Origin of the sequence: Kocuria sp. SM24M-10 (genome assembly GCF_001027955.1) — a bacterium.
GTDB lineage: Bacteria > Actinomycetota > Actinomycetes > Actinomycetales > Micrococcaceae > Kocuria > Kocuria oceani.
Window position 1 is genome coordinate 1 of record NZ_LDNX01000132.1, and the last position, 55,878, is coordinate 55,878.

The 55,878-nt window shown below is 73.1% G+C and carries 52 protein-coding genes, 1 tRNA gene and 1 riboswitch (1 of these 54 only partly in view); of the genes, 19 read left to right on the top strand and 34 right to left on the bottom strand.

The window, feature by feature from the left end; all coding sequences use genetic code 11:
* The 3 genes from ABL57_RS15770 to ABL57_RS15780 all read right to left on the bottom strand — a co-directional run.
* Positions 1 to 1,332: DEAD/DEAH box helicase (locus tag ABL57_RS15770; protein WP_047804484.1), on the bottom strand; the 1,332-nt coding region annotated here is incomplete at its 3' end.
* A 369-nt stretch (positions 1,333 to 1,701) separates the two neighbouring features.
* Positions 1,702 to 2,454 (bottom strand): SDR family NAD(P)-dependent oxidoreductase, encoded by a 753-nt coding sequence (locus ABL57_RS15775; RefSeq protein WP_047804435.1) that lies wholly within the window; start codon positions 2,452 to 2,454, stop codon positions 1,702 to 1,704.
* A 132-nt stretch (positions 2,455 to 2,586) separates the two neighbouring features.
* The gene (locus ABL57_RS15780; RefSeq protein ID WP_047804436.1) at positions 2,587 to 3,366 is read right to left on the bottom strand and encodes a type 1 glutamine amidotransferase domain-containing protein; all 780 of its coding nucleotides are present in this window, start codon (positions 3,364 to 3,366) and stop codon (positions 2,587 to 2,589) included.
* A gap of 188 nt (positions 3,367 to 3,554) precedes the next feature.
* Between ABL57_RS15780 and ABL57_RS15785 the strand changes: the two genes are divergently transcribed.
* Positions 3,555 to 3,950, top strand: coding sequence for a hypothetical protein (locus ABL57_RS15785; RefSeq protein WP_047804437.1), 396 nt, complete (start codon positions 3,555 to 3,557; stop codon positions 3,948 to 3,950).
* Between the two features lie 155 nt (positions 3,951 to 4,105).
* Complete coding sequence (locus ABL57_RS20880; RefSeq protein WP_082157498.1) at positions 4,106 to 5,716, top strand: HNH endonuclease signature motif containing protein; 1,611 nt, start codon at positions 4,106 to 4,108, stop codon at positions 5,714 to 5,716.
* A 289-nt stretch (positions 5,717 to 6,005) separates the two neighbouring features.
* On the opposite strand, the gene ABL57_RS15795 is transcribed toward ABL57_RS20880, so the two are convergent.
* The 3 genes from ABL57_RS15795 to ABL57_RS15805 all read right to left on the bottom strand — a co-directional run bounded on the left by ABL57_RS15795 (position 6,006) and on the right by ABL57_RS15805 (position 9,853).
* On the bottom strand, positions 6,006 to 6,881 hold the full coding sequence (locus ABL57_RS15795; protein ID WP_047804438.1) for a D-hexose-6-phosphate mutarotase: 876 nt from the start codon (positions 6,879 to 6,881) through the stop codon (positions 6,006 to 6,008).
* A 78-nt stretch (positions 6,882 to 6,959) separates the two neighbouring features.
* Positions 6,960 to 8,405: a sodium:alanine symporter family protein gene (locus ABL57_RS15800; RefSeq protein ID WP_047804439.1), complete on the bottom strand. Its 1,446-nt coding sequence runs from the start codon at positions 8,403 to 8,405 to the stop codon at positions 6,960 to 6,962.
* Positions 8,406 to 8,536: 131 nt separating this feature from the next.
* The gene (locus ABL57_RS15805; protein WP_053005041.1) at positions 8,537 to 9,853 is read right to left on the bottom strand and encodes a multidrug effflux MFS transporter; all 1,317 of its coding nucleotides are present in this window, start codon (positions 9,851 to 9,853) and stop codon (positions 8,537 to 8,539) included.
* 165 nt (positions 9,854 to 10,018) lie between these two features.
* On the opposite strand from ABL57_RS15805, the gene ABL57_RS15810 reads away from it, so the two are divergent.
* From ABL57_RS15810 to ABL57_RS15820, 3 genes are read left to right on the top strand one after another with little or no spacing between them, the layout of a single operon-like run.
* Positions 10,019 to 10,633 (top strand): TIGR00730 family Rossman fold protein, encoded by a 615-nt coding sequence (locus tag ABL57_RS15810; protein WP_047804440.1) that lies wholly within the window; start codon positions 10,019 to 10,021, stop codon positions 10,631 to 10,633.
* 4 nt (positions 10,634 to 10,637) lie between these two features.
* Positions 10,638 to 11,549: a tRNA (guanosine(46)-N7)-methyltransferase TrmB gene (gene trmB, locus ABL57_RS15815; protein WP_238986092.1), complete on the top strand. Its 912-nt coding sequence runs from the start codon at positions 10,638 to 10,640 to the stop codon at positions 11,547 to 11,549.
* Complete coding sequence (locus ABL57_RS15820; protein WP_203225652.1) at positions 11,546 to 12,034, top strand: GNAT family N-acetyltransferase; 489 nt, start codon at positions 11,546 to 11,548, stop codon at positions 12,032 to 12,034. The genes trmB and ABL57_RS15820 overlap by 4 nt, the downstream gene beginning before the upstream one ends.
* Positions 12,035 to 12,161: 127 nt before the next feature.
* On the opposite strand, the gene ABL57_RS15825 is transcribed toward ABL57_RS15820, so the two are convergent.
* The 4 genes from ABL57_RS15825 to dnaK all read right to left on the bottom strand — a co-directional run bounded on the left by ABL57_RS15825 (position 12,162) and on the right by dnaK (position 16,269).
* A complete protein-coding gene (locus tag ABL57_RS15825; RefSeq protein WP_047804441.1) occupies positions 12,162 to 12,602 on the bottom strand; it encodes a heat shock protein transcriptional repressor HspR in 441 nt (146 codons plus the stop codon).
* Between the two features lies 1 nt (position 12,603).
* A complete protein-coding gene (locus tag ABL57_RS15830; protein ID WP_047804442.1) occupies positions 12,604 to 13,620 on the bottom strand; it encodes a DnaJ C-terminal domain-containing protein in 1,017 nt (338 codons plus the stop codon).
* 154 nt (positions 13,621 to 13,774) lie between these two features.
* Positions 13,775 to 14,410: a nucleotide exchange factor GrpE gene (locus ABL57_RS15835; protein ID WP_047804443.1), complete on the bottom strand. Its 636-nt coding sequence runs from the start codon at positions 14,408 to 14,410 to the stop codon at positions 13,775 to 13,777.
* Positions 14,411 to 14,412: 2 nt separating this feature from the next.
* Entirely contained in the window at positions 14,413 to 16,269 is a 1,857-nt protein-coding gene (gene dnaK / locus ABL57_RS15840; protein ID WP_047804444.1) for a molecular chaperone DnaK, read from the bottom strand.
* A gap of 338 nt (positions 16,270 to 16,607) precedes the next feature.
* Between dnaK and ABL57_RS15845 the strand changes: the two genes are divergently transcribed.
* From ABL57_RS15845 to ABL57_RS15860, 4 genes are all read left to right on the top strand, one after another.
* Positions 16,608 to 18,602 carry a BCCT family transporter gene (locus ABL57_RS15845; RefSeq protein WP_082157499.1) on the top strand — a complete coding sequence of 665 codons (1,995 nt, stop codon included), beginning with the start codon at positions 16,608 to 16,610 and terminating at the stop codon, positions 18,600 to 18,602.
* An 85-nt stretch (positions 18,603 to 18,687) separates the two neighbouring features.
* A complete protein-coding gene (locus ABL57_RS15850) occupies positions 18,688 to 19,224 on the top strand; it encodes a low molecular weight protein-tyrosine-phosphatase (protein WP_047804445.1) in 537 nt (178 codons plus the stop codon).
* Positions 19,221 to 19,814 (top strand): uridine kinase, encoded by a 594-nt coding sequence (locus ABL57_RS15855; protein ID WP_047804446.1) that lies wholly within the window; start codon positions 19,221 to 19,223, stop codon positions 19,812 to 19,814. The genes ABL57_RS15850 and ABL57_RS15855 overlap by 4 nt, the downstream gene beginning before the upstream one ends.
* A gap of 29 nt (positions 19,815 to 19,843) precedes the next feature.
* Positions 19,844 to 20,725, top strand: coding sequence for an aminotransferase class IV (locus ABL57_RS15860; protein ID WP_047804447.1), 882 nt, complete (start codon positions 19,844 to 19,846; stop codon positions 20,723 to 20,725).
* A gap of 102 nt (positions 20,726 to 20,827) precedes the next feature.
* Here ABL57_RS15860 and ABL57_RS15865 read toward each other — a convergent pair whose 3' ends face one another.
* From ABL57_RS15865 to ABL57_RS15910, 10 genes are all read right to left on the bottom strand, one after another.
* Positions 20,828 to 21,625 (bottom strand): energy-coupling factor transporter transmembrane protein EcfT, encoded by a 798-nt coding sequence (locus ABL57_RS15865; RefSeq protein ID WP_053005043.1) that lies wholly within the window; start codon positions 21,623 to 21,625, stop codon positions 20,828 to 20,830.
* On the bottom strand, positions 21,622 to 23,388 hold the full coding sequence (locus ABL57_RS15870) for an ABC transporter ATP-binding protein (RefSeq protein WP_082157500.1): 1,767 nt from the start codon (positions 23,386 to 23,388) through the stop codon (positions 21,622 to 21,624). The genes ABL57_RS15865 and ABL57_RS15870 overlap by 4 nt, the downstream gene beginning before the upstream one ends.
* Entirely contained in the window at positions 23,385 to 24,005 is a 621-nt protein-coding gene (locus tag ABL57_RS15875; RefSeq protein WP_047804448.1) for an ECF transporter S component, read from the bottom strand. The genes ABL57_RS15870 and ABL57_RS15875 overlap by 4 nt, the downstream gene beginning before the upstream one ends.
* 88 nt (positions 24,006 to 24,093) lie before the next feature.
* Positions 24,094 to 24,215: riboswitch (TPP riboswitch) on the bottom strand.
* 232 nt (positions 24,216 to 24,447) lie between these two features.
* Entirely contained in the window at positions 24,448 to 24,726 is a 279-nt protein-coding gene (locus ABL57_RS15880) for a DUF4235 domain-containing protein (RefSeq protein ID WP_047804449.1), read from the bottom strand.
* Positions 24,727 to 24,783: 57 nt separating this feature from the next.
* The gene (gene mnhG / locus ABL57_RS23165; RefSeq protein ID WP_371212488.1) at positions 24,784 to 25,257 is read right to left on the bottom strand and encodes a monovalent cation/H(+) antiporter subunit G; all 474 of its coding nucleotides are present in this window, start codon (positions 25,255 to 25,257) and stop codon (positions 24,784 to 24,786) included.
* 5 nt (positions 25,258 to 25,262) lie between these two features.
* Positions 25,263 to 25,535 (bottom strand): monovalent cation/H+ antiporter complex subunit F, encoded by a 273-nt coding sequence (locus ABL57_RS15890; protein ID WP_047804451.1) that lies wholly within the window; start codon positions 25,533 to 25,535, stop codon positions 25,263 to 25,265.
* Positions 25,532 to 26,260, bottom strand: coding sequence for a Na+/H+ antiporter subunit E (locus ABL57_RS15895; RefSeq protein ID WP_047804452.1), 729 nt, complete (start codon positions 26,258 to 26,260; stop codon positions 25,532 to 25,534). Before ABL57_RS15895 ends, ABL57_RS15890 begins: the two co-directional genes overlap by 4 nt.
* On the bottom strand, positions 26,257 to 27,897 hold the full coding sequence (locus ABL57_RS15900; RefSeq protein WP_047804453.1) for a Na+/H+ antiporter subunit D: 1,641 nt from the start codon (positions 27,895 to 27,897) through the stop codon (positions 26,257 to 26,259). Before ABL57_RS15900 ends, ABL57_RS15895 begins: the two co-directional genes overlap by 4 nt.
* On the bottom strand, positions 27,894 to 28,421 hold the full coding sequence (locus tag ABL57_RS15905; RefSeq protein ID WP_047804454.1) for a Na(+)/H(+) antiporter subunit C: 528 nt from the start codon (positions 28,419 to 28,421) through the stop codon (positions 27,894 to 27,896). Before ABL57_RS15905 ends, ABL57_RS15900 begins: the two co-directional genes overlap by 4 nt.
* Positions 28,418 to 31,528 (bottom strand): Na+/H+ antiporter subunit A, encoded by a 3,111-nt coding sequence (locus tag ABL57_RS15910; RefSeq protein ID WP_047804455.1) that lies wholly within the window; start codon positions 31,526 to 31,528, stop codon positions 28,418 to 28,420. The genes ABL57_RS15905 and ABL57_RS15910 overlap by 4 nt, the downstream gene beginning before the upstream one ends.
* 272 nt (positions 31,529 to 31,800) lie before the next feature.
* On the opposite strand from ABL57_RS15910, the gene ABL57_RS15915 reads away from it, so the two are divergent.
* Positions 31,801 to 33,150: an MFS transporter gene (locus tag ABL57_RS15915; RefSeq protein ID WP_047804456.1), complete on the top strand. Its 1,350-nt coding sequence runs from the start codon at positions 31,801 to 31,803 to the stop codon at positions 33,148 to 33,150.
* Positions 33,151 to 33,252: 102 nt separating this feature from the next.
* Here the strand turns inward: ABL57_RS15915 and dcd are convergent, their stop codons facing one another.
* Positions 33,253 to 33,828 carry a dCTP deaminase gene (gene dcd, locus ABL57_RS15920; protein WP_047804492.1) on the bottom strand — a complete coding sequence of 192 codons (576 nt, stop codon included), beginning with the start codon at positions 33,826 to 33,828 and terminating at the stop codon, positions 33,253 to 33,255.
* A 124-nt stretch (positions 33,829 to 33,952) separates the two neighbouring features.
* On the opposite strand from dcd, the gene ABL57_RS15925 reads away from it, so the two are divergent.
* From ABL57_RS15925 to ABL57_RS15955, 7 genes are all read left to right on the top strand, one after another.
* Positions 33,953 to 34,023: transfer RNA gene (locus ABL57_RS15925), tRNA-Gly, on the top strand.
* A 169-nt stretch (positions 34,024 to 34,192) separates the two neighbouring features.
* Positions 34,193 to 34,639: an aspartate 1-decarboxylase gene (gene panD, locus ABL57_RS15930; RefSeq protein WP_047804457.1), complete on the top strand. Its 447-nt coding sequence runs from the start codon at positions 34,193 to 34,195 to the stop codon at positions 34,637 to 34,639.
* 111 nt (positions 34,640 to 34,750) lie between these two features.
* Positions 34,751 to 35,677 carry an AEC family transporter gene (locus ABL57_RS15935; RefSeq protein ID WP_047804458.1) on the top strand — a complete coding sequence of 309 codons (927 nt, stop codon included), beginning with the start codon at positions 34,751 to 34,753 and terminating at the stop codon, positions 35,675 to 35,677.
* Positions 35,678 to 35,889: 212 nt separating this feature from the next.
* Entirely contained in the window at positions 35,890 to 37,212 is a 1,323-nt protein-coding gene (locus ABL57_RS15940; protein ID WP_047804459.1) for an extracellular solute-binding protein, read from the top strand.
* The gene (locus ABL57_RS15945; protein ID WP_047804460.1) at positions 37,209 to 38,201 is read left to right on the top strand and encodes a carbohydrate ABC transporter permease; all 993 of its coding nucleotides are present in this window, start codon (positions 37,209 to 37,211) and stop codon (positions 38,199 to 38,201) included. The genes ABL57_RS15940 and ABL57_RS15945 overlap by 4 nt, the downstream gene beginning before the upstream one ends.
* A gap of 4 nt (positions 38,202 to 38,205) precedes the next feature.
* A complete protein-coding gene (locus tag ABL57_RS15950) occupies positions 38,206 to 39,039 on the top strand; it encodes a carbohydrate ABC transporter permease (RefSeq protein WP_047804461.1) in 834 nt (277 codons plus the stop codon).
* A gap of 52 nt (positions 39,040 to 39,091) precedes the next feature.
* Positions 39,092 to 40,351 carry an ABC transporter ATP-binding protein gene (locus ABL57_RS15955; RefSeq protein WP_047804462.1) on the top strand — a complete coding sequence of 420 codons (1,260 nt, stop codon included), beginning with the start codon at positions 39,092 to 39,094 and terminating at the stop codon, positions 40,349 to 40,351.
* 79 nt (positions 40,352 to 40,430) lie between these two features.
* Here ABL57_RS15955 and ABL57_RS15960 read toward each other — a convergent pair whose 3' ends face one another.
* On the bottom strand, positions 40,431 to 41,081 hold the full coding sequence (locus tag ABL57_RS15960; protein WP_047804463.1) for a hypothetical protein: 651 nt from the start codon (positions 41,079 to 41,081) through the stop codon (positions 40,431 to 40,433).
* A 306-nt stretch (positions 41,082 to 41,387) separates the two neighbouring features.
* On the opposite strand from ABL57_RS15960, the gene ABL57_RS15965 reads away from it, so the two are divergent.
* On the top strand, positions 41,388 to 42,368 hold the full coding sequence (locus ABL57_RS15965; protein WP_047804464.1) for a hypothetical protein: 981 nt from the start codon (positions 41,388 to 41,390) through the stop codon (positions 42,366 to 42,368).
* A gap of 141 nt (positions 42,369 to 42,509) precedes the next feature.
* Here the strand turns inward: ABL57_RS15965 and ABL57_RS15970 are convergent, their stop codons facing one another.
* The 12 genes from ABL57_RS15970 to ABL57_RS16025 all read right to left on the bottom strand — a co-directional run bounded on the left by ABL57_RS15970 (position 42,510) and on the right by ABL57_RS16025 (position 55,284).
* A complete protein-coding gene (locus ABL57_RS15970) occupies positions 42,510 to 44,405 on the bottom strand; it encodes an NHL domain-containing thioredoxin family protein (RefSeq protein WP_047804465.1) in 1,896 nt (631 codons plus the stop codon).
* 40 nt (positions 44,406 to 44,445) lie between these two features.
* Entirely contained in the window at positions 44,446 to 46,608 is a 2,163-nt protein-coding gene (locus tag ABL57_RS15975; RefSeq protein ID WP_047804466.1) for a cytochrome c oxidase assembly protein, read from the bottom strand.
* Between the two features lie 307 nt (positions 46,609 to 46,915).
* Complete coding sequence (locus ABL57_RS15980; protein WP_047804467.1) at positions 46,916 to 47,494, bottom strand: copper resistance CopC family protein; 579 nt, start codon at positions 47,492 to 47,494, stop codon at positions 46,916 to 46,918.
* Positions 47,495 to 47,665: 171 nt separating this feature from the next.
* Positions 47,666 to 48,301, bottom strand: coding sequence for a hypothetical protein (locus tag ABL57_RS15985; RefSeq protein ID WP_047804468.1), 636 nt, complete (start codon positions 48,299 to 48,301; stop codon positions 47,666 to 47,668).
* A 335-nt stretch (positions 48,302 to 48,636) separates the two neighbouring features.
* Positions 48,637 to 48,921, bottom strand: a complete 285-nt coding sequence (locus tag ABL57_RS15990) for an HU family DNA-binding protein (protein WP_047804493.1) — start codon at positions 48,919 to 48,921, stop codon at positions 48,637 to 48,639.
* A gap of 72 nt (positions 48,922 to 48,993) precedes the next feature.
* The gene (rpsN, locus tag ABL57_RS15995) at positions 48,994 to 49,299 is read right to left on the bottom strand and encodes a 30S ribosomal protein S14 (RefSeq protein WP_047804469.1); all 306 of its coding nucleotides are present in this window, start codon (positions 49,297 to 49,299) and stop codon (positions 48,994 to 48,996) included.
* A 4-nt stretch (positions 49,300 to 49,303) separates the two neighbouring features.
* Entirely contained in the window at positions 49,304 to 49,471 is a 168-nt protein-coding gene (rpmG, locus tag ABL57_RS16000; RefSeq protein ID WP_017832642.1) for a 50S ribosomal protein L33, read from the bottom strand.
* Between the two features lies 1 nt (position 49,472).
* On the bottom strand, positions 49,473 to 49,709 hold the full coding sequence (gene rpmB, locus ABL57_RS16005; protein ID WP_047804470.1) for a 50S ribosomal protein L28: 237 nt from the start codon (positions 49,707 to 49,709) through the stop codon (positions 49,473 to 49,475).
* A gap of 258 nt (positions 49,710 to 49,967) precedes the next feature.
* On the bottom strand, positions 49,968 to 50,867 hold the full coding sequence (locus tag ABL57_RS16010) for an SGNH/GDSL hydrolase family protein (protein WP_082157501.1): 900 nt from the start codon (positions 50,865 to 50,867) through the stop codon (positions 49,968 to 49,970).
* Between the two features lie 38 nt (positions 50,868 to 50,905).
* On the bottom strand, positions 50,906 to 53,116 hold the full coding sequence (malQ, locus tag ABL57_RS16015; RefSeq protein WP_047804471.1) for a 4-alpha-glucanotransferase: 2,211 nt from the start codon (positions 53,114 to 53,116) through the stop codon (positions 50,906 to 50,908).
* Positions 53,117 to 53,173: 57 nt separating this feature from the next.
* On the bottom strand, positions 53,174 to 54,220 hold the full coding sequence (locus ABL57_RS16020; RefSeq protein ID WP_047804472.1) for an NAD(P)-dependent alcohol dehydrogenase: 1,047 nt from the start codon (positions 54,218 to 54,220) through the stop codon (positions 53,174 to 53,176).
* A gap of 71 nt (positions 54,221 to 54,291) precedes the next feature.
* Entirely contained in the window at positions 54,292 to 55,284 is a 993-nt protein-coding gene (locus tag ABL57_RS16025) for an LLM class flavin-dependent oxidoreductase (RefSeq protein WP_047804473.1), read from the bottom strand.
* Between the two features lie 135 nt (positions 55,285 to 55,419).
* Between ABL57_RS16025 and ABL57_RS16030 the strand changes: the two genes are divergently transcribed.
* Positions 55,420 to 55,878, top strand: the 5' portion of a protein-coding gene (locus tag ABL57_RS16030; RefSeq protein WP_047804474.1) for an HAD family phosphatase. Its footprint extends 258 nt past the window's final position; the window shows 459 of its 717 coding nt (coding positions 1-459); it begins with the start codon at positions 55,420 to 55,422; its stop codon lies off the right edge, out of view.

The following is a 55,878-nucleotide window of genomic DNA, read 5'->3' on the forward strand; positions in this document are numbered from 1 at the left end:
GGTCTCGGGGCGCTGGTCGCGGGAGCCGCCGCGCGGCTGCTCGGAGCGGTTCTGCCCGCCGCGGCCGCGGCGGCCGCCGGACCGGCCGGCGCCGGAGCGCTGACCGCCCGCCGGACGGCCCTGGGCCTGGACGGGCTGCGGCACGTAGGCGACCTTCTCGGCGCGCTCGCCCACGAGCTCGGTCACGGCCGGGGAGCCGACGGTCACGGTGTCGAAGTTCGCGGTGACGCCCGCGGCCTTCATCAGCTGGGTGACCTCGCGGCGCTCCTCCTTGGTGGCCACCGTGACCACGGAGCCGGAGGCGCCGGCGCGGGCGGTGCGCCCGGAGCGGTGCAGGTAGGACTTGTGCTCGGTGGGCGGGTCGATGTGCACGACCAGCTCGACCTCGTCCACGTGCACGCCGCGGGCGGCGACGTCGGTGGCCACGAGCACCCGCACGTCACCGGCGGAGAACTGCGCCAGGTTCCGGTCGCGGGCGTTCTGCGAGAGGTTGCCGTGCAGGTCCACCGCCGGGATGCCCATCTGGGTGAGCTTGCGGGCCATCTTCTTGGCGCGGTGCTTGGTGCGCGTGAACATCACGCGGCGCCCGGTGCCGGAGGCCAGGGCCTCGATGAGCTCCTGCTTCTCGTCGGCGTCGACCACGAGGACGTGGTGGTCCATGGTGGACACGGCCGCCTGCGGGGCGTCCACGGAGTGCTTGACCGGGTTGGACAGGAACTGCTTGACGAGCTTGTCCACGCCGCCGTCGAGGGTCGCCGAGAACAGCAGTCGCTGCCCGCCCTGCGGGGTGCGCTTGAGGATGCGGGTGACCACGGGCAGGAAGCCCATGTCGGCCATGTGGTCGGCCTCGTCGATGACCGTCACCCGGACGTCGTCCAGCGTGAGGATGTTCTGCTTGAGCAGGTCCTCGAGCCGGCCGGGGCAGGCGATGACGATGTCGGCGCCCTTGGCCAGCGCCTTCTCCTGGTTCTTCTGCGAGACGCCGCCGAAGATCACGGTGGTGGTCAGCCCGGCGGCCTCGGCGATCGGGGCCACGGTGCGGTCGATCTGCGTGGCCAGCTCGCGGGTCGGGGCCAGGACCAGGCCGGTGGGCCGGTTGGCGCGGCGGGCCGCACGGGCACCGTTGCCGCTCAGCCCGGCGAGCCGGGACACGAGCGGCAGCGCGAACGCCACGGTCTTGCCCGAACCGGTCTTGCCGCGGCCGAGCACGTCGCGGCCGGCCAGCGAGTCGGGGAGGGTCTTCTCCTGGATGGGGAACGCCTGCTCGATGCCCTGCTGGGCGAGGACGGCGGAGAGGGCCTTGGGCACGCCAAGGTCGGTGAAAGTAGCCAAAACTGGGATACGTCTTTCGATCGGATGTCCCGGCAAGGGGGTAGCGCGCCGGGTTGCGCCGAATGACTCCTGGAGCCCCTGCGAGCGGGCTGAGACCGTCTGGAACGGTGCCACGCTGGAAGAAGAACGGGGTGCTCGACGCCTGCCTGCTCACCCGGGGACGGGGAGCAGTGCCATATGCAATACGACTCACCCTACAGCACGGGCGTTCCGCCACCACCCGGATGTGGCGGAGGGCACGTCCGCGGCCGCCCGTCGCTCCCGCCGCGGCGGCCACCACGATCGGGTGCGGCGGGCGGGCGCGTCGGACGCGAGCGACGGACGAGAGTGACGGACGGAAACAGCCCGCGAGAGCGGCGGGCGGTCCGGCTACAGCGCGGTGTAGCCGCCGTCGACCAGGTAGTAGCCGCCGGTCATGAACGAGGCGGCGTCCGAGAGCAGGAACGTGGTCAGGGCGGCGACCTCCTCGGGGCGGCCGAGCCGGCCCAGCGGGTGCTTGGCGGCGAGACCCTGGAGCACCTCCGGAGGCGCGCTGTTCAGCAGCGGGGTCTCGATGTAGGCGGGACCGACCGCGTTGACGCGCACCCCGCGCTGCCCGTACTCCACCCCGGCCTGCTTGGTCAGGCCGACCACCCCGTGCTTGGCCGCGGTGTAGGCGCTGTTGCCCGCGGCCGTGGCCACGGTGCCGTGGATGGAGGCCATGTTGACGATCGCCCCGCCGCCCGCCTGCTCGATGGCCGGCAGCTGGTAGCGCATGCCGAACATCACCGCGTGCAGGTCGATCTGCACGGTGCGCACCCAGGCGTCGAGGTCCGATTCGCCGACGGCGTCCGTGGACCCGCCCACACCGGCGTTGTTCACCGCCAGGTGCAGGCCGCCGTAGGTCTGCTGGGCGAACTCGACCGCGGCCTCGCAGTCCTCGGGCTTCGCCACGTCCTGGCGGAAGCCGGCGGCGTTGCCGCCGGCGGCCATGATCGCCTGGACGACGTCGTCGATCCTCCGGGTGTCGATGTCCGTGACGACGACCTTGGCGCCCCGCGCCGCGAGGTCCTTGGCGCAGGCCTCGCCGATGCCGGAGGCGGCGCCGGTGACGAGCGCGACCTTGTTCCTGAGGTCAGTCATGTGCTTCTCCTGCCGTGTGTCCGCTGGGCCGGACCGGGTGGGCCGGCGTCCCCAGTCTCTCCGGGAACGGCGGGGTGCGCGAGGAGGACGGGGGCGCGTTCGCGCCGCCCGCCCGTCCCGGACGGCCGGGGCTCAGGCCTCGCCGTCGTCCTCGGTCTTCTCGGCGCCGCGCGCCTGGCGCAGCGCGGCGGAGTCCGCCTCCTGGGCGGCCTTCTGCTCGCGCACCACCTCGGTCAGGAGCTTGGTCATCTCCTTGGCCACACCGGCCGCGGACTGGGGGTTCTGCCCGGTGACGAGGCGGTCGTCCACCACGACGTGCTCGGTCCAGTTCGGCGCCGTGCGCACGTCCACGCCCTGCTCGACGAGCTTGTCCTCGAGCAGGAAGGGAACCACGTCCGACTTGCCGACCTCGTCCTCCTCGGCGTTGGTGAACGCGGCCACCCGGCGTCCCTCGACGATGCGCAGTCCGGTGGAGAGCTCCACGTCGACGAGTCCGGCCGGTCCGTGACAGACGGCGCCGACGATCCCCCCGGCGTCGTGCACGGCGGCCACCAGCGACTGCAGGTCGGGATTGCCGGCGAAGTCCCACATGGTGCCGTGCCCGCCCACGAGGTAGACGGCGTCGTACTGGGCGGGGTCGACCACGCTGATCCGCGGCGTGTTGTACAGGGAGGCCCGCACGGTCTCGTCCTCGAGGTACTGCTGCTGGACCTCGTCGTCCTCGTCCTTGCCGTCCTGCGGAGGCTGTCCGCCGGCGATCGAGGCGAAGTCGACGACGTACCCGGCGTCGCGGAAGACCTTCCACGGGTGGGCCGCCTCGCCGACGTAGTAGCCGGTGGGCTCCCCGGTGTCACCGAGGGTGTCGTGGCTGGTGAGAACGAGCAGAACCTTCTTCATGGTCTCGATGTCCATGTCTGTCCTTCCGTCGGGTGGCAGGACGCGGAGGGCGTCCCGCGGGCGGATGGCCAGCCTAGGCGCCGCCGGGAATCCCGGGGCGGGGTGTACGCTGCGGGCCGATTCCGCCCGGAGGGCGCAGAGCCGCCCCTGATAGGGTCATTGACGACTCAATGACCCTGTTCCCCACCCCGAAAGGACCGACCATGAGCCTCTCCAACGCGATCCTGCGCGGCGTCTCCGGCGCCTACCTGCTGCAGTCCGGCTACGGCAAGAAGGACCTCCCCACGGAGGCCGCCGCAGGTCTCCAGCAGTTCGCCGCCACCGGCGTCCCCCAGTTCAAGGAGTGGGACGCCGACGCCTTCGGCAAGTTCGTGGCCTACTCCGAGATGGGCATCGGCGCCGCCCTGCTGACGCCGTTCGTCAACAAGCGCCTCGCGGGCCTGGCCCTCGGCGCCTTCTCCGCCGGCCTGCTCGCGATGTACTTCCGCAACCCGGACATGACCCAGGAGGACGGCATCCGCCCGACCGAGGCCGGCACCGGCCTCTCGAAGGACGCCTTCCTGGCCGCGATCGCCGCGGCCCTGGTGGTCTCCAAGTAGTCACGGCCCCTCAGGGACCCCGCGGGTGCCGCACGTCCGGACGGACGGGCGGCACCCGTTTCACATCTCCCTCCGGAGGCGGGGCGCCGCGTCTTCCCCGGACGGGGGCGCCGCGCAGTCCTTAGGACGTCCGAGGCGGCCAGGACAATGACGTCATGACGACGACGTCGCACCGCCGGTCCCGTCCTGTTCCGGGCCCGGGCGGCACCGCTCCCGCCGGGGAGCGGGTGCTGGACACCGACGTCCGGGCCGAGGTCCGGGCGGTCGTCGGGCAGCTCGTGGACTCCGCGGCCGCCCAGGCACGGGAGGCGGGGCGCCAGCTGCGCTGCATCTACCGTCTGTGGCTGCTGGCCTGGGAGGACCGTGAGATCGACTGGGTCTCCTCCGCGGGGCTGATGCCGTCCGCGGCCGACGACCTCGTGTGCTCCCTCCTGGAGACCGAGGACCAGCTGGTGCGCGACGTCGCCGACGAGATCGGCCCGGCGCTCCACCTGCCGGCGGGCACGGCGCTCGACCGCGTTCGCGAGGCCCTCGTGCTGGGGCTGCACCTGCCCGGAGCCCTCGAGGCGCTGGAGGCGGGCCGCTTCAGCGCCCGCCATGCCTCGGTGATCGCCGACCAGTGGCGGGAGCTGGTCGAGGACGCTCCGCCGGGTCAGGAGGCACCCCCGGCCCTCGTGCGGCGGCTCGCCGACGACCTGGTGGAACGGGCTCCGCACTGCACGGTGGCGCAGCTGCGCGCGTGGTCGCGACGCCGCCGCGCGGCGCTGCTGGCGGAGACCCACGAGGCCAGGCACCGGGCGGCCCGCGCAGGACGCCGCGTGTGGATCGAGCACGGCGAGGACGGCATGGCTTTCCTCCACGCGCTGCTCGACGCGCCCACGGCACTCGCGGTGCAGGACCGGCTCGACGCCCTCGTGGCGCTCCTCGGCCCCCAGGAGGCGGCCGCGGCGGCATCCGGCCCGGCAGGCTCCGGGCCGGCACAGCCGGGCGGGCAGGCGCGGCCCGGCGAACACCTCCCGTTCGCGGACATCGCCGAGGCACCGGGCGCCGCGGACCACGCCGCCGGCACCGGGCGGCACGCGGCCGGCCGGACCGAGGCCCAGCTTCGCGCGGACGTCCTCGCCGATCTCCTGCTGGCCGGAGAGGTCTCCGACGACCCCTCGTTCCCGCGCGACGTGCGCGGCCAGGTCTGCGTGACGGTCCCGGTGCTCACCCTGCTGGGACCACGTCCCGACGGCCCTGCCGAGGGGGTGCCCGACGACGCGCCGGTGCTCGCCGGCCACGGCCCGATCAGCGCGGAGGCGGCCCGCGAGCTCGCCGCGGGCGCATCGTCGTGGCAGCGCATGCTGACGCACCCCCTCACGGGCGCCGTCCTCGACCACGACCGCACCAGCTACGCCGTGCCCGCCGATCTGCGCCGCCTGCTGCGGCTGCGCGACGGGACCTGCCGCTTCCCCGGATGCCGTCGGCGGGTCGAGCGGTGCGACCTCGACCACACGGTGGCGTGGCAGGACGGAGGGCGGACCGCCGCGGACAACCTCGCCCACCTGTGCCGCCACCACCATCTGGTCAAGCACCGCCACGGTGCGCTCGGCCGCTGGTCGGTGCGGCACCTGGGGCCGGCGCGCTCCGGTGGAGCGCTCGAGTGGACGTCGCCGGCCGGGCGGACGTACCGGACCGTCCCGGACCCGTCGGCCGGATGGCCGTGGACCGGGACCTCCGCCGCGGCGTGGGCGCCGGAGGCGGCAGACCCTCCCCCGTTCTGACCGTCGGGTGCCCGAGGTGCGCCTCAGTGCCGTGTGAGCACCGGGGCCGCAGCCTCCGACAGTGCGGACCGCCGGACACCACGGTGCCCTCAGTGCCGCGTGGGCACCAAAGCCGAAACCCCCGACCGCGCCGGCCGGCGGAGGCAGGCCGCAGCGCCGTATTGGGCACCAGGGCCGCAGCCTCCGACACCGCAGGCCACCGCAGGCCACCGCACATGGCCTGCAGCGCGGCGTGTGCGGCAGGCCGGCCCCCTCCCGACGGCGTCGTCGATCCCAGGGCTCCTGCTTCTCAGGCGGGGGACCGACCCGGGTCCTGCTCGGTGGCCTCGACCGCCACCCGGTAGGCCATGGTGTGGGTCTCGTCCGGTTCCAGGTGCACGGCCTCGGCCTGGACGTTGGCCCCCTCGACGCACACGAAGTCGGTCCAGCCGTCCGCGCCGATGTCGGACATGGCGGCCGCCTGCTCCGCCCACGGGTTCCACACCACGGTGTTCCGCGAGTTCTCCTTGCGGATGCGCAGGACGCGCCCCAGGACGGGATCCACCACGGAGACCTCCGCGTCCGAGCGGTAGACGCGGTCCGTCTCGCCCTCGAGGTGGAGCGCGCCCTCCTGGACGCAGTCGTCGCGGTCCAGCACCTTGTCCCGGTAGCCGGCGCCGTCGAGGCCCTCCACCCGGATCTTCCGCGCGTCCCCGACCACCAGGTAGGCGTGCAGGGCCTCCTCGACGTCGAAGGCCCGGTCGTCGGTGTTCGTGATGCTCAGCTCCAGGGACAGCTCGGTCCCGAAACGCACCACGTAGTACGCCTCGAAGCGGTAGGGGAACTGCTCGCGGTGGGCCGGATCGGTGACGTCCTCGTCGGTGAGCCGGTAGACGACCACGGCCTCGTGGTCGGAGGACTCCCGCGACTCGACGTGCCACGGGAGCGTGCGCGCGAAGCCGTGCTTCGGCGCACGGCCCCCCGCGGCCCCGTCGGCGAACCACGGGAAGCAGATCGGGACGCCGCCGCGCACCGGGGTGCCTGTCTCCAGTGCCGTGCTCGGGGACAGCCACAGCACCGGTGCCTGCCCACGGGGGATCCAGTCGGTCACGTGGGCGCCCTGGTCGTAGACCGCGCCGGTGGCGGCCGCGCAGGAGAACGGGCGAGGGGCGGGAAGTCGGCTCATGCCCTCAGGCTAGACCGAGGGCCCGACCCCCGTCAGGACGTCGGGCCCTCGGGCGCCGGCGTGCCGGGCGCCGGTGCGTCAGACGCCGGTGCGCTCGTAGGAGTCGATCGCGCCGGGGCGGCCCTCCATGAACGCGTCGATCTGCTGCCGGTTCGCCCGCAGCTGCGGGTCGTGGTCCAGGTAGTGCTTGGTCTCCCGGGCGATCAGGCCGGACAGGATGAGCAGGCCCACCAGGTTGGGGATCGCCATCAGCCCGTTCATGACGTCGGCGAAGTTCCACACCACGGCCAGCGGCACCGTGCACCCGACGAAGACCACCGCGGAGAACACCAGGCGGTAGGGCATCACCGCGGCGACGCCGAAGAGCCGCTCCATGCAGCGCTCGCCGTAGTACGCCCAGCCGAGGATCGTGGAGTAGGCGAACAGGACCAGGCCGACGGTGACCACGATGTGCCCCCACTGCCCGGGCAGGCCCTGGCTGAACGCGTCGCCGGTCATGGTGGCGGCGAAGTCCGCGCCCTGCTCCCACACCCCCGTGGTGATGAGCACGAGGCCGGTGCAGGTGACCACGATGATGGTGTCGATGAAGGTCTGCGTCATGGACACCAGGCCCTGCCGGACCGGGTGGGTGGTCCGGGCGGCCGCCGCGGCGATCGCGGCCGAGCCCATGCCGGACTCGTTCGAGAAGATGCCGCGTGCCACGCCCATCTGCACGGCCAGCATGATGGCCGACCCGGCGAAGCCGCCGACCGCCGCCGTGCCGGTGAAGGCGTCCGTGAGGATCAGGACGACGGCCTGCGGGATGGCGGCGACGTTCACGATCAGGATGAAGAGCGCGCCCAGCACGTAGAACAGGATCATGAACGGCACGAACCCCGCCGTCACCTTGCCGATGGACTTGATGCCGCCCACGAGCACGGCCAGGGTCAGTGCCGCGAGCACCACGCCGGTGATCCAGGTCGGCACGCCGAAGGAGCTCTCGACGTTGGAGGCGATCGAGTTGCCCTGCGTCATGTTGCCGATCCCGAACGCGGCCAGGGCGGCGGCGATCGCGAAGAAGATCGCCAGGAACTTGCCGAACCCGGAGCGGATGCCCCGCTCCAGGTAGTACTGGGGGCCGCCGGAGATCTCGCCCTTGGCGTCCGTGGTGCGGAACCGCACGGCCAGGAAGGCCTCGGAGTACTTGGACGCCATGCCGAGCAGGCCGGTGACCCACATCCAGAACAGCGCGCCGGGGCCGCCGATCGAGATGGCGGTGGCCACGCCCACGATGTTGCCGGTGCCCACGGTCGCCGCGAGCGCCGTGGTCAGCGCCTGGAACTGGGAGACGTCGCCGCCGTGGGCGTCCTCGTCCTTGCGCTCGAACAGCGCCAGGCGCAGCGCGGATCCGAGCCGCTGGAACTGCAGCCCGCCCAGCCGGACCGTGAGGTACAGGCCGGTGAGGAGCAGCAGGGGGATGAGGACGTACGGCCCCCAGATGATGCCGCCCAGCGTGCCGAGGGCAGTCTCGATGGATTGGAGCATGTGTTCTCCCGTGGGTGTCGGGTGGGTGGTCGAGCGGAGACCGGTCGAGGGTGTGATCTCCGTCTCTGCAGGAGGCATTGAATCACAGGTCCGGCGGTCCGCAGGTCAGGGGCCGGAAGGCCGGCTGCCGGTCACGGATCCGGAGGCCCTCCGCGATGTGGTCCCGGCCCGCCTCTCCCCGGAGACGGGCCGGCGGAGGGGCTCGGTGCTCCCGGCGGCCGGCGGGAGCACCGAGCGGCGAGCAGCACGGCACCCACGGCCAGCAGGGAGCACACCGCCATGGACACGGCCATGGGCACCGCGCTGTGCTGCCCGGCCAGACCGGTCAGCGGGCTCACGAGACCGCCGATGAGGAACTGGACCAGCCCGAGCACCGCCGAGCCGGCGCCCGCCCGGCCGGGCACGCGCGACTGGGCCAGCGCCACGGCGTTGCCGAGGATGAACCCGATGCAGGTTTGGCTCACGAACAGGTGGGCCAGCGTGGTCCACCCGGTGATGCCCGCGAGGACCAGGACGAGCCCCACCACGTTGACCGTTCCCATGACCACGAGGGCGGTGCGCAGGACCGGCCCGGGCTCCGTCCTGCCGACGAGCCGGGTGTTGACGAGGGCCCCCAGGATCGAGCCGCAGGCGTTGACCGCGAAGATCACGGAGTAGCCCAGCGCCGAGTAGCCGAGCACGTTCTGCACCACGAAGGAGGAGGCGGAGATGTAGGAGAACAGCGCCCCGAACGCCGCTCCGAAGGCCAGCGCGTAGCCCATGAAGGACGGGGTGCGCAGCACGCGCCAGGAGCCGCCGACGACGGCCCCGACGCCGCCTCGGTGCCGCCGGTGCGGCGGCAGGGTCTCCGGGACCACGAGGACCGAGCACGCGAGCATCAGCAGCCCGAACGCGGCGAGCGCCCAGAACACGGTCTGCCACGGAGCCACGGTGGCGATCACCCCGCCCAGCAGAGGGGCCACGACCGGGGCCAGGGAGGTGATGGTGGCGAGCACCGAGAAGAGCTGGGCGGCCCGGCGTCCGGAGGCGATGTCCGAGACCACGGCCCGGGCGATCACCACGCCCGCCGCTCCGGCGGCGCCCTGCACCGCGCGCAGCGCGATCACCGTGCCGACGCCGGGTGCGAGGACCACGGCCACGGAGCTGAGCAGGAACAGCACGTTGCCGGCGACCATGAGCCGGTGCCTCCCGAGCACGTCCGAGACCGGGCCCAGCAGGAACTGCCCCAGGGCCATGCCGATCATGTAGCTGGTGAGGGTCAGCTGCACCGCGGAGGTCGAGGCGCCGAAGTGCGCGGCCATGGCCGGCATGGACGCGAGGTACATGTCCGTGGCCATGGGGCTGACCGCACTGAGGATGCCCAGTGCCGCCACCAGCACGACCCGGTCCGCCCTGCCGCTGAGACGCAGACGGGAACGGACCGGCTGGCCGGGGGTGGGTGAGCTCATGGTGGGTCGGTCCTCGGGAAGGGGCGTGCAGGGGCGGGTGCGGGTGGTGATGGTGGGTGCGGGGGCGGAGCGGGGACGGGGCGGCGGGCGCCGCTGTGGATGCGTGGCAGGGCGCGGGTGCAGCCCGGTTCATGCTATCGGCGCCGGTGCGGCGAGAATGTCCTCATGAGACTCGCCGTGTACACCGGGGCCTCCCTGGGCTCCGACCCCCTGTTCGCCGAGGCCGCCGCGGCCTTCGCCACCGAGCTCGCCCGCCGCGGGGTGGGCGTGGTCTACGGCGGCGGCCACGTGGGACTGATGGGCGTCGTCGCCGACGCCGCCCTGGCCGCCGGCGGCGAGGTGATCGGGGTGATGCCGCGCTCCCTCGTCGAGGACGAGACGGCCCACACCGGCCTGACCGAGCTGCGCGTCGTCGGGACGATGCACGAGCGCAAGGCGGAGATGGCCCGCCTCGCGGACGGGTTCGTGGCCCTGCCCGGAGGGCTCGGCACCCTGGAGGAGATCTTCGAGGCGTGGACCTGGCTGCAGGTGGGGGTGCACGCCAAGCCGGTCGGCTTCCTCGACGTCTCCGGGTTCTGGGGGCCGCTGCTGGACGCGGTCGCGGCGATGTCCGCCGCGGGGCTGGTGCGCCCGGAGTACCGTGACGCCGCCGTGGTCGCCCGGGACGCGGACGAGCTGCTGGCCCGCTTCGCGGTGTGGGAGGCGCCTCGCCGGCGCTGGGCCGAACCGCTCCTGCCGGACAGCGCCACCGGACCGGTCCGGCCTGCGCCTAGGATGTAGGGCGATGACCGAGCACACTCCCTCCCCCGCCGACACCCCTGCCGAGCCGCCTGCCGACGAGGCCGCTGACGTGAGCGCCGAAGAGGGCGCCGCAGGAAGCGCCGAGACGACGTCCGAGGATCCTGCCGAGGAGGCCGCCGGAGAGCACGCCGAGGGCGTCGGCCAGGGCCCCGTCCCGGAGGCCTTCCACCGCCGGCCGTACTCCTTCGTGCGCCGCGGTGACCGCCTGACCGCCCGCCGCCAGAAGGCGTGGGACGACTGGGCGCCCACGCGCGTCCTGGACGTCCCGCGCGTGCGCACCGACACCTCCGTGCACCCCGACCACGAGTTCGACGCGGCCGCGGCCTTCGGGCGCGAGGCTCCTCTGGTCGTGGAGGTCGGCTCCGGGCTGGGCGAGGCCGTCGTGCACGCCGCCGCCCAGGATCCCGCTCGCGACTACCTCGCCGTCGAGGTGTACAAGCCGGGGATCGCGGACCTGCTGCTCAAGGCGGGCCAGGCCGGCGTGGACAACGTCCGGGTGGTCCAGGCCAACGCCCCCGAGGTCCTGGAGCACATGCTGGCCCCCGCCTCGGTCGACGAGCTGTGGGTGTTCTTCCCGGACCCGTGGCACAAGACCCGCCACCACAAGCGGCGCCTCGTCTCCCCCGCCTTCGCCGATCTGGCCGCACAGGTGCTCGTCCCGGGCGGGCTGTGGCGTCTGGCCACGGACTGGCAGGAGTACGCGCTCGTGATGCGCGAGGTCCTGGACGCCGCCCCCCGGTTCGAGAACCTGCACCCGGGTCCGCTCGCCGACGACGAGCACCCGGACGTGGGCTGGGCCCCCCGCTGGGAGGGCCGGGTCCTGACGAGCTTCGAGCGCAAGGCGCAGGAGGCGGGACGCGTGCCGCGCGACCTGACCTACCGCCGGCTTCCGTGAGCGTGGCAACCTCCCCGGACGGCTTCGTCGTCGTGCCCCCGGGGGATCCCCGCACGCGGCCGCTGCTGGAGGGCCTGCACCGGGAGTACGTGGCGCGCTACGGTCCGTCGATCGGCGCGGAGGAGATGGAGCACCACCCCGTCGACGAGTTCCGGGCCCCCACCGGAGGCCTCGTGCTGCTGCTCGAGGGCGGGCTGACGGTGGCCGGCGGCGCCTTCCGGCGGCACGACGACGTCACGGCCGAGCTCAAGCGCATCTGGACGGATCCCGCCCACCGCCGGCGGGGGTACTCCCGGCGGGTGCTGGCCGAGCTCGAGCGGCTCGCCGCCGCCGCCGGCTACCGGCGGATCTACCTCACCACCGGCAACCGCCAGCCCGAGGCCTCCGCCCTCTACCGGAGCACCGGGTACGTCCCGCTTCCCGGTGTCGCCCACAGCTACGTGGACGGCGTGTACGACGTGGGCTTCGAGAAGCACCTGCGCTGAGCAGCACCTGCGCGGCCCAGCACCTGCGCTGAGCAACAGCTGCGCGGCCCAGCACCTGCGCCGAGCGGCGCCCGCGCCGGGGCGCGGACGCCCGGAGCGCCCGCCGTCCGCGCCGCCGGCGGGCGGCTCAGCGCTCCTGCTGCCGCGGCGGCCGGTAGAGCACCACGGCCTGGGAGATCTTGCGGGCCCGCGGGCGCGAGCCGCGGGCCATCCGCACCACGTCCCCGCCGATCCCGGCGGCGAAGATCCGTGAGGACTCCTCGGCCCGCTCCCGGGCCTCGTCGAGCTCCTGGGACAGCTCCGCCACCCTCGCCTGCAGGGCCGCGACCTGGTTCTCCAGCTGCAGGATGCGCCGGATGCCCTCCAGGGACACGCCCTGCTGGGAGAGCACCTGGATCTGCTGCAGCTTCTCGATGTCCCGCTGGGAGTAGCGCCGCGCCCGGCCCGGAGCGCGGGAGGGCTTGACCAGCCCGAGCCGGTCGTACTGGCGCAGCGTCTGCGGATGCATCTCCGCGATCTCCGCGGCCACGGAGATCACGAAGAGCGGCTGGTCGGCGTCGAGAGCCATCTCAGACCCGTGCCTTCGTGGCCAGGCCCGCCCGAGGGTCGTCGTCGGCGGTCGCCTCCGCGAACGCGCGGACCGCGGCCTCGGCCGCCTCGTCCAGGTGGGCGGGCACGTGCACCTCCACGGTCACGATCAGGTTCCCCGTGCCCTTGGCCGTGTTGAACCCGCGGCCCTTGACGCGGAAGCGCCGGCCCGAGGAGGTCCCGGCGGGCACCTTCAGCCGCACCGTGCCGCCGTCCAGGGTGGACACGTCCACGGTGGCGCCCAGGGCCGCCTCGGGGAAGCTGATCGGCACGGTGACCTCGACGTCGTCCGTGCCGTCCACGCGGGTGAAGAACGGGTGCGAGCCCACGTGCACGGTGACGTAGAGGTCGCCGGGTCCGCCGGGGCCGGAGTGGCCCTTGCCGGCGAGCTTCAGCTTCTGCCCGTCGCGCACCCCGGCCGGGACGCGCACCGTGGTCTCCTGGCCGTTGCCCCGGCGCAGCTTCACGGTGGTGCCCTGCACCGAGGAGCGGAACGGGATGGAGGTCTCCGTGCGGATGTCCTCCCCGCGGGCGGGCGGGGCCTGGTAGCCGGCCCCGGGGGCGCCGTAGCCGCCCGGGCCGCCGAACTGCGAGAACAGGTCCTCGAAGCCGCCGGCCCCGCCGAAGCCGGCACCGCCGGTGGAGTAGCTGGTCCGCCGGCGCCGGCCACCGCCGCCGGCGCCGAAGATGTCCCCGAAGAGGTCCTCGAAGTTCGCCGAGCCGCCCGCGCCGGCCGGGCCGCCGGCCGTGAAGCGGGCACCGGAGCCCATGGCCCGGATCGCGTCGTACTGCTTGCGCTCCTCCGGGTCGGAGAGCACGGAGTTCGCCTCGGTGATGTCCTTGAACCGCTGCTCGGCCTCCGCGTCCCCGGGGTTCTGGTCGGGGTGGTACTGGCGGGCGAGCTTGCGGTAGGCCTTCTTGATGTCCGCCTCGGACGCGTCCTTGGAGACGCCGAGAATGCTGTAGAAGTCCTTGTCGATCCAGTCCTGGCTGGCCATGACGCCTCCTTTCTCTGGGGCCGGTGGGGGTCCTGACGAGCAGCACCCGGTGGAAGTCCTTGAGTCGCCCCGGCGCGGTGCCGTGGCTGGGGGGACGGGAGGGGAGGCCCGTGGACGGGCCTCCCCTCCCGCGCCGGTCAGGCCGGGCCCGGCCTCACTCGGCGACGGCGACGGCCACCTGGGCCGGCCGCACGACGCGCTCGCCGATCCGGAAGCCGGAGCGCAGCACCATCGAGACCTGGTCGGGCTCGACCTCGCTGGTGGGCTGCTGGAGCACCGCCTCGTGGACGTTCGGGTCGAACGTCTCGCCGACCGCCCCGATGCGGGTCAGTCCCTGCCGGACGAGGATCTCCTCCAGCTTGTTCGCGATCGACGCGAACGGGCCGTCGGTGAGGTCCCCGGCCTGGCGGGCCGCGTCGATGTCGTCGAACACCGGCAGCAGGGTCTGCAGGAGGTCGCCGGTCACGAACGTGCGCAGCTGCTCCTTCTCACGGGCCGTGCGGTGCTTGAAGTTCACGAACTCGGCCTGCAGCCGGCGCAGCTCCTCGAGCCGCTCGGCGGCCAGCGCCGCGGACGGGTCCTCCTCCGCGGCCGCACCTGCGTCGGCGGAGCCGGCGTCGGTGGACTGCGGGGTCGAGAGAATGTCGTCCACGGTCAGGCCCTCCGGCCCGGCCTCCTCGGGGGAGCCGGGACCGGAGTCCTGCGCGGCCTGCTCGTCGGGGTTCCCGGCGGAGTTCTCGAAAGCGTTCTCCGCCGGGTTCTCGTCGGGTCCTGGCGTGGGATCGGGCATGCTCACTTCTTCTCGTTCTCGTCGTCGACGACCTCGGCGTCGACGATGTCCTCGTCGCCTGCCGCGCCGGTGGCGTCGGCGCCGGAGGCGCCCTCGGCGCCGTCGGCCTGCGCCTGCGCGTAGAGGGCCTCGCCGAGCTTGGTCTGGGACTGCTGGAGCTTGTCGTAGGCCGACTTCACGGCCGCCTCGTCCTCACCCTCGAGCGCCTGCTTCAGGGCGTCGACGTCGGCCTGGACCTCGGACTTCACGTCCGCGGGCAGCTTCTCGTCGTTGTCCTTCAGCAGCTTGTCCACGGAGTACGCCTGCTGCTCCGCGTTGTTGCGCAGGTCGGCGGCCTCCCGGCGCACCCGGTCCGCCTCGGCGTTGGCCTCGGCGTCCTTGACCATGCGGTCGATGTCCTCCTTGGAGAGGGAGGACCCGCCCGTGATGGTCATCGACTGCTCGGTGCCGGTGCCCTTGTCCTTGGCGGAGACGTGGACGATGCCGTTGGCGTCGATGTCGAAGGTGACCTCGATCTGCGGCATCCCTCGCGGGGCGGGGGCGATGCCGGTCAGCTCGAAGGTGCCCAGGTTCTTGTTGTCCCGGGTGAACTGGCGCTCTCCCTGGAAGACCTGGATGGACACGGAGGGCTGGTTGTCCTCGGCGGTGGTGAAGGTCTCGGACCGCTTCGTGGGGATGGCCGTGTTGCGCTCGATGAGCTTGGTCATCACGCCGCCCTTGGTCTCGATGCCCAGCGACAGCGGGGTCACGTCGATCAGCAGCACGTCCTTGCGGTCGCCCTTGAGCACACCGGCCTGGATCGCGGCGCCGACGGCGACGACCTCGTCCGGGTTCACGCCCTTGTTCGGCTCCTGGCCGGCCAGGCGCTGCACGGTCTCGGCGACCGCGGGCATGCGGGTCGAGCCGCCCACGAGGACCACGTGGTCGATGTCGGACACGGAGATGCCGGCCTCGGCGATGACGTCCTTGAACGGCTTCTCGGTGCGCTCGAGCAGGTCCCGGGTCAGCTCCTCGAACTTGGCGCGGGTGAGGCGCTCGTCCAGGTGCACCGGGCCCTCGGGGGTCACGGAGAGGTACTGCAGGGAGATGTTGGTGCTGGTCGCGGAGGACAGCTCCTTCTTGGCCTGCTCGGCGGTCTCCTTCAGCCGCTGGAGGGCGATCTTGTCCTTGGACAGGTCGGCGCCGGTCTTGGACTTCACCTGCGACAGCAGCCAGTCGACGATGCGCTGGTCCCAGTCGTCGCCGCCCAGCCGGTTGTCACCGGCGGTGGCGCGGACCTGGATGGTGGAGAAGTCGTCCTCGTCCTTGCCGACCTCGAGCAGGGAGACGTCGAAGGTGCCGCCACCGAGGTCGAAGACGAGGATGAGCTCGTCCTCCTTGCCCTTCTCCAGGCCGTAGGCCAGGGCCGCGGCGGTCGGCTCGTTGACGATGCGCAGCACGTTCATGCCCGCGATCTCGCCGGCCTCCTTCGTGGCCTGGCGCTCGGCGTCGTTGAAGTACGCCGGGACCGTGATCACGGCGTCGGTGACCTTGTCGCCCAGGTAGGACTCGGCGTCGGTCTTCAGCTTCATGAGGATGCGCGCCGAGATCTCCTGCGCGGTGTAGTTCTTGCCGTCGATCTCCTTCGACCAGCCGGTGCCCATGTGGCGCTTGACCGAGGCGATGGTGCGGTCGACGTTGGTGACGGCCTGGCGCTTGGCGATGTCGCCGACCAGGGTCTCGCCGTCCTTGGAGAAGGCGACGACGGACGGGGTGGTCCGGTTGCCCTCGGCGTTCGCGATGACGGTGGGCTCGCCGCCCTCCAGCACGGACACCACGGAGTTGGTGGTGCCGAGGTCGATTCCTACTGCACGAGACATGGAGTGTTCTCCTTCGGGTCGAGCTGAACCGGGCGGGCCGTGACGGCCCCGTTGAGGTCCCGGAGGTCTCAGGTCTTGAGTTTTCCTGGCTCAAGTCTGCCATGCGACCGGCCGGTGTCAAGTCGACTTGAGTCGACCCGACTCAATTTCTCTGCGGTGCCTGGCGTGAGAGCGGATCCGCCCCCTGCTGCCGGGAGAGCTCTCCGGTAGACTGGGCTGCTGCGCCCGGGCCTCCGGGCCCTCCTCGACATCCCCGGGCCCGCCCCCGGGTCCGCCCCGCACGCCCACGCACGCATCCCGACACGACACCGCACGCACCCGACACCGCAGGAGCCTCCGTGAGCACCACACCACCCCATACGCCGCAGTCAGAGAGCCCGAACGGCTCACCCCACCGGCCCAAGCCGCGCGAGGTGCTGCGGGAGATCAACTATCCGCACGGCATCCACCCCGCGCTGGTCCCCGGCATCGCCGTGGAGGACCAGAAGCTGCGATACGGCACGGACAAGGTGGTCTTCCTCGTCACCGCCGCGCTGATCGTGGCGTTCATCGCGTGGGGCGTGCTCTCCACCGAGTCCCTGACCGCCGCCTCCACCGCGGCTCTGGGCTGGGTGACGGGCAACGCCGGCTGGTTCTTCACCGCGCTGTCCACGGCCGCCGTGCTGTTCATGCTCGTCGTCGGCTTCAGCCGCACCGGCCGCATCCCGCTGGGCATGGACGACGAGAAGCCCGAGTACTCCTTCTTCTCGTGGCTGGCCATGCTCTTCGCCGCGGGCATGGGCATCGGCCTGATGTTCTACGGCGCCTCCGAGCCGCTGAGCCACTTCGGCGCGGGCGTCCCCGGCTTCGGCGCGGATCCCGGGTCGGAGGAGATGACCGTCTACGCCCTCGTCCAGACGGCCTTCCACTGGGGTCTCAACCCCTGGGCCATGTACGCCGTGGTCGGCTCGGCAGTCGCCTACGGCGCCTACCGCCGCGGCCGTCCCCCGCTCATCAGCCGCATCTTCGTGCCGCTGATCGGCCAGCAGCGCGCCGAGGGCAGCCTGGGCCGGCTCATCGACGTGTTCGCCATCTTCGCGACCCTCTTCGGCACCGCGGCCTCCCTGGGGATCGGCGCGCTGCAGATCTCGCGGGGCCTCGAGATCGTGGCCGGGTGGGGCCCGCTGGGCAACGGCGGCCTGATCGCGGTCATCGCCGTGCTCACCGCCGCCTTCGTGGTCTCCGCCGTCTCCGGTGTGGCCCGCGGCATCCGCTACCTGTCCAACACGAACCTGCTGCTGGCCTTCCTGCTGGCCCTGTTCGTGTTCGTGGCCGGGCCCACCGTCCTGATCCTGGACCTCGTGCCGGCCGTGTTCAGCACCTACCTGCAGGAGTACCTGTGGATGACCGGGCAGACCGGCGGCTGGGGCGAGGACTCGACCGCCTTCGCCGGCGGCTGGACCGTCTTCTACTGGGCGTGGTGGCTGTCCTGGTCCCCGTTCGTCGGCATGTTCATCGCCAAGATCTCCCGTGGCCGCACGCTGCGCCAGTTCGTGACCGTGGTGCTCGTGGTGCCCTCCTCGATGTGCGTGCTCTGGTTCGTGGTCATCGGCGGCACCGCCATGTACCTGCAGCGCACCGGGACCGACCTCGCGGCCGCGGGCGGCCAGGAGGCCGTGCTGTTCGGGATGCTCGACGCCCTGCCCCTGGGCGCGATCACGTCGGTGCTCGCCATGGTCATCATCGGCATCTTCTTCGTGACCAGCGCGGACTCGGCGTCCATCGTCATGGGCACCCTGTCCCAGCGCGGTCGGCCCGAGCCCAACCGCTCCATCGTCGTGTTCTGGGGCCTGTCCCTGGGCGGCATCGCAACGGTCATGATGCTCGTGGGCGGCGACGACGCCCTGACCGGGATGCAGAACCTCGTGACCGTCTCGGCCCTGCCGTTCGCGGTGATCGTCGCCTTCCTGATGGTCTCCTTCTACAAGGACCTGCGCAGCGACCCCGCCACGATCCGGCACGAGTTCGCCGTCACGGCCGTGCGCAAGGCCGTGATCCACGGCATCGAGGAGCACGGCGACGACTTCGCCCTCCAGGTGGAGCACGCCCCGGGCGCCCGGGCCGCCGGCGAGACGTTCGACTCACACGACCCCGCCGTGACCGACTGGTACCGGCGCGTCGACGAGAACGGCCAGGAGATCGACCTCGACGCGGAGACCGGATCGCGTGCGGCCCCGGACGGATCGGTCCTGAACCCGGACGGATCCCGCCAGCACCCCGATCGGCCGCACCCGGAACCGGAACCGGCACCGGACGCGGATCTCCCGCTCCGTCAGGACCGGGACCGCACCTGACCCCCCAGGACGAGAAGTGCGGCCGTCGCCTCCGGGCGGCGGCCGCACTTCTCGTCCCGGCCCCGTCCGGCTTAGACTGCCCGCTATGTATTCGATCGTGGCCGTGTGCACCGGCAACATCTGCCGCTCGCCCATGGCGGAGTTCGCCTTGCGCCGCGCCTTCGAGGCCGCCGGTCTGGGCGAGCGCGTGCGCGTCGACTCCGCCGGCGTGAGCGACGAGGAGCTCGGCAACCCGGTCGACCCGCGGGCCGGGGACCTGCTGCGCCGCGAGGGGCTGGACGCCTCCGCGCACGCCGCCCAGGCCTTCGACCCGGCCCGGTTCGCGGACCGCGACCTCGTGCTCGCCCTGGACCTCGTCCACTGGCGGCGCCTGCGCGCCCTCGCCCCGGACGCTCCCGGCGCCGAGAAGGTGCGCCTGCTGCGGGAGTTCGACCCCGCCGTCGCCGGCTCCGAGCACACCGAGCTGGGCATCTACGACCCCTGGTACGGGGGCGCCGAGGACTTCGAGACCACCTACGGCATGATCGCCGCCGCCGTGCCGGGGGTGGTCCGCGCCGTCGCCGGGGAACTGGACGCCGCGGTCCCCGGCACCGGCCGCGCCCGGGACGCCGGAGACGCGTGATCGACATCGAGCTGGAGGTGGACGCCGCGGTCGCCGCGGCCCACCCGGCCGGCACCAACCTGGCCCGGCTGCTTCCCACCCCCACCCGACGTCCCTGGCTCATCGGCATCGACGGGCGCTCGGGCGCGGGGAAGACGACCCTGGCCGAGCAGCTCGCCGAGGTGCTCCGTCCCGTGCGGGACGTGACCCTCTTCCACATGGAGGACCTCTACCCGGGTTGGGACGGTCTCCGCCCCGGCACCCGGACCTACGTGGAGGAGGTCCTCACCCCTCTCCGCGCCGGCCGGGACGCCGAGTGGAGCGCCTGGGACTGGGTCACCGGGTCCCCGGGCACCCCCCGCCTGACACGCGTCGCGGAGGTCGTCGTCCTGGAGGGCGTCGGGGCCTGCTCGGCCGCCGCCCGGACCCTGCTGGACGTCTCGGTCTGGGTCGAGCTGCCCACCGCGCTGCGCTACGACCGGGCCCTGAGCCGGGACGGCGCGTACTACGCCGAGCACTGGGAGCAGTGGGCCGCCCAGGAGGACGCCTACCTGGCGGATGACCACGTCTGGGAGCAGGTCGACGTCCTGCACCCCGGCCCCGTCCACTGAGCGGGCGCCCGCACCGACAGGAGACAACCGTGACCAGCACCGTCGTCGTCCTCGACGCCGCACACCCGGAGGGGGTCCTCGCCGACCCGGCCGTCCCGCTCGTGCGCGTCGACGACCAGGGACTCACCCGCGGGGACGGGGTGTTCGAGAGCCTGCGCGTCGTCGACGGGCGGGTGCAGAAGTTCGCCGTCCACCACCGGCGCCTGTCCGCCTCGGCGCGCCTGGCCCAGCTCCCCGTGCCCTCGGCGCAGGTGCTGCGGCAGGCCGTCGAGCTGGGGCTCGCCCACGCGGCCCCCGGCGGGGACGGAGGGCTGGGCGCCGAGCACAGCGTCAAGGTGGTCGTCAGCCGCGGCACCCCCGAAGCCGGCCCGTGGTCGTGGGTGGCCGTGAGCCCCGTACCGGAGTCCACCTTCCGGCAGCGCCGGGAGGGAGTCTCCGCGGTGCTGCTGCCCCGCGGCCACGACCCGGCGCAGGACGCCGCGCATCCGTGGCTGCTGCCCGGGGCCAAGACCCTGTCCTACGCGATCAACATGGCCGCCCTGCGCCATGCCCGTTCCCTCGGCGCGGACGAGGCGATCTTCACGGCCCCGGACGGCCGGATCCTGGAGGGCGCCACGTCCTCCGTGGTCTGCGCCCGCGTGCGCGAGGGCGTCCGCACCCTCGTGACCCCGGAGCCCTCGCAGGGAATCCTCCCCGGCACCACACAGGCCACGATCTTCGACGCCGCCCGGCGCGACGGCTGGGAGCTGGGCCACGGACCCCTGCAGTCCGCCGACCTCCTGGTGGCGGACGCCCTCTGGCTCGTCTCCAGCGTGCGGCTCGCCGTACCGGTGCGCCGGCTCGACTCCCACCCGCTGCCCGTGGACGCGGAACTCACCCGCCTCGTGACGGGCTGGGTGGCCCGGGCGTGACGGGCACGGCCGCGCGACCTGCAGGGGCGAAGGCCGTGACGGGTGGGGACACGCAGGCCTGACGGGTGGGCGACAGGCATCCGCAGGCGTGTCGCCCCGGCCTCAGGCCCAGATGAACCGGTGCGTCCCGAGCAGGACGGAGGCCACCGGTCCCGCCACGGCCACGGCGGCGCACCCCGCCAGCACCACGGCGTCCCTCCAGGAGTGTCCCGGGACCCGGGCCCACGTGCGCGGGCCCGCGCCGAAGCCGCGCGCCTCCATGGTCACCGACAGCCGCGTGGCACGGCGCAGGGACTGGACCAGCAGGGTGAACGCCTGCCCGCCGAACTCCCGCAGCACGCCCACCGGGCCGTGCCCCGAGCCGGCGCCGCGGGCCCGGCGGGCCATCGCCAGCGTGGACCACTCGGTGAGCATCACGCCCACCAGGCGCAGGGCCGCCAAGGAGGCCAGCACGAACCGGGCGGGCAGCCGCAGCGTCTGGGCCAGTCCGTCGGCGAGGTCCGTCGGATCCGTGCTGAGCACGACGAGCAGGCCCGAGAGCGCCAGCGCGAGCCCGCGCAGGGCGATCGCCGCGCCCGCGGCGACCGACCCGGCCGAGAGCTCGGTGATCCCCAGGTCGAGCAGCACCGGCCCGGAGTCCTCGGCGAGCAGCGCCGTGCCCCATCCGCTCACGAGCGCCGCGAGCAACAGGGGCCAGGCGCGCAGCAGCTGCGCCGGCGGGCGCCGTCCGGCCAGCGTCAGCAGCAGCACCTCGCCCAGCAGCACGATCCCCGACGTCACGGGATCCGCGCTGAGCAGCAGCGTCACGGTCAGGGCCAGGGCACCGGCCAGCTTCACCACGGGATGGGCGCGGCCCAGCAGGGAGGCCCGGGCCGCCGGGCCGATCACGGGCGCGCTCACCGGACCTGCTCCGTGGCCGCCCGGAGCCCCGGCACGGGCGTGCCCGGCTCCACCACGACGCCCTGTGCGGGCGCACCGGACTCCACCACGGCACCCCGTCGAGGAGCACCCGACTTCAGCGCGACGCCCCGTCCAGCAGCACCGGACTCCACCACGGCGCCACGTGCGGGAGCGACCGGCTCCGGCACGATCCCGGGGGCGGACGTTCCCAGCTCCAGCACCTCGGCCCCGAGCGCCCGCACGAAGTCCTCGTCGTGGGTGACTGCGAGCACGGCCGTGCCGGCGTCCACGACCTCCAGGAGCAGGTCCACGAGCTCGGCCCAGGTCAGGGCGTCCTGGCCGAACGTGGGCTCGTCGAGCACCAGGACGTCCGGATCGGTGGCCAGCACCGTGGCCACCGACAGCCGCCGCTTCTCACCGCCGGAGAGGGTGAAGGGGTTCGCGTCCGCCAGGTGGGTCAGCCGCAGCCGGTCGAGCAGCTCTCCCGTGCGACGGTCCCGGTCGGCCGCCGGGGTGCCCGCCAGACGGGGGCCGAGCTCGAGCTCGGCCCGCACGGTGGCGCGCAGGAACTGGTGCTCGGGCTCCTGGAAGACCGTCCCGACGCGGGCCACCAGGTCCGGTCCGGCCCACTCCAGCGGGTCCGGTCCGGCGCCGCGGGCCAGGGCCGGGTGCGCGGTCACGGTGCCGCGCACGGGCGCCAGCAGGCCCGCCAGGGTGAGCGCGAGGGTCGACTTCCCGGTGCCGTTGGCGCCCGTCACGGCCAGTGCCCGGCCACGGAGCAGGTCCAGTCCCACGTCGGTCACCGCGGCCGGGAGGTCCCGGCCCGCCGCGGCATCGCTCAGCGCCCGGCCCCGCCGCCGCGCCCGGCGCCGGGCGCGCAGCTGCCGTGCGGAGGGCTGGGTGCGCGAGACGGCCAGCGCGGCCGCGCTCAGCAGCGGCTCCGCGTCCCCCCGGGGACGGGCGGGCGCGCGGGTGGGCGGGACCCGCCCGGGAACCCAGACCCCGGCGCGGCTCAGCTCGTCGGCGGCCTCTCCCAGGACCTGCGCCGGGGACCCGTCGTGCGTGATCCCCCCGTCGCGCCCGAGCACGACGACACGGTCCACGACGTCGGCCCACACCGCCACGCGGTGCTCCACGACCACCAGAGTGGCCCCGCTGCGGTCCAGGCACCGTGCCACCGCGTCCCGGACCTGCCGCACCCCTGCGGGGTCCAGGTTCGCGGTGGGCTCGTCGAGCAGGAGCAGCCCCGGGCTCATCGCCACGGCACCGGCGAGCGCCAGGCGTTGCTTCTGCCCGCCGGACATGGCGGCGGTGGGATGGTCGAGCGGCAGGGCCAGCCCCACGTCGTCGAGGGCGGCGCGGACCCGGGGCCAGATCTGTTCCCGGGGCACGGCGAGGTTCTCGAGGCCGAAGGCGGTGTCGTCCCCGATACGGGACAGGACCACCTGGGACTCGGGGTCCTGCTGCACGAGCCCGGCGCGTCCCCGTGCCCGGTCCGGGTCCGTGCCGTCGAGCAGCAGCTCCCCGTGGCGGGAGAGCCCGTCGTCGTCGTGCAGGACCCCCGCGAGGGCGTGCAGGAACGTCGACTTGCCCGCCCCGCTCGGCCCCAGCAGCAGCACCCGCTCCCCCGGCTCGACCACCAGGTCGATGCCCCGCAGGGCGGGGGCCTCCCGGCCGGGGTGGTGCCAGCCGAAGCCGCGGGCCTCGACGCGGGCCCCCGCGGCGGCGGGCGTGCCGGGAGGACGCACCGCCGCGGCGGTCATCGCCGTGCGACCCGGCCCGAGGCCAGGCCCTGCAGCACGCCGGTGGCTGCGAGCGCCTTCACCACGGCCCACATCAGCAGGCCGGCGAGCACCGCGCCCGAGAGGGCCGCGAGGACCACGTAGACCACCTGGTGGCCGAGGGCCCACTCGTAGTTGTAGATGATGCTCTCGTTGACGCCCAGGAAGATGCCGCTGACCGCGCCCGCCGCGGCGGCCACCGCGGCGTTGTAGCGGCGGTAGCGCACCGCGGCGAAGACCAGCTCGGCCCCGATGCCCTGGAGCAGACCGGACAGGATCACGGTCCAGCCGAAGTGGGTGCCCAGGAAGCCCTCGATGACGGCGGCGAGCAGCTCGCAGAACAGCGCGGCGCCCGGCTTGCGGATGATCAGACCGCCGAGCACGCCGGCCACGAGCCAGCCGCCGGCGATCAGCCCCACGGCGGGCGGATAGGTCACCGCGGCGGCTCCGACCACGGGATAGAGCAGGTTCGACCACGCCCAGAAGACGACCGCGCACACGGCGGCGAGGACGGCGGCCACGACGATGTCGACGACCCGCCAGGACGAGGACCCGGGCGCACGGTTGCGGCCGGCGGGACGGTGCGTGGTGGTGTTCATGGTGCGTTCCTCCTGGGCTCAGCGAGCCATCGGTGCCAGGAGGGGAGGGGTCCGCGCGGACACGGATGGAGCTCACGTCCGCGAGTCGCCCCTGAGGTGCTCGACTCCCTTCGCCGGTGCTAACCGGAGCAGGTTCGAGGGTCTGCGGTGATCCGCACTCTCAGCGCTGTGCCGCCGTTGTCGGCGGGGTGCGCTCCCCTGTCGTTTCAGTGGCACCGAGTCTACCCCTCCCCTGCCCGCACCGCCGCACGCACTGACATCCGGACCGTCGCCTGGACTGTCGCCGGTGCTGCCGCCGGCACGTCCGCCGTTCCGTTCCTGCCCGCGGGGAGTCCGGCGCTCCTCCCGCGGCGCGTCCGCCGGACGGCGAAGGGGCCGGTCCGCCCGGACACCGTTGCGGTGTCCGGGCGGACCGGCCCCTTCGTGAGGTGGTCCCCGGGGATCAGACCTCGGCCTGGCTGGAGGCCTTGGGGTTGTTCCGGGGCTGGTTCTCCATCTTCGCGACCTGGCGGGAGATCGCGACCTTGATCACCGTGCCGACGAGGCCGGTGACGAGCGACCAGATGATGATGCCGGTCCACGCCTCGTCCGGGTCCGGGTTCTTGGCGGGGGGCGGGTCCCCCGTGATGCGCGTCCACGCGGCGCCGAGCACCTTGTGGGAGAGCGCCACGCCGCCCAGCGAGAGGCCGGTGCCGGCGAGTTCGAGGATCTTCGTGTTCATGGACTGCTGCTCCTTGTCGTCGGGGCGGCGCGGATGCGCCCGTCGATCGTGCCCAGCCTAACGCGTCCTCCCGGATCCGTCAGTCTGCTGTCCGTCGGCGTGCTGCCCGTCCGCGCCCGGCGGGTCGGTGAGGGCCGCGTCGGTGAGGGCCGCCCCGGCCGCGGCCTGCCCGCCGCCGTCCTGCTCACCGGCACGGTTGAGCACCTCCTGCAGGTCGTCCTGCGTGAGGGTGGCCCGGTTGAGGTGCTTGGTGCGGTAGGTGGAACGGCCGACCATGTGCGCCGAGACGGGCACGGTGAGCAGCTGGAAGACCCAGCCCAGGATGATCAGCGGGATCATGACCGGGTCCCGGTTCTCCAGGGCGACGGCGGTGAGCATGAGCAGCAGCCCGAACACCTGCGGCTTGGTCCCGGCGTGCATGCGGGTCAGCAGGTCCGGGAACCGGACCAGCCCGATCGCCGCGGCCAGGGACATCAGCGCTCCGAGGACCAGGCACACGGCGGCGGCGGCGTCCAGGACGGTGTCCAGCACGGGGCTCACTTCCCGTGCTCGGCGGTCTGGGTGGCGAAGCGCGCCACCGTCACGGCGCCGATGAACCCCACCAGGGAGACGATCACCATGAGGATGAGGTTGTCGAGATGGCCGTGGTAGGCCATCTCCACGGCGAGCGACGCCGCCACGATCGCCAGCAGGACGTCGGTGGCCACCACCCGGTCCAGCAGCGACGGCCCCTTGGCCAGCCGGTACAGGGTGCCCGCGGCGGCCGTGCTGAGCAGCACGGCCGCGACGGCCACGGCGATCTCCATCACGAGCGGTCCTCCTCGGTGGTCTGGGGGTTCTCGGCGGCCCGAGGATTCTCAGTGGTTCCGGTGTTCCCGGTGGACCCGGCGGGGACGTCTCCTCGCCGGCCGCCGACGATCTGCTGCTCGGCCGTGACCGGGGAGCCGATCGCCGCGCTGTCCCGCTGCTCGGACTCCGCCGCGCCTCCCCCGCGGCGTTCGGCCCGCAGGGCGGTGAGCTCCTCCCGGGTGCCCATGATGCGGATCCACGCGGCCTCGACCTGCCGCACGGAGCGCCGGAAGGACTCGGCCTCCTCGGGGGTGCGGACGTTGAGCGCGTGGAAGTAGAGCGTCCACCGGGAGCGGTCCACCTCCACGAGGATGGAGCCCGGGATCAGGGCCATGGTGTGGCCGGTGGCGGTGAGCAGCAGGTCCGAGCGCGTGCGCAGCTCCACGCCCACGACCGCGTTGCGGGCCCGCGGGCCCACGAGGATCGCGACGAGCATGACGCCCACGCTGGCCTTGGCGACCTGCCACACGAAGGTCACGGCGAAGAGGGCGAACTGCAGCAGGTTGAACCGGCCCGAGAGCTGCACCGGGGGCAGGTAGAGCACCCAGGTCACGAGCAGTGCCAGCAGCGCGCCGAACAGCAGGTTGCCCAGGCCGAAGTCGCCCCACAGGGCACCCCAGACGAGCACGAGCCACACCAGCAGCGGCAGCTCGACGAGCAGGGAGTTCTTGGGGCGCGAGCTCACGGGGCCTCCTCCACCACGGGGCGGGGAACCGATCCGGGGTCCAGCACGGCCGCGACGTAGCGCTCGGGACGGACGAGGTTCTCGGCCGCGTTGTCCGCGAGCTGGAAGATCGGGCCGGCGAAGACGGTGAGGGCCACGCCGACGACGACGAGCGCGGAGGCGCCGCCGAGCATGGAGGGCGACATCAGCCGCACGTCGCCCTTGCCGGCGAACTGCCCTTCCTGGTCGTCGACGGACCCGGAGGTCAGGAGGAAGCGCGAGCCCGCCGGGACCGGGGCCAGCAGGATCGGGTCCGGGTACTCCGCGTCCTCCGGGGTGCGCAGGAACACGCGGTTCCACACGCGGATCATGGCCAGCAGGGTCAGCAGGGACACCGCCACGGAGCCCGCCACCAGGACGTAGGCGAGCGGGTCGCCCCGGTTCACACCGGCCTGCAGCAGCCCCGTCTTGCCGAGGAAGCCGGAGAACGGCGGGATGCCGCCCAGGTTCAGCGCGGGCACCAGGTAGAGCAGCGCCAGCAGCGGCGAGATCCTGGCCATGCCCGCGAGCCGGTCCACGTTCGTGGATCCGCCGCGGCGCTCGATCAGCCCGGCCACCAGGAACAGGCTGGTCTGGATCACGATGTGGTGGGCCACGTAGTAGACCGTGGCGGAGAGCGCCTCCTGGCTGCCCACGGCCACCCCGAAGATCATGTAGCCGATGTGGCTGATGAGGGTGAAGGACAGCATGCGCTTGATGTCGATCTGGGCGAGCGCGCCCAGGATGCCCACCACCATGGTGAGCAGCGCGACCCACATCAGCAGGGTGTCGAGCCGGTCCCCCGGGAACAGCACGGTCTCCGTGCGGATGATCGAGTAGACGCCCACTTTGGTCAGCAGCCCGGCGAACACGGCGGTGACGGGGGCGGAGGCCGTCGGGTAGGAGTCCGGCAGCCAGAAGGACAGCGGGAACACCGCCGCCTTGATGCCGAAGGCGATGAGCAGCATGACGTGCAGCTGCATCTGGGTGCCCACCGGCAGGTCGGCGAGCTTCACGGAGAGGTCGGCCATGTTGATGGTGCCCGTGGCCGCGTAGATCATGGCGATGGTGATCAGGAAGAGCACCGAGGAGATCACGGAGACCACCACGTAGGTGACGCCCGTGCGGATCCGCTGGACCGTTCCGCCCATCGTCATGAGGACGTAGGACGCGGTGAGCAGGATCTCGAAGCCCACGTACAGGTTGAACAGGTCACCCGCGAGGAAGGCGTTGGAGACCCCGGCCACGAGGATGAGGAAGGAGGGGTGGAAGATCGAGATCGGGCCCTCCTTGTCGCCGTCGGCCACGCCCTGCCCGCTGGCGTAGACCAGCACCGCGAGCGAGACGACCGTGGAGACCACGAGCATCAGCGAGGAGAGCTGGTCGACGACCATGACGATGCCCCAGGGCGCCGCCCAGCCGCCCAGGTGGACGGCCTGGGGACCGACGTCCCACGTGCTCACCAGCACCACGGCCTCGACCACGAGGGTGAGCACCAGCGAACCGATCGCCACGGCGCGCTGCAGGGCGTTGCGCCGCAGCAGCACGAGGCTCAGGGCCGCGCCCAGGAAGGGGATGATGACCGCCAGCGGGGCCAGCTGGGCGAGGTGGAGGGTCATCGGGCCCCCTTCCGCCGGGGCCCGGGGAGACCGGGCGTCTCGAGGTCCTCGCCGAGGTCCTCCCCGGGGTCGCCATCGGGGTCGTCGTCGCGGTCGTCGCGGCGGGGCGCCTCCTCGAACTCGGTCGTCTCGGCGGGCACCTCGGCGTCGTCCTCCAGGTCGTAGGAGGACTGCCGGGCCACGCGCCGGTCCTCCACATCGTCCTGGATCTCGTCGCGGCGGCCGAGCACCCAGGAGCGGTAGATCATCCCGAGCAGGAACGCGGTGACGGCCAGCGAGATGACGATGGCGGTGAGGATCAGCGCCTGGGGCAGCGGGTCGCTGTAGTCCTCCGCGGCGATCGAGCTGTCGTAGAGCGGAGCGAGTCCGGGGATGCCGCCCGCGTGCAGGATCAGCAGGTTCGTGCCGTTGGTGAGCAGCATCAGTCCCAGCAGCACCCGGGTGAGCGAGCGCTCGAGCAGGAGGTACACCCCCACGGCGTAGAGCACGCCCATCACGACCAGCAGGGTCAGGTTCACGCTCATCGGTGCTCGTTCCCTTCGTCGGGCCCCGCCCCGGCAGTCGTGACCGGGGTGGGTGAGGTCGCCGACGTCGCCACGGACGACCCCGCGGTCACCCGGCGCTGCCGGGTGACCCTGATGCGGGTGCCGCGTCCGGGCGTCCTCCGGCGCCGGCGCACGGCGTCCTCCTCGATCCGCTCGTCGATCCGCCCGCCCAGCGAGCGCAGGATGTCGAGGACGAGCCCGACGACGATCAGGTAGACCGCGATGTCGAAGACCAGTGCGGACACGAACTTCTCGTGCCCGAAGACCGGCAGCTCCACCTCCACGGTGTAGCTCTGCATCACGGAGCCGCCCAGGAACACCGGGGTGAGGGCGTAGAGGGCGGCGAGCGCCAGCCCCGTCCCCAGCATCGTGCCGGCGTTGATGGGAGTGGCGCGCTCCAGCTCGAAGCGCCCGCCCGCGAGATAGCGCACGGTCAGGGCCAGTCCGGCCATGAGCCCGCCGGAGAACCCGCCGCCCGGGTCGTTGTGCCCGGCGATCAGCAGGTAGAGGGAGACCATCATGAACGTGTGGAAGAGCAGGCGGGTGACCACCTCGAAGACGATCGAGCGCCGCTCGGGCGCCAGGGTCCGCCCCGCCAGCAGGTAGGGGTCCTCCGGGTCCTCGGGGGTGCGCCGGTCGACCACGGCGTCCAGCTCCGCGCCGGACGGGACCACGGCCGCGGCGCTGCGCCGGCGCAGGATCCGCAGCTGCTCGGTGTTCGGGTCGTCGCCGGAGCGCACGATCCGGTCCCCGCGGCCGGTGACGAAGATCAGGGACGCCACACCGGTCGCGGCGAGCACCAGCACGGAGATCTCCCCGAAGGTGTCCCACGCCCGGATGTCCACCAGGATGACGTTGACCACGTTCTGCCCGTCGCCCAGCTCGTAGGCCATCCGCGGCAGCTGCAGGGAGATGGGCTCGGCCGTGCGCGAGGAGATGCTGAAGGCCGCCAGGGCCATCATGAACAGCCCGAAGGCCACCGCGATGGTGCCGCGCAGGAGCCGGCGCCCGGCGGGGTTGCGGTGCCACAGCGGCGCGGGCAGCGAGCGCAGCGCCAGCACGAACGCCACGAGCAGGATGGTCTCCACGAGCGTCTGGGTCAGGGCGAGGTCCGGGGCCCCCTGCAGGGCGAACATCAGCGCCAGGCCGTAGCCGGTGACCGAGACCAGGAGCACGGCCAGGAAGCGCTTCTTCGCCAGGGGCACCAGCAGGGCCGCCACGACCATGGCCGCCCCGGCGATCAGCTGGGCCGGGCCGTCCGAGAGCCGCAGGGTGCCCAGCGGCGGGGTCTCCTCCACGACCAGGGCCACGAGGGGCACCACGATCGCGGTGACGAGGATGACCGAGAGGTAGAACATCAGCGATCCGCGCTGGGTGCGCCCGGTGATCCACACCGCGACCAGGTCCAGGACGTTGATGGTCCGCCGGTAGAGGAGCTCTCCGGGCGGCAGCGAGGGCAGCGCGCGCTGGAGATCGGCGACAGGGCGCCGGGCCAGGAACATGAGCAGCCCGCCCGCGACGATGACCGCCGACAGGCCCAGGGCCGGGGTGAGTCCGTGCCACAGGGCGAGGTAGAACTCGTGCCCGCCCGGGTCGGGGAACTGGTCCACGTAGGGCTGGAGCATGGCGGTGACCGGCTGCGGCCAGAGCCCGTAGGCCACGGTGAGGACGGCGAGCACGAGCGGGGCGGCCAGGAAGCCGGGCTCGACGCGCTCCATGTCGCTGATCACGGCCTTGCCGTCCGCCCCGGCGTCGAGCTCGGAGAACTCCGCGGACTTCTGCGCGAAGCCGCCCCACAGGAAGCGGGCGCTGTAGGCGAAGGTCAGCACCGAGCCGAGCACCAGCCCGGCGAGCACCACGACCCCCGCCGCGCTGTCCGTCTCGTGGGTGAACGCGGCCAGCACCGACTCCTTGGCCACGAAGCCCGCCAGCGGCGGCAGCCCGGCCATGGAGGCGGCGGCCACGGCGGAGACGGCGAACAGCACGGGCACGCGGCGGGCCAGGCCGGAGAGCCGCCGGATGTCCCGGGTGCCCGCCCGGTGGTCGATGATGCCGACCACGAGGAACAGCGTGGCCTTGAACAGGCCGTGGGCCAGGAGCATGGCCATGCCGGCCTGCGCGGTGTCGGCCGCGCCCCGGCCCACGACGACGACGAGGAAGCCGAGCTGGCTGACGGTGCCGTAGGCGAGGACGAGCTTGAGGTCGTACTGCTTCAGCGCGGCCCAGCCGCCGAAGATCATGGTGCCCAGGCCCAGGATCATCACCGTGGGCTGCCACAGCGCCGTCTCGGCGTAGCCGGGGGCGAACCGGGCCACCAGGTACACGCCGGCCTTGACCATGGCGGCGGCGTGCAGGTACGCGGACACGGGCGTGGGCGCGGCCATCGCGGCGGGCAGCCAGAAGTGCAGCGGGATCAGGGCGGACTTGGTCACGGCGCCGACGAGGAGCAGGAACACCGCCACGTCCACCACGGTGCCGCGCTGGGCCAGCTCGGGGGCCGCCGCGAGCACCTCGGAGATCCGGTAGGTGCCGGCGGCCTGGCCCAGCATCACGATGCCCACGAGCATGGACAGTCCGCCGGCCGTGGTCAGCACGAGCGCCTGCAGGGCCGCGCGCCGGGCGGACAGCCGGGCCCGGCTGTAGCTGATGAGCAGGAAGGACAGGACGGTGGTGATCTCCCAGAAGACGAACAGCACCAGCATGTCGTCGGCGGTCACCAGCCCGAACATGGCCCCGGCGAAGGCGAGCAGCTGGGCTCCGAAGCCCCCGAGATCACCGGCGCCGGGCTTGAAGTAGCGGGCGCAGTAGAAGAGGACGAGGGACCCGGCCCCGAGCACGAGCAGGGACATGGTCCACGCCAGGGCGTCCATCCGCAGGGCCAGGTCCAGTCCCAGGGAGGGGATCCACTCCACCGCCTCGGTCCACCCGCCGTCCGGGCCGTACACCCGCGGGGCGGAGAACAGCAGCCACAGGAACCCGGCGAGGGGAACCGCAGCCAGCAGGTAGAAGGCGCTGCGTCCCATCCGCGCGAACAGCAGGGGCGCGACCGTGGCCACCACTGCGTGGAGCAGGAGCACAACGGTCATCAGGCGCCTCCGGGGAGCGGTGAGCAGTTCAGCGGGCGGGCGTCGAGGGGCCCGGACGCGGGGCACGGAGGACCTGTGCGAGCACGGGGATGCCGGGGCGCGCCCGGGGCGTCCAGACTATCAAAGGGGCTCTGCGGCCCTCCGCGGTTGCCCGCGGCCGAGACCTGGACGCTCCCGGTCAATCCGCTGGGCAATCGCTCCGCAGCGCCGGGATGCGCGGTCCCGGCGAGGCCGACGCCCCGGCGGGGCACCGCGGGCCTAGCATGACTGCCATGGACACCGCGCCCCCTGGTTCCCCCTCCCCTCCGTCCGCGCCGCCCGCGGCCCCCTTCACGCCGCGCCGCTCCCACGTGTGGGCCTGGAGCCTGTGGGACGCCGGCTCCGCGGCCTTCAACGCCGTGATGACCACGTTCGTTTTCACCGTCTATCTCACCGGCGACCCGTTCGGCGGGGAGGACCACGCCTCCCAGGTGCTGGGGTACGGGATCGGCGCCGCGGGCGTCGTCGTGGCGCTGCTCGCCCCCGTGGTCGGGCAGCGCAGCGACGGCGCCGGGCGCCGGAAGCTGTGGCTGGGCGTCAACACGATGCTCACCGCGCTGCTCACCGCGCTGTGCTTCCTGGTCTACCCGGAGTACCCGTTCCTCTACCTGGGCGTGGCGCTGCTGGCTCTGGCCAACGTCTTCGACGAGTTCGCGGTGGTCAACTACAACGCGATGCTCCCCGGCATCGCGGGCCGCGAGCACATCGGCCGGGTGAGCGGGCAGGGCTGGGCGCTGGGCTACTTCGGCGGGATCGTGGCCCTGTCCATCGTCCTGTTCGGCTTCGTGAGCCCGGGGTTCCTCGGCCTGCCCGAGGAGGAGGCGCTCAACATCCGGGCCGTCGCACTGTTCTCGGGCCTGTGGATCGCCCTGTTCTCGATCCCCGTCCTGTTCGTGGTGCCCGAGATCCGCCCCACGCACCGGGGCCCGCGCCCGTCCGTGCTCCGGTCCTACCGGCAGCTGTGGGCGAGCCTGCGGGAGCTGTACCGGGACGCCCCGCAGACGCTGTGGTTCCTGCTCTCCTCCGCGGTGTTCCGGGACGGGCTCAACGCCGTGTTCACGTTCGGCGGCGTGATCGCGGCCGGGACCTTCGGCTTCACCCTCACCGAGGTCATCGTCTTCGCGATCGTCGGGAACGTGGCCGCCGGTGTGGGAGCGCTCGCGGGCGGACAGCTCGACGACCGGGTGGGCCCCAAGCGCGTCATCGTGGCGTCCCTGGTCTGCATCCTGCTGGCGGGCACCCCGCTGCTGTTCCTGGACGGCACCGCCGCGTTCTGGGTCTGCGGGCTGCTGCTGTGCCTGTTCGTGGGTCCGGCGCAGTCGGCCTCCCGGACGTTCCTGGGCAGGCTCACCCGCACGGGCCACGAGGGCGCCCTGTACGGCCTCTACGCCACCACCGGCCGGGCCGTGAGCTTCCTGGCACCCACCCTGTTCGCCGTGTTCGTCTCCGTGCTCGGCGCCCAGCGCTGGGGGATCCTGGGCATTCTCCTGGTGATCGGCGCGGGCCTGCTCCTGCTCCTCGGCGCCCGTGACCCCGAGCGCGTCCGGGACCTCGGCGGCGCCGGGACCACGCGGCGCGCCTGAGCCGCGGCGCGGAACCGATCACCGCAGCGCCGCCCACGGTGCGCGGCGGGGCAGGGAGCCGGTGCGCGGACGGACCCGGCGCGAGGACGGGGGCGCCGGGCCTCAGATGCGGGTGCGGGAGAACCCGAGGTGGCTGCGCGAGGCCGTCGGGCCGCGCTGCCCCTGGTACCGGTTGGCGTAGGCGCCGTCCCCGTACGGGTGCTCCGCGGGCGAGGACAGCCGGAAGAAGCACAGCTGCCCGATCTTGGAGCCGGGCCACAGCTTGATGGGCAGCGTCGCCATGTTGGAGAGCTCGAGCGTGACGTGCCCCGAGAAGCCCGGGTCGATGAACCCGGCGGTGGAGTGCGTCAGCAGCCCCAGCCGCCCCAGGGAGGACTTGCCCTCCAGCCGGGCGGCGATGTCGTCCGGGAGGCTCACCTTCTCGTAGGTGGAGCCCAGGACGAACTCCCCGGGGTGGAGCACGAAGGCCTCCTCCGGGTCGACCTCCACGAGGCGCGTGAGCTCCGGCTGCTCCACCGAGGGGTCGATGTGCGCGTACTTGTGGTTGTCGAAGAGCCGGAACCAGCGGTCCAGCCGCACGTCGATGCTGGCCGGCTGGATCAGGGCGGGGTCGTAGGGCTCGAGGACGACCCGGCCACCGTCGAGCTCACGGCGGATGTCGCGGTCAGAGATCAGCACGGTCCCCAAGGTAGCGCACGCCGCTCCCCCGGGCCCTGTTCCCCGGTCCTGCCCGGCCCCGGCAGATCGTGTACAGTGTTGTGGTGTCCCCGTCCGGTGCACGCACCGGACGGATCACGGATGCGCGGCTGTAGCTCAATGGTAGAGCGCACGCTTCCCAAGCCTGATACGCGGGTTCGATTCCCGTCAGCCGCTCTCGCACCGAACGCCCCGCGCCCCCACGGCCGGGGCGTTCGTCGTGCCCGGGGCGGCCCCGGTAGAATGTTCTCGCGCCCCGGCCCTCCCCGGACCCCGGCGTCCGACGCTCCGGCGCCCGACCGGAGCCGCACCCCGCACCCCGCCCACGAGGAGCAGATCTCCCGTCATGCTGCGCACCATGTTCAAGGCCAAGATCCACCGGGCCGTCGTGACCCAGGCCGATCTCCACTACGTCGGCTCGGTCACCGTGGACCAGGACCTCCTGGACGCCGCCGACATCCTGCCGGGCGAGCTCGTCTCCATCGTGGACGTCACCAACGGCGCCCGGCTGGAGACCTACACCATCGCCGGCGAGCGCGGCTCCGGCGTCGTCGGGATCAACGGCGCCGCCGCGCACCTCGTGCACCCCGGCGACATCGTCATCCTCATCAGCTACGCCCAGATGGACGACGCCGAGGCGCGCGTCCACGTGCCCCGCGTGGTGCACGTGGACGCGCAGAACCGGATCGCCGACCTCGGCGCGGATCCCGCCGAGGCCCTGCTCGACGGCGTCGCCCGCCCCCCGCTCTCCCGGACCCTCGCCGCGGCGCGGGCCGACCTGCCGCTCGGCTGACGCGACCGTCGCCGCCCGTCCTCGGGGACGTCCTGTCCGGAGGGCCCTCCGCCATGGGATAGAACTGTAGGGGCCCGATCCCGCGGGTCCCGACAGTCCGAGGAGGAACCCGTGGCCGGAGTGTTCTCGGGGTTCTTCATCGTGTGGGCCGTCATCGGCGCCGGATACGTGGTGGGCCGCCGCCGGGTGCTGGGGCCGCAGGGGCAGCTGGTGCTGAGCAAGTTCGCCTTCTACGTGGCCAGCCCGCCGCTGCTGTTCCTCACCATCTCCGAGGCCGACATCGGCCGCCTGCTCTCCGCCCCCCTGCTGGTGGCGGCCGTCTCGGCGGTGGCCACCGCCCTCGTGCACGCCGGGCTCGCCCGGTGGGTGCTGCACCGGGACGCGGCGACCACCGTGATGGGCGCCCAGGCCGCCTCCCAGGTGAACTCCGCCAACCTCGGCATCCCGATCGCCACGTTCGTGCTCGGGGACGCGACCATGGTGGTGCCGGTCATCCTGTTCCAGCTGGCCCTGAACACCCCCGTTTACCTGACGATCATGGACGTCCTGACCGACGGCCGCCGGCCGAGCCTCGGCAGCATCCTGGGCAACGTGGTGACCAACCCGATGATCATGGGCTCCGGGCTCGGGATCCTGTTCGCGGTGGCCGGCTGGCGGCTGCCCGAGGTCGTGCACGAACCGGTGGAGCTGGTGGCCGGGGCCTCCATCCCCGCGATGCTGATGGCCTTCGGCGTCTCCCTGGTGGGCGCCTCCCCGCTGCGGGCCGGGACGAGCCCGCGCCGGGACGTGGTGCTCGCCGCCGCGCTGAAGCTGCTGCTGCACCCGGTGCTGGCCTTCCTGTTCGCCCGCTACGCCCTGGGCCTGGAGGGGCACCTGCTCTACGCCGTGGTGGTGATGGCGGCGCTGCCCACCGCCCAGAACATCTACGTCGCGGCCGTGCGCTACGGGAGGGCCGAGCAGCTGTGCCGCGACACGGTGCTGCTCACCACGGTCGTGGCCATGCTGACCATGGCCGGCGTGGCCCTGCTCCTCGCCTGACCCGCGGCGCGGCACCCCGCCCGCGCAGTCCGCGCCCGTTCGCAAAACCACAGGTTACTGGTCTGTGACGTACCGCACTCATAGACTGAAGCTCCGCGCAGGGGTGGTCACCCGGCAGCACGCACCACCGACCGTCCCGCCGAGCAGGTCCCACCGGACCCTTTCGGCGCCCCTCGCGGGCCGCCACATCGCCGAAGGGGAGGAACAGACCGTTGACCACCACCTCACACCCCCACAGGGCCCCCGGGAGGCGACGGCGCAGCGCTGCCGCCGCCCTGGGCGCCGTGGGCGCCCTGATCCTGACGGGATGCGGTGACGCCGACGCCGGCGGCACCCCCACCCTCACCTGGTACATCAACCCCGACGCCGGCGGGCAGGCGGAGCTGGCCCAGCGGTGCTCGGAGAAGTCCGGGGGCCGCTACAACATCGAGACCTCGTTGCTGCCGCGCGACGCCGCGTCCCAGCGCGAGCAGCTCGCCCGGCGTCTCGCGGCCGGGGACACGTCGATGGACATCATGAGCCTGGACCCGCCCTTCATCCCCGAGCTGGCCGAGCCGGGCTTCCTGGCCCCCGTGCCCGGCGACGTCGAGGAGGCCACCACCCAGGACGTCCTGGCCGGTCCCCTCGAGGGCGCGAAGTGGAAGGACGAGCTGGTGTCGGTGCCCTTCTGGGCCAACACGCAGCTGCTCTGGTACCGGGAGTCCGTGGCGGAGGCCGCCGGCCTGAACATGGACGAGCCGGTGACCTGGAAGCAGATCATGGACGCCGCCCGGGAGCAGGACAAGTACCTGGGCGTGCAGGGCACCTCGGCCGAGTCGATGACCGTGTGGGTGAACGGCCTGATCAAGTCCGCCGGCGGCGACATCATCGAGAACCCGGAGGCCCCGGCCGACGAGATCGTGATCGGCATGGACTCGGAGGCCGCGCAGCAGGCGGCCGAGATCGTGGGCACCATCGGCCGTGACGGGCTCGGCGGGCCGGGCCTGCCGACCTCGGACGAGAACGCCTCGATGATCCAGTTCCAGTCCGACGACGGCTCCTTCATGGTCAACTGGCCCTTCATCTACGCGGCCACCGCAGCGGCCGTGGAGGGCGGGACCGTGGAGCAGTCCATGTTCGAGGACATCGGCTGGGCCCTGTGGCCGCGGGTGAACCCGGACGAGCCCTCCGCTCCCCCGCTGGGCGGGATCAACCTGGGCGTGGGCGCCACCTCCGAGCACCAGGAGCTGGCGTGGGAGGCGGTGGAGTGCATCGTCCAGCCCGAGAACCAGGCCTACTACTTCGTGAGCAACGGCAACCCGGCCGCGTCCGAGGCCGCCTACGAGGACCCGGAGGTCCGGGAGGCCTTCCCGATGTACGAGACCATCCGCGAGTCCCTCGACCAGGCCGCGCCGCGCCCGCAGACCCCCTACTACAACGAGGTCTCCACCGCCATCCAGCAGCAGTGGACCCCGCCGGCGTCCGTCACCGAGGACACGCCCCGCACGACCGCGGAGTTCATCGAATCCGTCCTGAAGGGAGACCAGCTGCTATGAGCACCGTCGTCAATCCCAACGCGCCCGGCACCGGTCCCCGGGAGGCCGCCCCGGCTCCGGTGAGCGGACGACGCAGCGCGAAGCCGCTCATGTCCGACCGCGCCCGGTCGGAGCGCAAGCTCGGCTGGATGCTCGCCGGCCCGGCGTTCATCGTGATGCTCCTGGTCACCATGTACCCGATCCTGCAGGCCCTGTGGGACTCCCTCTTCTCGTTCCGGCTCACCGACCCGGGGAACAAGGAGTTCATCTTCCTCGGCAACTACGCCACGGTCCTCTCCGACAACGTGTTCTGGCGGGACCTGGGCGTCACCGTGCTGATCACGCTGGTCACCGTGGTCGTGGAGCTGGTCCTGGGCTTCGCCCTGGCGCTCGTGATGAACAACGCGATCCGCAGCACCAAGGGCCTGCTGCGCACCGCGATCCTGGTGCCCTACGGCATCATCACGGTGGTCTCCGCCTTCGCGTGGTTCTACGCGTTCGACATCACCACCGGCTACATCAACAACTGGTTCGACTGGGTCCCGGGCATCGGCCCCGACTTCAACTGGTTCTCGAACACGTGGTCGGCCCTGTTCGTGATCATGGCCTCCGAGATCTGGAAGACCACCCCGTTCATCTCCCTGCTCCTGCTGGCCGGCCTGGCCCAGGTCCCCAGCGAGTACACGGAGGCCGCCCGCGTGGACGGCGCCACGTGGTGGCAGCGGATGTCCCGGGTGATCCTGCCGAACATGAAGGCCGCGATCATGGTGGCCGTCGTGTTCCGCGCGCTGGACGCGTTCCGCATCTTCGACAACATCTTCATCATGACGCAGGGCCAGTACGGCACCGAGACGCTGTCCCTGCTCGCCTACCGCACCTCCATCGGCCGACTGGAGATCGGGCTCGGCTCCGCGATCTCCGTGATCCTGTTCGTGTGCGTGCTGCTCATCGCCTTCGTCGCCATCAAGGTGTTCAAGGTCGACCTCGCCGGCGCCGGGAAGGGAAGGTAATCCCATGACCACCAAGCAGAAGTGGGGCTGGGCCGTCGTCACGGTCCTCGTCCTGTTCTACGCCCTCTTCCCCGTCGCCTCGATCCTCATGACGTCCTTCAAGACGCCGGCGGACCTGACGTCCGGGAAGTTCCTGCCCACCCAGTGGGTCGGGGAGAACTACTCGTCCATCTTCGTGGGCCAGGCCCGTGACCTGTTCGTGCCGTCGCTGATCAACTCGATCGGCATCTGCCTGATCGCCACGGCCATCGCGGTGGTCCTGGCCACGCTGTGCGCCTACGCGATCGCCCGCCTGGACTTCCCCGGCAAGAAGATGATCCTGACGGTCGCCCTGGCGGTGTCCATGTTCCCCGTGGTCTCCATCGTCACCCCGCTGTTCAACCTGTGGCGCCAGATCGGGCTCTACGACACGTGGCCCGGCCTGATCATCCCCTACCTCTCGCTGACCCTGCCGATCTCCATCTGGACCCTGACGGCGTTCTTCCAGCAGATCCCGTGGGACCTGGAACGGGCGGCGCAGGTCGACGGCGCCACCACCTGGCAGGCCTTCCGCAAGGTGATCGTGCCGCTGGCCCTGCCGGGCGTCTTCACCACCGCGATCATCGCGTTCTTCATCGCCTGGAACGACTTCGTCTACGGCATCGGCCTGACCTCCACCGAGGCCGCCCGCCCGGTGCCCGCGGCGCTCGCGTTCTTCACCGGAGCCTCGCAGTTCGAGGACCCGGCGGGCGCGATCTCCGCGGCGGCCATCGTCGTCACCATCCCGGTGGTCCTCCTGGTGCTGCTCTTCCAGCGCCAGATCGTCTCCGGCCTGACCCAGGGCGCGGTCAAGGGCTGAGCCCGCCCTCCGCCCACGCATCTTCCGAACCGAACGAAGGACTGAGTCCCAGATGGCATCCATCACCCTCAACCACCTCGTCAAGAAGTACGGCGACGGCTTCCCCGCGGTCAACGACGTCTCCATCGACATCGCCGACGGCGAGTTCCTGATCCTCGTGGGGCCCTCCGGCTGCGGCAAGTCGACGCTGCTGCGGATGATCGTGGGCCTCGAGGACATCACCTCGGGGGACCTGCTGATCAACGGCCAGCGCGTCAACGAGAAGGAGCCGCGGGAGCGGAACCTCTCGATGGTGTTCCAGAACTACGCGCTGTACCCGCACCTGACCGTGTACGAGAACATCGCGTTCCCGCTGCGGCTGTCCAAGGGCAAGTTCTCCGACGAGGAGATCGACCGCAAGGTGCGCGCCGCGGCCTCGACCCTGGACCTCGACGAGCACCTCGAGCGCAAGCCGGCCAACCTCTCCGGCGGTCAGCGCCAGCGCGTGGCGATGGGCCGGGCCATCGTGCGGGACGCGGACGCGTTCCTGTTCGACGAGCCCCTGTCCAACCTGGACGCCAAGCTGCGCGGGCAGATGCGCACCGAGATCGCGCAGCTGCAGCGGCGGATGGGCATCACCTCCGTGTACGTGACCCACGACCAGACCGAGGCCATGACCCTCGGCGACCGGGTGGCGGTGCTCAAGAAGGGCATCCTGCAGCAGATCGCCTCGCCGCGGGAGCTCTACGAGCAGCCGGCCAACCTGTTCGTGGCGGGGTTCATCGGCTCGCCGTCGATGAACTTCCTCCCCGCGCACGTCCAGGGCAACGTGTTCGGCACCCCGCTGGGCGACATCCCGGTGCCCGACCACGCGGCCGGCAAGATGCCGCCGGACGGCTCCATCGTGCTGCTGGGCCTGCGCCCGGAGCACTTCGAGGACGCCAAGTTCGTGGACGAGGCGATCGCCGCCCGCGGCACGACCTTCGACGCCCGGTTCACCCACACGGAGTGGCTGGGCAACCAGCAGTACGGCTACATCCGGTACCAGCCCGACGAGGGTGTGCAGGCCAAGCTCAACGAGCTGGCGCAGGACCTGGACGCGGACGAGATGCAGCCGCAGCTCGTGGTCTCCCTCGACGCCACGTCCCGCATCCGCGGCGGCGCAGAGGGACGGATCTGGGTCGACACCCGCCGGATGCACGTCTTCGACCCCGAGAACGGGGAAAACCTCACCCGGGACGCGGAGGCCGGCGCCGAGCTGACCCGTGAGGCGGCCGAGGAGCGGCAGGCCGAGATCGAGCGCGCGCGTCAGGAGCTGGCTGCGGCCGGTTGAGCCAGCCCTGCCACCAGGACGAAGGAGCCTGCCCCGGCGTCACCGGGGCAGGCTCCTTCGTCGTGGTGGCTCCCGTCCGTCAGCCCGTGCCGGGCAGGTCCAGCGAGAGCCATACGGCGAGCGCGAGAACGGCGATCACTGCCGCCGAGGACGCGGCCGAGCACAGCCGCTGGTGCCGCAGCCGCCACGGCACCAGCCGCGGCCAGCGCGCGGCGGCCTGTCCGGCCGTGAGCTGCTCCACGTGCGTGCGGGGCGCGTCCAGGGCCTCGGCGACCTCCCCCAGGGCGCGTGCGTCCCACACGTCGCCGTCCAGGGCGAACACGCGGCGGCCCGACCGGTCGGCCGCCCACAGGTGGGGCCGACCGGCGCGCCGCGGGCTGTCGGCCGAGCGGTGCAGGGCGCCGACCGTGACCACGGAGTCGAGCCGTGCGAGCGGCGTGGCCGCGAAGCCCACGGTGCGGGAGCGCAGGAGGTGGCTGTCGGTCCGCACCACGAGCGCGGGGCGCAGCCGCAGCCAGCAGGCCAGGGCGGCCACCAGGACGAGTCCCAGCAGCACGACCGCCACGGCCGGGCCCGGCCGCCGGGACCAGAGCAGCAGCAGGAGCACCGCGCCGGCGAGCATCGGGGCGGAACAGGCGAGCAGGCGCCGGCCGTAGGAGCCCAGCCGCGGGCGGAGCACGGCGCGGACGGGACCGTACTTCTCTGGGACCTGCCGGACGGCATCGGCCATGGGATTCAGCTCCAGACGGGGACGGGGACGGAGAAGGGGCAGCAGAGGAGGACCGGGAACGACGAACGGGGCGGCGAACGGGGCGGCGGGCGACGACGGCGTCGCGGGAGCGTGCACAAGGACGACGCACGGGGACGACGGACAGGGAGAGCGGACAGGGAGAGCGGACAGGGACGGCGCAGGAGAGCACGGCGCGGGAAGGGCCGCGGCACGCCAGCGTACCCGCCCGGGCGGGCCCGTGCGTCCCCGGCCGCCCGCGCGGCCCCGTGGCGGGCGGGCAGGAGGGGGATCGGTTAGCGTGAACGGATGGAGTCCAACGCCCGCGTGCTCAAGGCCCTCGGGGCCTGGCTGTTCCTCGTGCTGCTCGGGGTGGCCGCCGCCGCCGTCACCATCGCCCTGGTCAACAAGTACATGTACGGCCCCGAGACGGACGTGCGGGCCTACTTCGAGGACCTGCAGGACGGCGACGGCGGGCGGGCCCTGGGGCTGCTCAACGCCAGCGTGCCCGAGGCCAACGCCGCGATGCTCGACGGCGACCCGCTGGAGGCCGCGGCCGAGGAGCTCGAGGACCTCGAGGTGTCCACCGTGAGCAACGACGGCGAGCAGGCCGTCGTGCGCGCCGACTACAGCCTCGGCGGCGAGCGGCACAGCTCCGAGTTCAGCCTGCACCCGGTGGACACGCAGTGGGGCTTCTTCACGGTCTGGGCCTTCGACGAGACCCCGCTGCCCACGCTGACGGTCAGCCTGCCGGGCGTGACCTCCGTGGACCTCAACGGCATGTCCGTGGCGCTGCCCGACTCCGCCGGGGAGTTCTCGGCGTTCTTCCCGGGGACCTACACGGCCTCCTACACCTCCGAGCTGGTGGAGGCCGATCCGGTCAGCACCACGCTGACCGCCCCCGGCCAGGAGGCGGAGGTCGTGCTGGAGCCCCGGCCCACCGCGGCCCTCGAGGAGGAGGTGGACCGGCAGCTGAAGGAGCACCTGGACAGCTGTGCCGGGCAGAACACCCTCTTCCCCGCGGGCTGCCCGTTCTCCTACGAGTTCGACGGGCGGGTCCAGGGGGACGTGCGGTGGACGATCGAGTCCTATCCGGACCCGCGGATCGAGGTCGGCACGGAGAGCGGCGGCTGGTCCCTGGAGTCGGCGCGGGGCACCGCGCGGATCGAGTTCGACTCCCTGGACCTGTTCACCGGCGAGGTCGAGCGGCTCGAGCGGACGGTGCCGTTCGAGGTCGCGGCGGGCCTCGCCGTCGACGGCTCGACCGTGCGGGTCACCCCGCGCGGCTGACAGGGCCGCGCGGGACGGACCGGAACGGCGCGCTCCAGGGCGGCCGGCCCCCGAGCGGCAGGCCGCCCAGCGGGAGCCCCGGGGCCGTCCCGGGACCCCCGAGGAGGACGTCCCGGAACGGCGGCCCGCCGCCGGGCAGGCTCAGTTGACCCCGCGCAGGTCCAGGACGAGCTCGGTCTCCCCCTCGGTGTCCAGCACGAACGGGATCCCCCAGTCCTGCTGGTACAGGTGGCAGGCCGCGTGGTCGGGGATCTCCCCGCCGGGCTCGCCGTCGCAGGCCGCGGCGCGCGCGGTCAGGTGCAGGACGCCCTCGGTGACCCCGTCCGCGAGCACGAGCTCCCGGCGCAGGCCCTGCGCCGTGCCGGCGCCCGCCGCGAGCGCCCCCTCCGGGGAGGAGGAGATCTTCAGCTGCGTGGGGTCGCCCCAGCGGTCGTCGAGCTTCTGACCCGTCGGCGCCGCGAAGCGCACGTCGATCGTGAGTGCGCCCGGGGCCAGCTTCGTGCGGGCCCGCTGGGTCTGCGAGGCCCCCTCGTCCACGCGCTGGGCGGCGGCGGGGATCGGCACGCGGACCAGGCGGTGCGCGTTGGCCTCGACGACCACGAGCAGCGGCTCCCCGCCCGAGACGTCGAGCAGCACGTCCGAGGGCTCCGCGAGTCCGCGCGCCAGGGTGGCCACCTGCCCGGTCCGCGGGTCGTAGTGGCGCACGGCCCCGTTGTAGGTGTCGGCCACGGCCACGGAGCCGTCGGGCAGCTGGGCCACCCCGAGGCAGTGCTGCAGCCGCGCCTGCCCGGCGTCGCCGTCGCGGAAGCCGAAGTCGAACAGCCCCTCGCCCACGGCGGTCTCGACCGCCACGGCGCCGTCGTCGTCGAAGCGGAGCACGCGCAGCGCCGAGGTCTCCGAGTCGGCGATCCACACGTTGCCGAGGTGGTCCTCCGCGAGCCCGGAGGACTGGGCGAACCACGCCTCCGCGGCAGGCCCGTCCTTGAGGCCCTCGTCCCCGGTGCCGGCGAGCACGGCGAGCTGCCCGCTGCGCGGGTCGAAGGAGAACAGCTGGTGGGTGCCGGCCATGGCCACCAGCAGCCGGCCGGCCCGGGTGGACCACACGACGTCCCAGGGGGAGGACAGCGCCACGGTCAGCGGATCCGCGCCCGCGGGCACGGCGTTGGGCTCCGCACCCCGGGCACGCTCCTCGTCGAGGAGCCGCTGGACGCCGCTGCCGGCGACCGTGCGGACCGTGCCCGTGGCCAGGTCCACGCCGCGCAGCCGGTGGTTCACGGAGTCGGCGACGACCACGTCGTAGCCGACTGCGGCGCGGACGTCCTCGGGCAGCAGGGTCAGGCCCTGGGGCTCGGTGAAGCGGGCCGTCGCCGCGTCCCCGTCCTCGTGGCCCTTCTGCCCGGCGCCGATCACGCGCTGGACGGTCTCCAGGTCGTTGCCGAGCTGGACGAGGCGGTGGTGGCCGGTGTCCGAGACGAGGAAGGAGCCGTCCGGCAGCGGGAGCACCTTGCCGGGGAAGCGGAGGTCGCCCTCGGGCGCGGGGCGCGGGACGTAGGGGCCGTCGCCGCGGTGCAGGGTGCCGCGGGCCTCGTGCTCGGCCACGAGCTCCTCCACCAGGGAGACCAGGCCCTGCACGTGGCCCTCCCCGGACAGGTGCGCCACGATGTAGCCCTCGGGGTCCACCACCACGAGGGTCGGCCAGGCCCGGGCGGTGTAGGCGTCCCAGGTGGTGAGCTCGGGGTCGTCGAGCACCGGGTGGTGGACCTCGTAGCGGTCCACGGCCGCGGCCAGCGCCTCGGGGTCGGCCTCGTGCTCGAACTTCGGGGAGTGCACCCCCACGGTGACGAGGACGTCGGAGAAGCGCTCCTCGAGGGGCCGCAGCTCGTCGAGCACGTGCAGGCAGTTGATGCAGCAGAAGGACCAGAAGTCCAGGATCACGACCTTGCCGCGCAGGGCGGCGAGGTCCAGGTCCTGGCCGCCGGTGTTGAGCCAGGCGCGGCCCTGCAGTTCGGAGGCGCGGACGCGGGAGGTGAGGCGCATGGAGGTGGGGTCCTTTCGGGTGGGTGCGATGGGGCGGGGCTCAGCGGCGGGCGGCGCGGTCGTCGCGCTCCGCGAGCCGGGCCATCATGTCGTTGTAGGCCTTGAGCTCGGCGTCGTCGGTGCGGTCCGCCTGGCGGTCCACGCGGCGGTTCTCCTTGCTGCCGGCCAGCGCCCACAGGACGGCGACGACGACGGCGACGACGACGGTGGGGAACTCCCCGATCCCCCACATGAGGGCCCCGCCGAACTGCTGGTCCTCGATGGCCGACCGGCCCCAGTCCCGCCCGGTGTTGCCGAACCAGGAGGCCTGCAGCAGGGTGTCCGAGCCCATCAGGGCCACCCCGACGAAGGCGTGGTAGACCATCGTGGCGAGCAGCAGGATGAGGCGCATCATGTAGCCGGGACGGTACGGGATCGGGTCGCTGCCGATGAGCACGAGCATGAACAGGTACCCGGTGATCAGGAAGTGCGTGACCATGAACACGTGGCCCACGTGGTAGTGCAGCGTGAAGTGGAAGACCGGGGTGAAGTAGAAGACCACGATCGAGGCGGCGAAGTTCACGGCGGCGAAGATCGGATGGGTCACGATCCGGCCGAACGTGGAGTGCACGAGGCGCAGGATCCACTCGCGGGGCCCGCGGGTGCCGTCACGGCGGGGTTCCAGGGCCTTGAGCAGCAGCGAGACCGGGGAGCCCAGGACCAGGAAGATCGGCACCACCATGGTCAGGGCCATGTGCTCGACCATGTGCGCCGAGAACAGCACCCGGCCGTAGACGGCGACCCCGCCGGAGGTGACGTAGAACAGGCCGAGGAGGCCGGTCAGCCAGGACAGGGTGCGCAGCACCGACCAGGAGTCCCGGCGGCGGCGCACCCGCACGAACGCCCAGAGGTAGACGAGGGCGAGGAACAGGCACACGGCCAGCCACAGCCAGTCGACGCGCCACGTGGTGAACCAGGAGGCGGCGGTGGGCTCCGGCGGCAGCTCGTACCAGGTGAGGATCAGGGCCGGGGAGGCGTCCGGGGCCAGCTCCTCGGGCACCGGCGGAGCCGTCCGGGACAGGGCCACCGCGACCCCCATGACGGCGCCCATGAGCAGCAGCTCCCCGAGCACCAGCTGCCACACCGCGCGGCGGGCCGTGAGCCGGCCGGCCTCCAGCGCGGGCACCAGCCACCGGCGGTGGGCCAGCCCCGCGGCGCCCAGGGCGAGCGTGAGGGCGGCCTTGACGAGCACCAGGGCCCCGTAGCCGCTCGTGAGCTGGTCCCAGGACCCGATCCGCACCGCGGCGTTGACGGTTCCGGAGAGGAACACCAGGAAGAAGGCGCCGAACGCGACCGCGGAGAAGCGGCGCAGCACCACGGCCGCGATCGGTGCCCGGTCCCGGGGGCCGGCCACCGTCCGGCCGCGGGCGGCGCCCTCCGGCAGCGTGCCGGTGCCGGCGTCCGGGGCGCTCAGCTGCGGCGAGAGCCAGGCGAGCACCACCAGGCCGCCGGTCCACAGGCACACCCCGAGCAGGTGCAGGCCCAGGGAGTTGACGGCACCCATGTGGTCGTTGCCGCCCGCGGAATGGCCGTTGAGGGCCATCGCCACGAGTGCCGTGCAGGACAGGGCCAGGGTGAGCAGCAGCCCGAGCCGCGCCCGGATCCCGAACACGAGGGTGGTCACCACGGCCGCCGCCACGACGATCGCCGTCTGCGCCTGGCCCGTGGGGATGTCCGTGGCGTAGTGCAGCAGCTGCTGGGTGTAGGTGCCGTCCCCGCCCACGGGCAAGCCCGCGACGTCGGAGTAGGACAGCACGAGCACGGCCAGGGCCGCCACGGTCCACACCGCGGCCGCGGCCTCGGCCAGGCGCAGCGTCGTCGTGAACAGCGGGTGCTCCGGTGCCGCGTCCCCGCCGTCCGTGTCCGTCCGGGCGCGGCCGGCGCGCCGGGTGCTGGGCACGATCCCGACGGCGAACAGCAGCGCGCCGATCACCACGACCAGGGCGCTGTTGTGCACCAGCTCGGCGGCGGGCAGGCCCCAGCGCACCAGCGCCCCGGGATCGGCGGCCAGCCGGGCGGCGCCCGACCCGGTCCAGGCCATCGCCACGACGAGTGCCGTGAGGGCCACGACGGGCACGGCCGCGAGCAGCCAGGGATCCACCCCGCGTCCGCCCGCCGGCGCGGCGGTGCCGTGGTCGGCGCGCTCGGCCGTCCTCGTGCTCATGGTGCGTCTCCTTCTTCCGCGTCCCCCGTAGGGGCGGCTCCGTCCATTGTCCCCCGCGGCGCAAATCCGCCCGGACCCGGGGGCAGCGTCCGGGCGCCGGTCCGGCGGCCCCGTCCGGGCGCCGGGCCCGTGCTGTGCCGGCCCGGCGCCGAGCCCGGTTCGGCGGCCGTCGCAGGGCTCCTGCCGGCTCGGGGAACCAGCCCGACCGCCGGCCCAGGAGTTCTGGCGGCTCCACGGCCCGGTCCGGGATCCTGCCGGCTCCGCCACCGGGCCGGGGACCCTGCCCCGCTGATGCCCGGCGGCCCGGTCAGTCCCCGCGGCGCCGCCGGGAGACGACGCTCACGGCGCCGAGCACGGCCAGGGCGACCGCCGCACCGGCAACGGCGACCAGCCAGAGCGGGGTGTCCCCGGTCGAGGCCTGGGCCGCGGCGTCCTCGGCCGGCGGCTCGGGGACCTCGGCGGTGGGCGTCACGCCGGGGGACGGCTCCGACCCGGCGCCGACCTCGTAGGCGAAGGTGCCCTCGATCGGGTGCCCGTCGCTGGAGACGACGCGCCAGACGACCTGGTAGGTCTGGTCCTCCGCGCCGGGGTCGGTCAGGGGCTGGACGATCCGGTTCCCCTCGGTCTCGAGCGGTCCGTCCGTCACGGAGCGGCCCTCGGAGTCGGTGACCTGCACCTGGTGGCCGATGTCCATCACCTGCCCGGAGAAGGTCAGCTCGAGCTCCTCGGGGGCGGTCGTCAGGGTGGCGCCGGGTTCCGGGCTCACGCCGGTGAGCTCGTCGTGGGCGGAGGCGGGCAGGGCGGTCAGGACGGTGACGGCGCCCGCCGCCAGCAGCGCCGCGGCGCCTCGTGTGCTGGGTCGTGCGGTGTGTCGTGCGGTGCGCATGGGTGGTCTCTCCTCGAGGGGCCCGGGCAGGGCATCGGTCGGCTGTCGGTGCGGGGCGTCGGTCTGTGCCGTCGGCACGGTCCGCGGACCGGGACGGCCGGCGGCGTGCACGGGGGCGCCGCTCGTCCCGCCGCGGGCCGGTTCCGGGACCCCGCCGCGGCACCGGCCGGATCAGCCGACGGGCAGCGGGGCGGGTCCGGCCGGGAGCAGGAGCCGGCGCCGAGGCCGGGGCGGACCGCGGTGGGAGCGCACGGGGCGCAGCAGGGACTGGTCGGTGAGCGCGTGCGGGCGCCCCGGCCGCACCGCGCGCGGACGGCGGGCGACCACCGGGGAGGACAGGGACCGCCACAGCCGCCGGACCCGCAGCCGCAGCGCCTCCAGGAGGAGCACGGCCGCGACCTCTCCGTGGCGCGTGAGGGCGTAGCCGGCGAGCGCGGCCAGCAGGTGGGCCGTGAGCATGACGGACCCGCCGTGCTCCGGATGGGGGCCGGCCTGCAGCACGAGAACGGGTCCGCCCCCGGCCGCCCCGTGGTGGGAGGCGCCCGGAGCGGCGCTGACGGTGCCCGACGCGGCGAACAGGGCGTGGAACAGGGACTGGCTGAGCAGCACGCTCAGCGCCAGCGCGGACCGGGACAGCGCCCGGCCCGCCAGCGCCATGCACAGCGGCCCGGACAGCGCCAGGGACAGGAGCACGAGCAGCGGCGGCGGGGGCTGTCCGCCCGCGACGGTGTGGGAGACCGCGGCCGCCGAGGTGGCGAGGGCCGCACCGGCCCAGCCGCGGGCGAGACGGCGTGCACGTGGGCTCACGCGCCCCCTCCCCTCGGATCGCCGGCCGGTCGGCTCGGTGCTCCCATTATGCGCGGCACCGCGAGGGCCGGGCCAGTCGCGGTGGGCCGGGCCCGGGCGCCCTGCAGTCACGACCCCGACCGGACCACGGCCCTCCGGCGCGGCGGAGAGGCCGAGCCGCCCCGGCCGGGCGTCCGGGCAGCACGCCGGAACGACCTCGCGCGGACCGGGCGCCGGGCACCAGGAGGACCGCGCCCGCGCACCGGGTCCCCGGCACGGCGAAGGGGCGGCCCCGGTGGGGGCCGCCCCTTCGGACGAAGCCATGGAGAAGGTCCAGGACGGACCCGCGGGTGTCCCTACTTCTTGGACACGGCCGCCTTGAGCTTGGAACCAGCGGTCAGCTTGACGCCGTGGCCGGCCGGGATCTCGATGGTCTCACCGGTCTGCGGGTTGCGGCCCGTGCGCGCGGCGCGGTCGGTGCGCTCGACGGCCAGCCAGCCCGGGATGGTGATCTTCTCACCGGCGGAGACGGACTCCTCGAAGACCTGGAACAGCGCGTCCAGCACCCCGTTGACGGCGGCGTTGGTGGTGCCGGCCTTCTCGGCGACCTCGGCGACGAGTTCACTGCGGTTCTTAGCCATGTTCATGTCCTCCTGGACTTGGGGTCGTGGGGAAGCGCGCGCCGGGAACCGGTCGCGCTCCTGCGTCAGAAATTACCAGCTGGACTTCGAGATGCCGGGCAGCTCGCCACGGTGCGCCATCTCGCGGAAACGGACGCGGGAGATGCCGAACTTCTGGATGGTGCCGCGGGGGCGCCCGTCGATCTGGTCGCGGTTGCGCAGGCGGACCGGGGAGGCGTCGCGGGGCAGCTTCTGCAGGCCCAGGCGAGCGGCCTCGCGGGCCTCGTCGGTGGCGTTCTCGTCGACCAGGGTCTTCTTCAGCTCGGCACGCTTCGCGGCGTAGCGCTCGACGACGACCTTGCGCTGCTCGTTCTTGGCGATCTTGGACTTCTTGGCCATGGATTCAGCGCTCCTCGCGGAAATCGACGTGCTTGCGGACGACCGGGTCGTACTTCTTGAGCACCATGCGGTCCGGGTCGTTGCGGCGGTTCTTGCGGGTCACGTAGGTGAAACCGGTGCCGGCGGTGGACTTCAGCTTGATGATGGGACGAACGTCCTTGTCCTTGGCCATGCTAGATCTTCTCCCCACGTGCGATCATGTCGGTCACGACAGCGTCGATGCCGCGGGCGTCGATGACCTTGATGCCCTTGGCGCTGACGTTGAGCGTCACGCTGCGCCGCAAGGACGGCACCCAGTAACGCTTCTTCTGGATGTTCGGGTCGAACCGGCGCTTGGTACGGCGGTGCGAGTGCGAAATGCTGTGCCCAAAGCCCGGCTGAGCTCCGGTCACCTGGCAGTGCGCTGCCATAGTGTTCTCCTCCAATGTTGACGAAATGACGGCACGCAGTGGGAGCCGCAGGATGATCACTCACCTGCGGCCGCGAGCGTCCCGTCACCTTCAGAATTGCCACCGTTCGCCAACCGGGCCCTCTCGTGAGACCCGCGGTCGGAACCGGCGAAGGCCTCGCCACGATGAAGACGGTGAAGATCAAGGTGCCGGACGGTGGACTCCACCCCACGACAGCCTTGAAGTCTAGGCCCGTACGGACTTCCCCGCAACCTGACGTCAGGCGTGACCAGCTTCTGGCCAGTCTACCGGCTCCCCGGACCCCCGCAAACCGGCGGCGCCGCGGGGGGCGGGCCCGGCGGGGACCACGTCCTGCGGGAACAGGGTCGTCCACCCGGGGTGCCGGGCGGCGACCGTGTCCCCGGAGGAGGTGCCCCGCAGCCGGCGCCCGATCCAGGGCAGCAGGTACTCGCGGGCCCAGTACAGGTCCTCCTTGAGCACACCCGGGCTGGCGGTGACGGGCAGCTGCTCCGTGGGCGGTAGCTCCAGCGCGTGCGCGACGCCGAGCAGCTCGAGCATCCGGGCGGCCACGTAGGTGTGCCCGGCGGCGGACATGTGCAGCCGGTCCACCGCCCAGTAGCGCCAGTCCTGCAGCGTGCGCATCCGCCAGTAGTCGAGCACCCGGCACCCGTGCCGGTCGGCGATCTCGCGGACGTGCTCGTTGTACAGGGCCTGCCGGGGACGGGTCCAGGACGTGGGCGCGTCCCGGCCGGGGTCGAAGGCCGTGAACAGCACCACCTCGGCGCCGGAGGCGCGCAGCCGGGCGACCGCCTGCTCGTAGACCTCCATGAGGGCGTCCACGTCCGCCCGCGGGCGGAGCATGTCGTTCCCGCCGGCGTAGAGGCTCACCAGGGTCGGCTCCAGGGCCAGGCACGCGTCCAGCTGCCCCTCGACGATCCCGCGCAGCAGGCGTCCGCGGACCGCGAGGTTCGCGTAGCGGGTGTCCGGGTGGGCGGCCGTCAGCTGCTCGGCCACGAGGTCCGCCCAGCCGCGCACGCCGTTGGGGCGGGCGGGGTCGGGGTCGCCCACGCCCTCGGTCATCGAGTCGCCCAGGGCCACGTACCGGATGGGCCGGGCGGGCGGGACAGGGGCAGGGCGGGACGCCGTCGGCTCCGTCATGCGGTGTGCTCCGTTCGGGGGTGCGGGGCGGCCCGGGCTCAGGGCGCCGTGCGGTCGGTGTGCTGCGGCTGCGCCGGCTCCCCCACGCCCTGGAAGCGCGGACGGGTGCCGAGGGCCTCGTTGATCGCGCGGACCAGCGAGTTGGCCCGCGCGTTCTCCGGCAGCGTCTCGATCAGGACGGGGTTGCCCGCCCCGTCGGCCAGGGGGATCCGCCAGTTGGGGTACTCGTCGCCGGTGCCGGGCTGGTTCTGCATCCGCCGCTCGCCGACCGCGTCCACGAGGGAGACGTTGAACAGCAGCGCCGGCGCCTGGCCCAGCCAGCGGTGCAGCGCCTCGACCCGGGCCTGCTCGCCCGTGGCCCCGCCCTCGGGCAGGAGCCCGTCCGCGGCCACGGCGGCGAAGAACGTGTCCAGCTGCTTCCGGGCCTCGGCGCGCTCCTCCTCCACCGGGCGGGCCAGCAGACCGAGCTGCTCGCGCACGTCCACCTGCACCCCCTGGAGGAAGCCCGCGGTGGGCGGGAAGTCGTGGGTGCTGACGGAGGCCATGCTCAGCTCCCGGTACCGCGCCGGCGGCAGGGGCTCGTCGCCGTCCGTCTCGAACCACAGGATCGAGGTCCCGAGCACGCCGCGCTCGGCGAGGTACTCCCGCACCCACGGCTCCAGGGTGCCCAGGTCCTCGCCGACCACCACGGCCCCGGCGAGCTCGGCCTCGAGCGCCAGGATGCCCACCATCGCCTCGTGGTCGTAGTAGACGTAGGCGCCCTCGGAGGCCTGCTGGCCCTCCGGGATCCACCACAGCCGGAACAGGCCCAGGACGTGGTCCACCCGGATGCCGCCGGCGTGCCGGAAGATGGTGCGCAGCATGTCCCGCCAGGGCAGGTAGCCGGCCTCGGCGAGGCGCTCGGGGTGCCACGGGGGCTGGGACCAGTCCTGGCCCTTCTGGTTGTACATGTCCGCGGGCGCGCCCACGCTGACCCCGGAGGCCAGCACGTCCTGCAGCGTCCACGCGTCGGCGCCCTGCTTGTGCACCCCGACCGCGAGGTCGTGGATCACGCCGATGTCCATCCCGGCCAGGTGGGCGGCGCGCTGGGCGGACTCGAGCTGCTCGTCGAGCAGCCACTGCATCCACACGTAGAAGTCGACCCGGTGGGACAGCCGGGTCCGCGCCTCTGCCGCGTAGGGGGAGTCCGGGGCGGCGGCGACGTCGTCCCACTCGGGGGCGTCCTCGCCGAGCTCCTCCCGCAGCGCGCACCACAGGCCGAAGTCCTGCAGGCCCTGCCCGCCCTCGGCCACGAACCGGCGCAGCTGCTGCTGGCGGTGCGGGGAGCGGCGGACCGTGAACAGCAGCTCGAGGCTCTTCAGCTTGGCGGCGTACGCCTTGTCCCGGTCGATGGTGCTGGTGTCGAGGTTCTCCCGGCGCTGGATGGCCGCGAGCGTGTTGACCACCTCGAGGTCGGCCGGGCGCAGGTAGGCGTACTCGGGGACCTCGGCGATGCGCAGGTAGAGAGGGTTGAAGAAGCGGCGGCTGGTGGGCAGGTACGGCGAGGGCTCCACCGGCGGGGCGGGCTCGGCGGCGTGCAGCGGGTTGACCAGCAGGTAGTCCGCGCCCTGCTCCCCGGAGACGGCCGCGAGGCTCGCCAGGTCCGAGACGTCCCCCACCCCCCAGGAGCGCCCCGAGGTCACCGAGTAGATCTGCGCCATGTAGCCCCAGCGGCGCCGGCCGTGCAGCCGGTCGGTGGTGGAGAGCCGGCGCGGGGTCACCGCCAGCGGCGTGGTGACGGCCTGCCCGCCGTCGACGTCGGGGCACTCGGCCCGGACCTCGTACCAGCCCGGGCCGAGGTTCTCGGGGACCTCGAAGGTGACCTCCCCGGTGAGCACGCCGTCGACGTCGCGCGGGGAGCGCCAGCTGTCCGTCTGCGCGGCCGTGGTCCGGGTCCCGTCCTCCCCCACGAGGGAGACGTGCACGGCCGAGCCGTGCGGGACGTGGACCGCGAAGCGGGTGCGGGCGCCCTCGACGGCGACGACGACGGGCGGCAGCACCCGCCGCCACGGCGCCAGCTCCCGCCGGGCCAGGCAGGCCTCGACGGCGTCGTCGTCGCCGGCGTCGGCGCCCAGGGCGTCGAGGACGGCGCGCAGGGTGGCGGCCGGGACCTCTCGCTCCTGGCCGTCGAACCCGGAGTAGGTCGTGGAGACCCGGTACGCCTCGGCGAGCCGGTGCAGGGGGTCGGCAGTGCTGGTGGTGTCGGCCATGGGGACCACTCTAGCCAGAGCCCGCCCCGAGTCGCAGGGTGCTGATGATCCCGGCCGCTACGCCAGGGTGCGGGCGACGTCGACGACGAAGCGGTACCGCACGTCCGAGGCGACCACCCGGTCGTAGGCGGCGTCGACCTCGTCGGCGCCGATCAGCTCGATCTCCGCCTCGACGCCGTGCTCGGCGCAGAACTCGAGCATCTCCCGGTGCTCGGGGATGCCGCCGACCATCGACCCGGTGAGCACGCGCTGCGGGGCGATGAGCGCGCCGGGGCGGACGCTGTACGGCTCGGTGGGCAGTCCCACGGAGCACAGCACGCCGTTGACCCGCAGCAGGGACAGGTAGTCCTCGATGGGCAGGTCCGCGGAGACGGTGTTGATGATCAGGTCGAAGCGGCCCCGGTTGCGCTCGAACGTCTCCGGGTCCTTCGTGGCGAAGTAGTCGGTGGCCCCGAAGGCGAGCCCGTCCTCCTGCTTGGACAGGCTCTGGCTCAGGACGGTGACCTCGGCGCCCATGGCCGCGGCGATCTTCACCGCCACGTGGCCCAGCCCGCCCATGCCCAGGACCGCGACCTTGCTCCCGGGGCCGGCGCCCCAGCGCTTGAGCGGGGCGTAGGTCGTGATCCCGGCGCACAGCAGCGGGGCGGCCTTCGCGGGGTCCAGGGCCTCGGGCACGCGCAGCACGAAGCGCTCGTCGACGACGATGCCCGCGCTGTAGCCGCCGCGCGTGGCGCTCCCGTCGGGCAGCGCGGTGTTGTAGGTGGCCACGACGCCCTCGGCGCAGAACTGCTCGAGGCCCTGGGTGCACTGCTCGCAGCGCCCGCAGGAGTCGACGAAGCAGCCGACGCCGACGGTGTCACCGGCCGTGAAGCCGGTGACCTGCTCCCCCACCGCGCGCACGCGGCCCACGATCTCGTGGCCGGGGGTGACGGGGTACCGGGCGCCGCCCCACTCGTCGCGCACGGTGTGGATGTCGGAGTGGCAGATCCCGGCGTAGTCGATCTCGATCTCGACGTCGTGGGCGCCGACCGGGCGGCGCTCGATCGTGGTGCGGCGGAAGCCGGAGTCGGCGGAGACGGCCTCGAGGGCGGGGAACGTGGTCATGGGGTGCTCCTGTCGTGGGACGGGTCGTGCGGAACGTCGTGGGGGTGCGGTGCGGGCTGTCGCGCAGGCGCCTACCAGGCGCGGGCCACCAGCTCGTAGGAGCGGGCGCGCACCTCGGGGTCGTGAGCATAGCTGTTGAGCATCAGCTCGTCGGCGCGGGTGATCTCGACGATCTGCTCCAGCTCGGCGACGACCCGGTCGGGCGTGCCGACCGCTGAGACGGCCAGGTGCTCCTCGACCATGCTCGCCTCCGCCGCGGTCAGCTCCACGCGCCCGGTGGGCGGCTGCAGCGGGCGCCGGTCGTTGCGGGCGATCCCGCGTACGAGCAGCTGGTGGGTGCTGAACTGCCGGCGCGCCTCCTCGTCGGTGTCCGCGGCCAGGACGTTCGCCGCGACCACCACGTACGGGCGCTCCACCGTGGCGGTCGGGGCGTCCGCGTCGAAGCGCTGCCGGTAGAGGGCGATCGCGTCCATGATCATGGCGGGGGCGAAGTGCGAGGCGAACGCGTAGGGCAGGCCGAGCCGGGCGGCGACCTCGGCGCCGCCCGTGGAGGAGCCGAGGATCCACAGGGGCACTCCCGTGCCCCGGGCCACGGGCGCCCGCACGACCTCCTGCTCCTGGCCGCCGAACAGCCGCACCAGCCGGCGGACGTCGGACTCGAAGGTGTCGTGGCCGGCGTGCCCGCGCCGCAGCTCGAGCGCGGTGCGCATGTCGGTGCCCGGCGCCCGGCCCAGGCCCAGCTCCACCCGGCCCGGGTAGAGGTTGGCGAGCGTGCCGAAGGCCTCGGCCACGGTCAGCGGGACGTGGTTGGGGAGCATGATCCCGCCCGAGCCCACCTGGATGCGGTCGGTGGCGGCCAGGGCCTGGCCGATCAGCACCGCCGTGGCGGAGGAGGCGAACGCCTCCGTGTTGTGGTGCTCGGCGTACCACAGGCGCCGGTAGCCGGACGCGTCGAGCCGGCGGGCGAGGTCCACGGCCTCCCGGAGGGCGTCCGCGGTGGTGCGCCCCTCGGACAGGGGCACGAGGTCGAGGGCGGACAGCGGGACGCGGGGCGGGGTGGGCAAGGGCGGCTTCTTCCGTCGGGGAGGGGCACGAAGGGGTCCGCTGGCGGCAACACCCCGGGTCGGGGCGCTTATTCCGGGCCGTTGTCCTCCTCACATCCCGGCGACGGCCCGGTCCCGGTGAGGCACGATGGGACCATGACGACTTCCCCGCACCCGACCACCTCGCCGTCCCCGGCCCAGCCCGGGCCGCCCGCGCCCGCCGCGGACTGGTCGCCGGCGTGCGTGGTCTTCGACTGCGACGGGATCCTGATGGACACGGAGGCCAACTGGGCCCGTGTCCAGCGCGCCGTGGCGCAGCGCCACGGGCTGGCGTACACCGACGCGATGGAGCGCGCCATGATGGGCTGGTCCGCGGCGGACGTGGCCACGGCGATCGCGGACGCCGCCGGCGCCGACCGCGCCCTGGTCCACGCCGACGTGCTGCGCACCGAGGAGCAGACCCTGACCGCGCAGATCGTCCCCCTGCCGGGGGCGCTGGAGACCGTGCGGGAGTTCGCGGAGCGGCTGCCGGTGGCCGTGGCCAGCAACTCCACGCGCACGATCCTCGGGGTGAAGCTGGAGCAGGCGGGCTTCGCCCCGCACCTCGCCACGTGG

Bases quoted from the DNA above. Each gene is read 5' to 3' on its own strand.
- ABL57_RS15775 (WP_047804435.1), bottom strand. From the start codon at position 2,454: ATGACTGACCTCAGGAACAAGGTCGCGCTCGTCACCGGCGCCGCCTCC.
- ABL57_RS15780 (WP_047804436.1), bottom strand. From the start codon at position 3,366: ATGGACATCGAGACCATGAAGAAGGTTCTGCTCGTTCTCACCAGCCAC.
- ABL57_RS15785 (WP_047804437.1), top strand. From the start codon at position 3,555: ATGAGCCTCTCCAACGCGATCCTGCGCGGCGTCTCCGGCGCCTACCTG.
- ABL57_RS20880 (WP_082157498.1), top strand. From the start codon at position 4,106: ATGACGACGACGTCGCACCGCCGGTCCCGTCCTGTTCCGGGCCCGGGC.
- ABL57_RS15795 (WP_047804438.1), bottom strand. From the start codon at position 6,881: ATGAGCCGACTTCCCGCCCCTCGCCCGTTCTCCTGCGCGGCCGCCACC.
- ABL57_RS15800 (WP_047804439.1), bottom strand. From the start codon at position 8,405: ATGCTCCAATCCATCGAGACTGCCCTCGGCACGCTGGGCGGCATCATC.
- ABL57_RS15805 (WP_053005041.1), bottom strand. From the start codon at position 9,853: ATGAGCTCACCCACCCCCGGCCAGCCGGTCCGTTCCCGTCTGCGTCTC.
- ABL57_RS15810 (WP_047804440.1), top strand. From the start codon at position 10,019: ATGAGACTCGCCGTGTACACCGGGGCCTCCCTGGGCTCCGACCCCCTG.
- trmB (WP_238986092.1), top strand. From the start codon at position 10,638: ATGACCGAGCACACTCCCTCCCCCGCCGACACCCCTGCCGAGCCGCCT.
- ABL57_RS15825 (WP_047804441.1), bottom strand. From the start codon at position 12,602: ATGGCTCTCGACGCCGACCAGCCGCTCTTCGTGATCTCCGTGGCCGCG.
- ABL57_RS15830 (WP_047804442.1), bottom strand. From the start codon at position 13,620: ATGGCCAGCCAGGACTGGATCGACAAGGACTTCTACAGCATTCTCGGC.
- ABL57_RS15835 (WP_047804443.1), bottom strand. From the start codon at position 14,410: ATGCCCGATCCCACGCCAGGACCCGACGAGAACCCGGCGGAGAACGCT.
- dnaK (WP_047804444.1), bottom strand. From the start codon at position 16,269: ATGTCTCGTGCAGTAGGAATCGACCTCGGCACCACCAACTCCGTGGTG.
- ABL57_RS15850 (WP_047804445.1), top strand. From the start codon at position 18,688: ATGTATTCGATCGTGGCCGTGTGCACCGGCAACATCTGCCGCTCGCCC.
- ABL57_RS15870 (WP_082157500.1), bottom strand. From the start codon at position 23,388: ATGACCGCCGCGGCGGTGCGTCCTCCCGGCACGCCCGCCGCCGCGGGG.
- ABL57_RS15875 (WP_047804448.1), bottom strand. From the start codon at position 24,005: ATGAACACCACCACGCACCGTCCCGCCGGCCGCAACCGTGCGCCCGGG.
- ABL57_RS15880 (WP_047804449.1), bottom strand. From the start codon at position 24,726: ATGAACACGAAGATCCTCGAACTCGCCGGCACCGGCCTCTCGCTGGGC.
- ABL57_RS15900 (WP_047804453.1), bottom strand. From the start codon at position 27,897: ATGACCCTCCACCTCGCCCAGCTGGCCCCGCTGGCGGTCATCATCCCC.
- ABL57_RS15905 (WP_047804454.1), bottom strand. From the start codon at position 28,421: ATGAGCGTGAACCTGACCCTGCTGGTCGTGATGGGCGTGCTCTACGCC.
- ABL57_RS15910 (WP_047804455.1), bottom strand. From the start codon at position 31,528: ATGACCGTTGTGCTCCTGCTCCACGCAGTGGTGGCCACGGTCGCGCCC.
- ABL57_RS15915 (WP_047804456.1), top strand. From the start codon at position 31,801: ATGGACACCGCGCCCCCTGGTTCCCCCTCCCCTCCGTCCGCGCCGCCC.
- panD (WP_047804457.1), top strand. From the start codon at position 34,193: ATGCTGCGCACCATGTTCAAGGCCAAGATCCACCGGGCCGTCGTGACC.
- ABL57_RS15945 (WP_047804460.1), top strand. From the start codon at position 37,209: ATGAGCACCGTCGTCAATCCCAACGCGCCCGGCACCGGTCCCCGGGAG.
- ABL57_RS15950 (WP_047804461.1), top strand. From the start codon at position 38,206: ATGACCACCAAGCAGAAGTGGGGCTGGGCCGTCGTCACGGTCCTCGTC.
- ABL57_RS15955 (WP_047804462.1), top strand. From the start codon at position 39,092: ATGGCATCCATCACCCTCAACCACCTCGTCAAGAAGTACGGCGACGGC.
- ABL57_RS15960 (WP_047804463.1), bottom strand. From the start codon at position 41,081: ATGGCCGATGCCGTCCGGCAGGTCCCAGAGAAGTACGGTCCCGTCCGC.
- ABL57_RS15965 (WP_047804464.1), top strand. From the start codon at position 41,388: ATGGAGTCCAACGCCCGCGTGCTCAAGGCCCTCGGGGCCTGGCTGTTC.
- ABL57_RS15970 (WP_047804465.1), bottom strand. From the start codon at position 44,405: ATGCGCCTCACCTCCCGCGTCCGCGCCTCCGAACTGCAGGGCCGCGCC.
- ABL57_RS15975 (WP_047804466.1), bottom strand. From the start codon at position 46,608: ATGAGCACGAGGACGGCCGAGCGCGCCGACCACGGCACCGCCGCGCCG.
- ABL57_RS15980 (WP_047804467.1), bottom strand. From the start codon at position 47,494: ATGCGCACCGCACGACACACCGCACGACCCAGCACACGAGGCGCCGCG.
- ABL57_RS15990 (WP_047804493.1), bottom strand. From the start codon at position 48,921: ATGGCTAAGAACCGCAGTGAACTCGTCGCCGAGGTCGCCGAGAAGGCC.
- rpsN (WP_047804469.1), bottom strand. From the start codon at position 49,299: ATGGCCAAGAAGTCCAAGATCGCCAAGAACGAGCAGCGCAAGGTCGTC.
- rpmG (WP_017832642.1), bottom strand. From the start codon at position 49,471: ATGGCCAAGGACAAGGACGTTCGTCCCATCATCAAGCTGAAGTCCACC.
- rpmB (WP_047804470.1), bottom strand. From the start codon at position 49,709: ATGGCAGCGCACTGCCAGGTGACCGGAGCTCAGCCGGGCTTTGGGCAC.
- ABL57_RS16010 (WP_082157501.1), bottom strand. From the start codon at position 50,867: ATGACGGAGCCGACGGCGTCCCGCCCTGCCCCTGTCCCGCCCGCCCGG.
- malQ (WP_047804471.1), bottom strand. From the start codon at position 53,116: ATGGCCGACACCACCAGCACTGCCGACCCCCTGCACCGGCTCGCCGAG.
- ABL57_RS16020 (WP_047804472.1), bottom strand. From the start codon at position 54,220: ATGACCACGTTCCCCGCCCTCGAGGCCGTCTCCGCCGACTCCGGCTTC.